Raw genomic sequence first — 57671 nt, 5'->3', positions numbered from 1 at the left:
ACCGTTTCGGTTTCCCCAGCCTGGAAGATTTGGCGGCCAAAACCGATGCAACCATTGAGAAAGCGCTGGGTTTGATCACAACCTATAGAGAAGTAGCCGAAGCTTGAGGTGTGCGATGAGCGACGAAGAACTGAAAGTATTGGAAAAAGACGTAAAAAAAGCCAAGCGTATTGCTAGTGAGGCTGCCTCGGTATTGCACGATTTGATCGAAGACAGATTGCCGGATGCCTATGGCGAACTGATGGGCATTGCGCAAGCCACTTACGACGCCTGCAAAGCCTGGGATGATGCCAACAAGAAGTTCTTGGCTGCCAGCAAAGAAACGGCTTAGGAGACGATCATGAGCGAATTTGTAACCGGCGTGACCTTTGGCGGCACCGTTTGGACACCGTCTTACGTTACCGACATTAATCAGCGTACTTGTATCGGTTGCGGCCGTTGTTTCAAGGTTTGTCCGCGCGACGTATTTGATTTGGTCGAAAAAGACGAAGCCTTATCAGCCGAAGATTTTGGCGACGATTACGGCGACTTTGAGGACGATGACGATAACAGCATGGTGATGAGCTTGAAAAATGCTGCTGACTGTATTGGTTGCGAGGCATGTTCCAAGGTGTGTCCTAAGGATTGTTTTACGCATGAGCATAAGGCGGCGGCTTGATTTTTTAGCTTTTAAGTTTCGGCTTATCGTAGGGTGGGCACGGTTTTTGTGCCCACGCGGATTTTAAGCAATGTGTCGCTGGCGCGACGGCTGGTTTTGAAGTCGGGTCTCGGCCCGACAGCCGAGATACTTTCTTTTGCATGGCCAAAAGAAAGTATCCAAAGAAAAGGCCACCCCGATGCCGCTTTAATCCTGCGCGCCGCAGCGTTTATCGAGGGTCGGCAGAAGGGGCATCCCAGCCCCTCCGCCGACGCACCGCATCCCTGCGGTGCCCCTTCGGGCAATTCTCGATAAACGCTGCGGTGCTCGGCGCGGCATAGGGGATCTGGCTTGTCCCGGAATTGCTAAGTTATTGGAGTTAATTCGGGGGTGAGCTGTCGCCAGCTGTTTTAGGTTCACAATGCTTTGTAAAAGCCCTTTTTAGTTTTCTGGTGCTGGATGTAAATCTAGGAGCATCGAGAGTAGAACGGTCGTCTCCCGTATGCCGCGCCGAGCACCGGAGCTTTTGAACGGACAAATCGGCAGGATAGCCGATTTGCATGCGCAGCACCCGAAGGGCGAGGCACATGGATGTGCCGAGTGAGCAGCCCGCAGGGGCGCCGCAGGGATGCGGCGCGTTGCCGAAGGGGCAGGGAGCCCCTTTCGGCAACCCCGTTCAAAAGCGAGGAGCGCAGGGAACAAGCGGCATTCGGGCCGCCTTTTCTTTGGATACTTTCTTTTGGCGGAGCAAAAGAAAGTGTCTCGGTTGTCGGTCCGAGAACCGACATCAATGAATTCGTCGCGATAGCGACACCTTATTTTTAGTTAAACCATAAGGAATCCCACTATGCCTCGTCCCGATAAACACGTATTCGTCTGCACTCAAGCCCGTCCGCAAGGCCATCCGCGCGGCTCCTGTACCGCCAGTGGTTGTGCCGAGGTGATGAACGAGTTCATGAATCAAATTCAGGCCCGCAACCTGTTCGAGAAAATCGGCCTGACCAACACCGGTTGCATGGGCCCGTGCATGCTGGGGCCCAGCGTATTGGTCTATCCGGAAGGGGTGATGTACGGCAAAGTCACCAAGGATGATGTCAAAACCATCATCGATCAGCATTTGTTGGGTGGCGAGCCGGTCGCCGCGTTGGTTGCGCCCGCCGAGGTTTGGTAATCCATGAGTCAGCTCGGCTTTTTTGAAGAACGGGTGTTATTCAGTCCGGATGTGCCGGAAGAGGTGAATAAACTGTTGCAGATGGCGGTAGCGGCCAGTCATGCGGACAAGCCCTTGGCGGAAAAATATTTCAGACAGGCGCAGGCCTTGGATAGTGCTTGTCTGCAAACCTATTTTGCCTTGTATAAATTCTATTTTTACCAAGGCCGTTTGCTGGAAGCCGAGCTGGAAGTGATGGCGGCGCTAAACGAAGCGGCCCGGCAGGGCGGCTTTCCAGCCGACTATCGGCAATTGGGCCGGGAATTGGCGCAGTGGGATATGTACGCCAGCGAAGTCGCGCTGTTTTATCTCTACAGTTTAAAAGCGCTAGCCTTTATCAAACTGCGGCGGCAATTGGATGCGGAAGCCCAGTCCATTCTGGTATTGATGCGCGCGCTCGATCCGGAAGACCGTTCCGGCGCTTCGGTGATTATGGATTTGGCCGACGCCGTGCTGGAGGATGCCGCATGACTAGCGAACGGGTTGCCGAGCAGGTGGCGGCACGGCGGGCTTTCGGCGAGACGGTTTGCCAACGCATTATAGAAAATATCGTCAAGCTGGGCTTTCCGCTGCAAACCGAACTCAGTTTGCCGAAATTCGATAGCGCCGAATTTAGTCTGGTGACCGACCCGTTTACTCAAACCCAGGATCTGGTGGGTTACTGGTACAGTGCCGGTAAGCAGCGCATCGGTCAGATTAAATTTCATGGCGACGGCAGTTTTTATGCCGAATACGATGTTGTGCAGCCGCACCCGACCAAAAAACAATGGTTCGTCGAGGCCATTAATGCCTGGGGCCAGCAAGACAACATCAAAACCGAAGCAAAATTGCTAGACATCCCGCAATAAGGGGGGGCAATGGCTAACCCAAAACGCTTGTACGAACTGCTGCTGGACTATTGCAGCAGCGATGCCGTGGTGGACAACCTGATGATCGGTTTGGTCTGGACCGTGTGCCAAAGTCAGGGCCGGGCGACCGCCGGCTTAGCGATGAGTCCGGGGCATAACACGCGCACCTTGCCATGGTCCGGCACCTTGGTGGGCAAACCGGTGACGGATTTAGCCGCCTGGATTACCGAATGGGAACCGTATAAAGCCACGGTTGCCATGGCAGCCATCAACAGTTGCATCAACGCTCGGCCTTTACCGGATTCGCTGGTGTTGGACAGTCACGACGAACACGCCAATCTGGCGGTGTTCGAGCATTTTTTGCCGCAGCTGAATGGCAAAAACGTGGTGGTGATCGGCCGTTATCCGGGCATCGAACGCTATCAAGACAAAATGCATTTAACCATTTTGGAGCGACAACCGTCCGCCGCCGATCTGCCGGATTCCGCGTGCGAGTTTTTATTGCCGCAAGCCGACTGGGTGTTTTTGACCGCCAGCAGTATTCCGAATAAAACCTTTCCGCGCTTGGTGGAGCTATCCAGTCACGCCAAAACCGTGTTGATGGGGCCCACCGTGCCATGGCTGCCGCAGTTGCACGAATTTGGCATCGATTATCTGGCCGGGGTGGAAATCGTTGATCAGGACGCTTTGTATCACACTGCAGCCCAAGGCGGCGGCGTGCGGATCTTTAATAACGGCTTACGCTACCGCGTGGCGGAACTGGCCCCGCAAAGCAGTATTAGCTGGTTGAAGCAGCAAATCGCCGATTGTTTTAACGAAAGAACCCAGCTTACCGAAGCGATGGAGCAATGGTATCGCGACGGCAATAAGGCGCGCTTCCCGCAGTACTCGTTGTTGGACCAAATCAACAGCCGGCTGTCGCGCTTGGATAGCAGCTTTAAATCGCTGTGGGACAATTGTGCGCCTGGCTAAGCAATGAACAACGCAGTACCGGAGGCATTTAATAGCCACCGATTATTATTGATGTACAAAGGCGATATCAGCGCTTTGACCTTGTTTGCCCAGCAGGCCGGCGGCAGCGTGTGCTTTCCGCAGTCCTTGCCGCCGCTGTCGGTTGCCTTCGATGAAGATGCGACGGTAAACGACGGAAAAATCACCGTGCATCCGGCAACGCTGGTTAACGCCATCAATCGTCTGCTGGGGTTTGATAACGACTTACTCTATGCCGAAGCCGGTTTTAAGGAATATGTCGATACCCCAAAAGGCACCGTCACGGTGTATATGGCGCGTTTCAAGCTGCTGGATCCGCCGCACCGCTTGATGCAGGCCTTGGGTTGCCAGATGCGCACTTTGCCGGAGTTACGCGGTCGGCCGCCAGCCGAAATGGAGTTGTTGCGCCGGGCTTACACCAAAATGATGGAGGGCTAACATGTTCGATATGATGGATTTTGGCATGGGCGAATTTACGGGCGATAACGGCTCACAGTCACCTGCGCCCAACGGTCCGTATATCCCGGAAGCCAGCGAATGCATGCGCTGCGGCATGTGTGTCAGCAGCTGCCCGACTTTTCGTTTGTTCGAAATCGACGCCGAAACGCCCCGGCAACGCATCCGCACCATCAGCAAAATCTTGGTGGATGAGGCGCCGATTAGCGCCGAAGAGCGCGCCCATTTGGATAATTGCCTGCAATGCCGCGCTTGCGAAACAGCCTGTCCCAGCCGGATGCGTTACGGCGCGCTGTTCGATCAGGCCCGAGCGAAATTGCAGGAGGCGGCGGCCCACCCTTGGTTAGCCAAGTTGGCGATGTACTTTATCGAACACAAACGCCGGCGGCGGATGTTATTACCCTTGCTGTCTTTGTATTTACGTTCCGGCCTGCGAAAACCCCTTAGAGCCAGCGGCTTGTTGCGTAAATTAAAGTTGGCTACCGCCGAAAGTTTGCTGAACGAGCCGGCCCTAGGCAGTTTGGCCGGGATTTATCCGGTCGGCAGGCGGCAGCGGCAGCGCGGACGAGTAGCCTTATTTACCGGTTGCCTGGCCGAACATTTTGACCGCGCCACGCAACGGGCTGCAATCAAGCTACTCAATACCATAGGCTATGAAGTGGTGGTGCCGGAAGGCCAAGGCTGCTGCGGCGCCATTCATCAGCACAACGGCTGTTCCGCGCAAGCCTTGAAAGAGAAAAATATCGAAGCGTTTTACCAATTGGAAGTGGACGCGGTGATCTACGTGGCCAGTGGCTGCGGCGCGATGTTGAGCGAGTACGAAGGCGATAATAGCGAAACCGCCGGTTGGTTTGCCAAGCGCCTGCAGGACATCAACGAATTTTTATTGGAACATTGGCCGAAGAACTTGGAGCCTGCTGCGTCCAATATGAATGTGGCGGTGCACGAGCCGTGCAGCCAGCGCAATGTGTTGAAAAACGGCCGTGCCGTGCATGAGCTGCTGCGGAAAATCCCCGGTTTAAATATCGAAGCCCTGCCGGATAATCAACTCTGCTGCGGCGCCGGCGGCAGCTATATGCTCAGCCACCCGGACAACGCCCAGCAACTGCGTAACGCCAAGCGCCAGGCCATCGAAGGCTCCGGTGCGGATGTGGTGGTTAGCAGTAATTTCAGCTGTGCGTTTTACCTGAACGCCGAACGCGCCGAGACCGCGCGCAAGCTAGTGCACCCTATCCGCTTGTTGGCGGATAGGGTATAGGTTTACCACTTCATACTTTGGCTTCATAGCCAATCTTGGCACTGTAGAGTAGCCAACCGCCTAGTCGATACTGCTCAGGTTGCAGTTTGCTAGGCGGGCTGGATCACTGGTAAAGTGGCTGCGCAACCTCTTCAGCGCTCCCTATGACCTGTTTCGATGACCCAAGATGACCGGTAACTATCGATTCCACTTGTACGCGGTGGTTTTGGTCGGCCTCTTTGAGACGTTAGAGGCTTCCGCCGATGTCCTGATTCAGGGCATAGACGGTGAGTTATTAAGGAATGTTGAAATCAGCTTGTCTTTGCGTGAACAGGACTGCAAGGCGCCTGATTGGAAAATCAATAGTCTGTTCCTCAAGGCCGATCAGGAGATCGACGATGCGTTACGCGCGTTAGGTCACTACCACGTCAGCCTAGAAAAAAATCTGGATATTAAGCCCGATTGCTGGCAGGCGCGCTTTGTTATTACGCCCGGCGAGCCGATGCGCGTGACCGCGATTGACCTGCAATTTCTCGGTGAAGCGGTTGACGATCCGGCATTCGCGAGCTTACGGGAAAAGTTATCCGCCAAAGTAGGCAGCCCGCTGCATCACGGGCATTATGAAGCCTTAAAAAAACAAATCGAGGCATTGGCCTTAGAGCGTGGTTACTTGCAAGGCCGCTTTGCCACGAGTCAATTGCGCGTCGATCCTTCTCAAGATCGGGCCGATATTGTGCTGCATTACGATGCGGGGCCGCGTCTTTATTTTGGCGAAGTCAAGATTGACCAGGCTGTTCTTGATCCCGCGTTTGTTGCCAAGTTGGTCAAGGTCAAAACCGGCGAGTATTACGATAGTCATAAGCTAGCCGATACGCACAATGCGCTGTCCAACAGCGGCTATTTCAAATCGGTGGATATTCATCCGGATTTAGCCGGCATAGCCGATAGGCAGGTGCCCGTCATGCTGAGTCTGTATCCGAACAAGCGCCATCATTACGGGATGGGTTTTGGATACGACACCGATAAGGGGCCTTTGGTCAGTGGAACTTATCTCAATCGTTTGATCAATCCGCAGGGCCATTATTTCAACGCCGAACTGGATCTATCGCCGGTCTTGGCTACAGCCGGCGCTGAATACACCGTACCGCTGGATGATCCGCTCAACGACTCCTTGAGCTTTGGTGCGGGTGTGAAACGCGAAGACACGACCAGTTATACCTCGTGGGCAGGGAAATTATCGGCGCGCTTGAAGCACGCATTCACCAGTGGCTGGAAGCAGACATTGTTCATCGACTACAGTTACGAGAAGTATACGGCGGCGAATACGACCGACACGACGCTATTGCTGTTACCCGGCGGCAGTTGGTTGCGTTCGGTATCGGACAATCCGCTTCGACCGACACGTGGCTATCGGTTGGAGTTCTCAGTGGATGGCAGCTACAAAAGCCCGCTGTCCCATATCAGTATGCTGCAAGGGTCTGTGGCGGGCGTGTGGATGCACCCCGTTGGCGACGTGGGACGCATTGTGCTGCGTGGCGAGCAAGGCGCCACGCTGGTGGATAATTTCGACAAGCTACCCACTACTTATCGTTATTTTGCCGGCGGTATGAACAGCATACGTGGTTACAGTTACAAAGAACTGGGACCTAAGGACGCTACGGGCGCGGTAGTGGGCGGGCGTTTTTTGAGTGTGGTCAGCGTTGAATATGAACACTCGGTACTCGACAATTGGGGGGCGGCCGCCTTTATCGATGCCGGCAATGCCTATAATTTGGACGGCATTCAAGTGAAGACCGGTGTGGGTTTGGGGGTGCGTTGGTACTCGCCGATTGGTTTGGTACGCCTGGATTTTGCCGTGCCCCTGCAACCCGCCGACTCCTCGTTTCAAGTCCATTTTGCCGCAGGGACACGTTTATGAGCCTATGGCGCTGGCCTGGGAGGTATCTGCGGAGGCTACTACTGGTACTGCCTTTGCTGTTGCTGCTGTTGGCGGTCGTGCTGGCTATGGCCAACAGCCAGTCGGGAAGTCGCTGGCTGATTCAGCAAGTATTGCCGACCGAGACCAGCATTAACAACATCGACGGCACCCTGTTGCATCGTTTGCAGTTGGCAGGGGTGCAGTACCATGCCGATGGCACTCAACTCAAACTCCGCTACCTCTCGCTGGCTTGGTCTCCGCTTGCTTTGTTGAAAGGCGCATTGCAGATCGACGAGATCGCCACCGAGGGCCTGGAATTGACCCTGGAGCCGGGCACTCAGCAGGCGGATAGCAGCAGTCATTTTGACCCGGAAGCCTCGTTACCCGTGCCGCTGGCGCTGCGCTTGGATCGTTTGACGGTTAACGATGCTACATTCATCCAGTCCGGGCAACGTCACGATCTCCCAAATCTCACTTTGTCTGCCAACACCGAAGGCGGCCGCTTGCATTTAACCCATATGGTCGCTGAGGCTGCGGACTATCAGCTTGATCTAAATGGATGGTTGGGCTTAGGTGGCGGCTATCCACTGGCGCTGAACGCGAAGTGTCAGTTGCGTTCGGCCGAATATGGCAACTGGCAGGCAGCGAGCAAATTCAGCGGCGATCTGAAGCGCTTGGTACTGGACATCAACGCTTCAGGACCATTCGCTGCGACCTTGCACGGTCAGATTGATGAGCTGTTACAAGCCCCCGGCTTTACATTGCAAGGCGATTGGGTCGATGCGCGCTGGCCCTTGGTCGGCGATCTTCCGCATTTGACAAGTCCGCAGGGTTCGCTGGCGTTGCAGGGTAATTTCTCAGCCTATCAGGCCAAGCTGACCGCCGATGTGCGGCGAGCCGAGTTACCGGATGCACACGTGGAGCTGGCGATGGACGGTACGCCGACGTCTGCCAAACTCCAACGATTCCTGGTGGCGTCCAAGGCAGGCAGCTTGGCTGTCGACGGCGCGATTGCCTGGCAGGACGCCGTCGAATTTGCTTTGCACGCGCACGCCAGAGATTTTAACCCGGCGGTATTGGTGCCGGATTTGCCGGGGCGCTTATCGCTTGATGGGGATGTCGAGGGAAATTTGAACACGGGCGCGCCGCAGTTTAAGGCGCAACTGCATAGGCTGGATGGTCAATTGCTCGGCAAGCCGTTGAGCGGTGGGGGAAAATTTGCGCTGGACGGGCAGGTTGTGGCGGTCGATCAGTTACAACTGTCGTCAGGTGCCAATCGGTTACACGCTGATGGCCGTTTGGGTCCGGCTGAATCCGCGCTTCGCTTTGATTTGCATACGCCGGCTTTAGCCGGTTTGTGGCCCGGTCTGCGCGGCAAAGCGCATGTTAACGGTCTTCTGCGCGGCGATTGGCATTTGCCGGATATTGAGTTGACGGCGCAGGCTGCGGGGCTTGGCTATGCGCAACAGCAAGTCGGCGCATTTGATCTGACCTTGGATTTTCAGCCAAACGCCCATAGCCGGCTACAAATGCATGCCCAACATGTGCTTAGCGGTCACGACAAGATCGATAGCGTGGCGATAGCTGCCAGCGGCAGTTCAGCAAAACACAGCGTTAGCCTGGATGTCCGTGCGCCGCAGGGGCAATTGGCGCTAGCGCTGGCCGGCCGCTGGCAAGCACCGCGCTGGCAAGGGGCGTTGCAGGCTTTATCCTTGCAAGTCCCTCGACTCGGTGCCTGGGAATTGCGACAAGCGGCCGCCTTGACGATAGACCAGCGGCCTGCCGGTGCCGATGTGCGCTTGGCTGATACCTGTCTGACGCAGGCACGCGCCTTAATCTGTTTGCAGGGCGACTACCTGGCAAATGGCGATCTGAGCGGTCAGGGGCAGGTCAGCGACTATCCGTTGGATTTGCTAAGCGCTTATCTGCCGGCGCATTGGCAACTTTTCGGCAGCTTAGCCGCGACTGCCGAGGTTCGCAAACGCGGGAGCGGTTTGCAGGGCGACTATCGACTGGCGCTGGCAGAAGCCGGTGTGTCGCTGCCGGTCGGGCAGAACGGGTTGGTAGTGCCGTTTCGCAAGGCCGTTCTGTTCGGCAATCTCGCCGGCGAGCGCTTGACTGCCGATCTTGATTTGGCGACTGATGGTAGCGACTTTATCCGCGCTCAGTTGCAACTGGATCAAGGTGCCGGACAGGGCTTGACCGGAAACTTCGCCGCAAAAATCAACGATCTTGGTTTGTTTCAAGGTCTGGTGCCTAATATGTCCGGGCTTAAGGGGCGATTCGGCGCCGATCTAAAATTGGGGGGCTCGCTGCCTCAGCCAGTTGCACAGGGGCGTCTGAGTTTGGAGGATGGCCGCTTACAAATTGATGAACTGGGTATTGTTTTGTCCGATATTCAGCTGCATGCCGATGCCGTGAATGATGATCAGCAACTTCAAGTACACGGCAGTCTTCGTTCCGGCAGCGGTCGGCTCGCCATCGATGGTTTGTTGGGCCTGGATGGCACTGCCGATCTTGATGTGCTGGGTAATGACTTTGAGGTAGCTAAGTTGCCTGAAGCCGAAGTGACCATCGCGCCGCATCTTAAGCTGGGCCGCTCGGCGCGTGGTGATGCCAAAGTGACCGGGGCGTTGGGAATTGACAAAGCCATGGTTAAAATCAAAGAGCTGCCGGCCAGTGCGGTGGCGGTCAGTCGCGATGAGGTGATCGTCGGCAAAACGGACCCGGATCAGGCTATCGAAGCGCCACCGGGTATCGACGCTGACGTGGAGATTCAATTGGGGCAGCAAGCCAGTTTTTCCGGGCTTGGCTTGGATACAAAACTGACCGGGCAACTGCAATTTCTGAAAGTTGATAGACGTCTTGCCTTGCATGGCGCCATCGATATGGCTGACGGCCGTTACCGAAGTTATGGACAAGACCTGAAGTTGCGTAAGGGCTGGTTTTTATTCAACGGCCCGATTGATCGCCCGTGGCTGGACGTCGAAGCCTATCGGGTTTCCAAGGATCAGAAGGTGACGGCCGTGTTGCAGGTCAGCGGATCGGCCACTGCGCCGCAGACCAAAATTTATACCGAGCCCAGCCTGCCGGAGTCCGATGCGCTGGCGTATTTGATAACCGGGGCTTCGCTGAACCAAGCCGGTAAGGATGAAGGCAATATGATCGCGAGCGCCGCTCTATCCTATGGCGCGGGGCGGTTGTCGTGGCTGACCGATAAACTGGGTATAGAGGAGTTTGAAGTGCAGCAAGGCAAGTCGTTTGCCGATACGCTGGTCACTGCAGGGCAGTATCTGACGGCTAATACCTATGTGGGTACTAAACTGGGATTATTTAGTAAGCAGGCGCTGCTGGTCCTGAAATACAAACTCACCGACAGCATCAATCTGGAAACCCAAACCGGCACATCGCAGCGGGTCAAAGTCAATTATGAGTTTGACACTGACTAAAGCTCGCTGCCTCAATGGGCATAATTCATTCGCTTAAAATCCCTTTCATCCAAAGTTAAGCCTTTCCTAATACATTCTTAATTAAACCCTCAGGCTTTCTCTCATCTTGTCTCGGTAATCTACTACCCAAGCGAATAGGGATTAACAACCCGTTCGCATCAGGTTGGGTTTCCAGGGACGGTGACCCTTAGTCATTGGATCAAGACGATATAGGGGTTAAGCCATCATGCCACTCGGTTTGGGAAATATTTTCAACGGGCTTTTTAAACAGTACGGTCACACGGTCATTCTGTTGCTGCGCGTCATCGACGTCGCCATGTTGTTTGCTGCCGCTTGGGTGACACACTATTTCTGGTTACGCGAGTACGTTGTCGATCAGGATTATCGAATCGTCATTGCGCTGGGCATACTTGGTGCCATCATCTTCTTCGAAATTGGTCAGGTCTATCGGCCTTGGCGTAACGATGCGATGCGCGGCGAAATTGCCCGTATCGTCAGAGCCTGGATCTCGGCGTTAGTGGCGGTGGTGTCCATCGTCGCCTTAATCAGATTACATTTTTGGTTCGGTTCCAGTTATCGCTGGATCGCCTCTTGGGGTGTGCTGGGTTTGGCTTTTGTATTGGTGGCGCGCGGGGGTTTGTCGCAAGTGCTGCGTTTCTTAAGGGCTCGTGGTTGGTCGCAGGGTCGTATCGTCATGGTCGGTTTGAATCAAATGGCGGTGGCGGTGGCGCGGCAGTTGAATCATTCGTCCTGGGCTGGCCTGCAAGTGGTCGGTTATGTTGACGACAGGGGCGATGACAGAACTTCAATTAATGATTTCGCACTGCCGCGTCTCGGTAAACTGGAAGACCTGCCTGGCATCATCTCGGCTCAATCTATCGACGAAGTATGGGTGGCTTATCAGGGCGAATCGTTGACCGAACGTGCCCAATACCAACTCCGCCATCTGCCGGTCAGCATCCGCTTGGTGATCGACTGTTTTGCCTTCAAACAAAGCAAATTTCTGAGCTTGAACACTGTGGCTGGTATTCCGACCCTGGATTTCTCAGTATCGCCGTTGCATGGCATCAATCGTTATATCAAAGAAATCGAAGATCGACTTTTGGCTTTGATTTTGTTGCTGCTGATTAGCCCGCTGATGTTGGTTTTAGCGGTGGGTGTGAAGCTGAGTTCGCGTGGCCCGGTGTTTTATCGTCAGGAGCGCGTGGGTTGGAATAATCGTTCGTTCACGATGTTGAAGTTCCGCTCGATGCCGGTCGATGCCGAAGCCAAAACCGGCGCGGTGTGGGCCAAGCCCGGCGAAAATCGCGCCACCCCGTTCGGTGCTTTCCTGCGCAAAACCAGCCTGGACGAACTGCCGCAATTGATCAATGTGTTACGCGGCGATATGTCGCTGGTCGGTCCACGCCCCGAGCGTCCGGATTTCGTCGAAGTGTTCAAGGACCAAGTTCCCAACTACATGAAAAAACACATGGTCAAAGCCGGCATCACCGGTTGGGCGCAAGTCAACGGCTGGCGCGGCGACACCGACCTCAACCGTCGCATCGAACACGATTTGTATTACATCCAGCATTGGTCGCTGTGGTTTGATTTGGAGATCGCCTTCCGCACCGTGCTGACCGGTTTTATCAATAAAAACGCCTACTAAGGACACGCTTACATGTTTAGATTGATTCCCATCATGCTGATCTTAACCTTGCCCGGTTGTTTCCTGGCGCCAGGCATGGATATGAATACCGATAATGGTTTGACCGAAATCGAGATGCCGATGAAAAAAGACGGGCAATTGGTCAAGGAGAAAGTCCGCATTGTGCCGATTACCGCCGATTTGATTATCGAACGGGAGGCGAACCGTCGCCAGGCCATTAACAATTTGCCGCCGGTGGACCCCAACAAAACCAGCTACCGCATTGGCCCGCAGGATAGATTACAAATCACCGTTTGGGAGCATCCGGAACTGAACGATCCCGGCGGCGAGAAAATCATGCCGGAGCTAGCCGGTAAAGTGGTGGATGAGAATGGCGACTTGTATTACCCCTACGTCGGCAGTATCCACGTGGCCGGTAAAACCGTCAGCGAAGCCCGCGCGGATTTGACGCGCGAGCTGTCCAAATATTTCAAAAAGGTCAAACTCGACATTCGCGTGCTGTCCTTCCAGGCGCACCGCGTAGCGGTGGTCGGTGAAGTCGTGCGTCCCGGCGTGCAAACCATGAACGAAACGCCATTGACGGTCGCTGAAGCCATCACCCGCGCCGGCGGCTCGACCAAGGACTCCGATTTTGCCAACGTAGCGCTGGCCCGCGACGGCAAACTCTACAAGCTGGATGTGCAATCGATGTACGAAAAAGGTTTGACCACTCAAAACTTGCTATTGAAGGATGGCGACGTGCTGAATGTCGGCGATCAAAAAGACAGCAAAGTGTTCGTGATGGGCGAGGCCAACCGCCAGCAAGCCATCCAGATCAACAAAGGCCGGATGAGTTTGTCGCAAGCCTTGGCCGAAGCGTCCGGGGTTGATTTCAATACCTCGCGGCCCGGCGACATCTACGTGATCCGCGCCGGCGACATGCAGCCGGAAATTTTCCAACTGGATGCAGAATCGCCCGATGCGATGATTCTGGCCGACCAGTTTCCGCTGCAAGCCCACGACACGTTGTTCATCGGTACCGCCGGTGTCACGCAATGGTCTAGGGTCCTGAACCAAATTTTACCCGGCTCGTTTACCGCAATCATGTCGCAAGCCGCGATGATGGGGATGTAACAAATGATTTACTCACAAAACGAAGCTACCCCGGTTTTGCAACCGCTGAATCAGGCGAGAATGCCAGAGCCTAGCGTCAGTATTCGCGACTACGTCGATTTGCTGATCGAAGGCCGCAAAACCATTTTTATCGCGCTGTGCTCGGTGTTGCTAGTCACCACCGTGTATCTGGTGTTGGCGCCACGCACCTACAAGGCCGATGCCTTGCTGCGGATCGATAAAAACAAGGCATTGCTCTCCGCGACGCTGCGTAGCGAAAACAACCAAGCGCCGGCGGAAGCGGAAAGCCCGCGCGCGCAGCGTGAAGTGGAGATTTTGCGTTCGCGTTCGGTGTTGGGTAAAGTCGTGGATAACCTGAATTTGACCATCGAAACCGAGCCCTACTTTTTTCCGTTGATTGGCGAAACCCTGGCTCGCCGGCACGATGCGCATGACGGCATAGCTGATGCCTGGTGGGGATTCAGCCGCTGGGCTTGGGGTGGCGAGAAGCTGAAAATCGCCGCGTTCAGCGTGCCAGACCGTTATCTGGAAAAAGAGTTTACCTTGATCGCGTTGGAAGCCGGGCGTTTTCAACTGCTCGACCCGCGCGGCGACGAATTGCTGGCTGGTCAGGTCGGTGAAGTGTTGAGCGCCGAGATCGGCGAGAAAATCCCGGTGACGATTAAAGTCGAAACCCTGGAAGCGCATCCGGGTACGCATTTTGAATTAACCCGCCGTACCGCGCTGTCGGCTATCGAAACGCTGCAAAAAGCTTTTGCGGTCAAGGAAGTATCGAAAGACACCGACATTCTGAGCGTGGAATTGAAAGGCCGCGACCCGGAGCAACTGGCTAAGTCGGTGAACGATATTGCGGCGATTTACGTGAACGCCACGGTGAATTGGGAATCGGCGGAAGCCTCGCAAAAACTGGGTTTTCTGGAAAGCCAGTTGCCCATCGTCAAGGAGCGTCTGGAAAAAGCCGAGCAGGGTTTGAGCGCTTATCGTCAGCAACACGGCGCGGTGGATATTTCCGCCGAAGCCGAGATTCTGTTGAAACAGGCGTCCGATATGGAAACCCTGGGCATTCAACTCAAACAAAAATACGACGAACAAAGCCAGCGTTTGGAAGCCGAGCATCCGGACATGATCTCCACCAATGCCCAGATTAAGCGCGTGAATAACAAACTGGCGGCTTTGGAAAAACGCATCAAGGATTTACCGAAAACCCAGCAAAACATGGTGAGTTTGTCGCGCGACGTGCAGGTCAACACCGAGTTGTACACCTCGCTGCTGAACAGTGCTCAGGAACAACGCATCGCAGCCGCCGGCTCCTTGGGCAATTCGCGCATCGTCGATTTCGCGGTCACCCCGGAAAAGCCTTATTGGCCCAAACCCAGCTTGTTGTTGGCGATTGCCGGTTTGCTGGGTTTGAGCTTGGGCTCGGCCTTGATTTTCCTCAGACATTCCCTGCAACGCCACGACAACTATCCGGCCTTGCTGGAATATCAAGTGGGATTGCCCTTGTTTGCGGCAATTCCGCATAGCAAAAAGCAGCATAAATTGGGACGCTTGCTGGGTAAGGATAAAGACAACGGTATTCTGGTCTCTCAGGATCCATTGGATATTTCCGTCGAGTCGCTGCGCGGTCTGCGCACCACCCTGGAAGCCACGTTGGCGCAGCATGAAAGCAAGGTGATCATGGTCAGCAGCCCGGCGCCAGGCATGGGCAAGTCCTTTGTTAGCTCTAACTTGGCGGCCTTGTTGGCTAGCATCAAGAAACGGGTGCTGGTGATCGACGCCGACATGCGCAACGGCCGTTTACACGATACCTTTTCGATAGGCAAGCAACCGGGTTTGTCGGATTTGTTGTCAGGCCGGGCTACGCTGGGCGAAGTGATCGTCAGCTTGCCGGATGTAGGTATCGATTTGATCCCGCGCGGTAATATGGTGCTGAATCCCGCGGAATTGCTGGTGCTGGGCGAGCTGTCGGAAACCCTTGAGCAGTTGAAAAGCTTTTACAACCACATCGTCATTGACTCGCCACCGATTCTGGGCGCCACCGACGCGGCGATTCTGGGCAAGCATGCCGACGCCACCTTCCTGGTGGTGAAAGAAGGTCGCTATACCGCGCAAGAACTGGAAGTCAGCGCCCGCCGTTTCCAACAAGTGGGCATCAAACCTAACGGTTTCATCATTAACGATATGAAAGAAGGCTCGTCTTACTATCCGTATTACGGTTACGCCTACCAACGCGCGGATCAGGAACCGAAGGACGAATCCAGCTGGAGCGATAAATATCAAGCGGTGGGCGATTGGCTGGGTAAGCAGTTGGACAGGGAACTGTTGCCGGTTCCCGCCGAAAGCGACGAGCGGGTTTAAACAATAACGATGAGAATCCGCCTGGAAAAAGATCTGCCGGTGTTGTTGATTGCGCTGGTTGGTGCGTCGACGGTGGCCTCGTTGCCGCAGGTTGAGTCGGCTTGGGCCGGTATCAAGGAAGTCTACGGCGAGCAGGAAATGGGTTTGCGGATTCTGCGCGAGGCTTTATTGGGCGTGCTGATCGTTTATGCCTGGCTGGAGCCGCGTTTGCGTAACGGAATTTTTACCAGTTCGGTGTTGGCGTTTCTGGGCGTGATTTGCAGCTATGTGTTGTTTGAAGTGGGCTACGCCTTGTATCTGGATTTGCCGCTAGTCGTGCCGCTGACCGGCTTGCGGGTGTTCGAATATCTGCCGGTAGCCTTGATCGGTTTCGTTACCAGTCGTTTGGGTGCCGGCGATTACGTGTTGTACAAGTTCGCCAGCTACCTGCGCTATTACCTGGTGTTGCAAACTGGTTTGGCCCTAGCCCAAGCTCTGTGGGCGCCACCGCTGTTCGGCGTATCGATGTTGGGCGGCGGTCGGCCTTTCGGCACCTTCGTCAGTCCTAATTTGTTCGGGGCGACGATGGCGACTTGCGCGTTGGTGTTTGCCTTGGTGCCGGGCATGCGCCGCTGGTTAGCGCTGAGCGTATTTTTAGCGTTGTTGAGCGGCTCCCGTACCGCGTTTATCAGTTCCTTGCTGGTGGTGTTTTTTCAAGTGTATACCGCACTACGGCCCCGCGATCGCTGGGCTTTAGTGATGCCGGCGCCGATTTTGGCGGTGGGCGCGTTGATTTTGGCCTCCAGTCCCCTATTGAGCGGCCGCGACGATGCCGATCCCACCCAGGACGGCCGAATCGACTTGTGGCAACGGGTGTTTGCCAATCATGTGCACGATCCTATGGATGTGTTGTTCGGCTGGGGCTTGGGTTTGAGCTCCAACACCGTCAATCTGTTGTTCGGTGCCGAGTATTTTCCCGGCCAGTTCGATTCCGACAGCCTGTATTTATTCTTGTTGAACGGCTACGGCGTGATCGGCTTGTTGGCTTATCTGACGTTTTTATGGATCACGACACGGATGTCTGTCCACCCCAACAAAGGTTTGGTGACGATGTTCATCTTCGCGGCCGGTCTGACTTTCAATATGTGGGAGTATTTTCCGCAGAACGCCTTGTTAATGATGCTGTGGGGCATGGTTCTGGGCTGCACGGCTAAAGCCGGGGCAATGGTTCAGCCCATGCCGCCCAGAACCGATTACTCCGCGCGTTTACCTTAGGAAATCTGCGATGTTCGGTGTATTAAAACAGAGCAAATTATTTGGCGATGCGTTCTGGGCCTTGTTCGGCCAGGCGGCCTCGGCCTTAGCCTTATTGCTGGGTACGCGCTTATTGACCGAACTGATCAGCCCGGCGGTTTACGGCCAAGTGGCCTTGTTGAACGGCTTTGTCGCGTTGGGCGTGGCGGTGTTTTCTTACCCGTTTATCTGCGCCGGCATGCGGATGGTCACGGAATGCGAAACCGCCGGCCAGCGCAGCGGCTTGCATGCCGACGTCGCCGGTTTGACACTGCAAGCCACAATGTTGGCCATTGGCTTACTGGTGCTGGGCGGTTTTGCCTACGGTTATTTTGCCGAGGTCAGCAGCGTGTTGTTTTTGCTGGCCGGCGTGTTGTTGGCGATGACGGTACAGCGGGAACTGGGCATACAGTTGGCGATAGGCGAGCGTAAACAGCGCCTGGCTAGTCTTTGGCAAACTACTGACAGCGTGTTGAGGCCCGCTTTGGCGATAGCGCTGGTCTGGTGGTGGGGCGGCAATCCGGAATGGGTGTTGCTGGGTTACATCCTGGCCAGCTTGCTATCCAATCTGGTTTGGATCGTGGTGAAGCGTCGCAACACGGTGCGGACGCCAGCGACCGCTAGCCGGTCGTTCCGCCGTGAAGTATGGGTCTATGCCTTGCCTTTGATTCCGATGGAATTGATTTTCTGGATCAACGGTTTGGGCGATCGTTATGTGATCGGTTATTTGCTGACTGCTGCCGACGTCGGTTTGTATGCCGCGACTTACATGATTGTCAACGAGGCCTTTAACCGCAGCGCGATGGTGCTGCTGCGCACCTTTCAGCCCGCCTATTTTCAGGCCTTCTCCGCACAGCAATTGCAAAAGGCCTTTTCGATTTTATGGGTCTGGATAACCAGTGTCGCGGCCCTGGGTGCGTTCGGTTTGTTGCTGTTACTGCTGACTAAGGATTGGGTGGCTTCATTGGTCTTGGCAAAATCCTATCACGCCGCCGTGGATTTAATGCCGGCGATGGCGCTGGGCTGTGCTTTGCATGCCTTGGGTACGGCGCTGGCGCAACCTCTGCTGGCGCATAAGCGTACCAAAACTTTGTTGAAAGGCCGCTTGTGCGGCGCGGTAGCGGCGGCGGTGACGATTCCCGTGCTGGTCAGCCAATACGGTTTGCCCGGCGCGGCCTGGGCCAATCCGGTTTATTTCGGCATCGAAGCCGTGGTATTGGCAATCTTGGCAAAACCTTGGCAAGCCGACCGCCGCGCCAAGTCTGGAACGATTCAAACATTGAGACAACAACCGCTCGCGGCGGATGCTTAAAAGTGATAACGGTGAACACGATGACATACGCAACAATGACAACAGAAATCTATGGCGAAGTGCTGCGCGCCTGCGTAGCTTGCGGCGCGGAAAAAATCGGTTTTTGGCGGCAAAAAGACTATCTGTATACCGATAGCGCCAGCAGAAAAGCCTTCCGGATTTACCGCTGCGCCTGCTGTGGCACCGGATTTTTGAATCAACCGCCGCATCGGCAATGGTTGCAAGCCATCTATCAATATTCCGGGCAGGCGTTGACGCAAGCGATCACGCTGGACGAAGTGATGGGCCGCGAGGCGGCGTTTCCTAACTGCATCGTGGATGCCAAGCGCATGGCGCTGCAAGCCGATCAGTTGAACAAATCCGGCAACCACCGGGCTTTGGACATTGGTTCCGGGTTTGGCTTTTATACCCGCGCCTTGCGCTTGCTGGGTTATCGCACCGTCAGCATCAATCCCGGCCAGTATGAAAATCGGGTGTTCCAGGATTTAAACGGCGACGAGCCCTTGCCGATCATGTTCGAGCAGTATCAGCCCGAACAGGCATTTGGCGTGGTAGTGATGTCGCAAGTGTTGGAGCACATACTCGAACCGGACCGCACTATTGCCAAAGTGGCCGATCTGCTGGAGAGCGGCGGCGTGCTGGCCTGTGCGGTGCCCAACTATGCGTCGTTTTTGGTCAAACTGCTGGGTACCAAAGAGAACGCCTGCCTGTGGGTGCCGGAACACGTCAATTACTTTACCGAAAAAGGTCTGAAAAGTTTGTTGGAGCGTCACGGCTTGCGCGTGGTTAAAACCGAGCAAGTCACCCGGATTCAGTACAACGCGCTATCCAGGCGTTTGGGTCTAACCGGCAGCTTGGCCAAGCTGGCCGACACCTTGGTTAAGTATGCGCAGATACCGTTTGCGGCGTTAATGGATACCTTGGGTTTGGGCATTTACCTGAACGTGTACGCGGTGAAGCAATAAGCCATGTTGACCGTCGTTATTCTGACCCAAAACGAGGAAGCCAATCTGCCGAGCTGTTTGGCCGGTATCCCCGAACGCTACCCCATCGCGATTGTCGACTCCGGCAGTACCGATAACACGCTGACCATTGCCCAAGAGCGGGGCTGCGCGATTCATCGTAACCCCTGGCCGGGTTTTGCAGAGCAACGCAATTTCGCGATTCGTCAATGCGGCATAGACACGCCGTGGATTTTGTTCGTCGATGCCGACGAAATTTATCCGCAGGCCTTTTACGACTGGTTTGAAGCCAAATTATCCGAAACTCACAGTATCGACGTGTTGATGGTGCCTTCGGTGTTGTATCTGCGTGGCAAACGCTTGAACCATGCGCCCGGTTATCCCATTTATCACCCCCGACTGGTGCGCCGCGAGACTACCCGGTTTGTACGCAACCACACCGGGCATGGCGAAGCGGTGTTGGATAGCTGCCGCATCGGCTATTCCGATATTCCTTACGAGCATTATTTTTACCACGGCGAAATTATCGAGTGGATGCACAAGCACGTCGGTAAGGCTGCGCAGGAAGTGCAATTGCAACCCACCGCCGGGGCGGTGATGACCACGCGCGGCCGCTTAAGCGTATTACTGGGACGTTCCTGGCTGCGAATACTGGCGAGGTTCTGTTATCACTATTTGTTACGTGGCGGCTTTTTGGACGGTGCGGCCGGGTTGGAGTTTGCGCTGATGTTCACCTGGTATGAAGCCTCGATTTATTTGCAAGCAAAAGCCGGTAACTGGGCAAGGAGTGCGGTATGAAAATTTCGTTGGTGTTGGCAACCTTGGGCAGGGACGCGGAAGTCTTGGATTTTTTGAAATCCCTGCTGTTTCAGACCTATAAAAACTTCGAGCTGATTGTTATCGATCAAAATCGTGACGGCAAGATCGACGCTATTTTGGACTCTTATCGAGCGTTGATGGACATCAAGCACGTCAAGGTGGATTTCACCGGCAACGCCCGGGCCAGGGATTACGGCATCGGTTTGGCGCAAGGCCGCATCGTCGCTTTTCCCGACGACGATTGTGCCTATGACCAGGATGTGTTGGAAAAAGTGGTCGCGGAATTTAAGCGGCGCGCAGATATGGCCATTCTGGTGGCCGGTTCCTACGACTTTTCCGCCACCCGGTTCAGCATCGGCGTGAATAGCCACAAAGCCGGCTATTTCAACCGCTTCCGGATGATGGGCGTGGAGTTTACCCAGTTTTTTGATCTGCAACGGGTCGACAGGCAGCAGTTTCATTTGGATCACGATTTTGGCATCGGTTCAAAATATTCGGGGGCGGAAGGTTTTGAGCTGCTGTACCGCTTGCTGCGCGCCGGCGGCAATGCGTTTTACACGCCCGAGATCAAGATTTTTCACGCTAACAAGGATCATTACAAACTCGGCACGGCCAGGATGTTGATGTATTCCACCGGCATCGGCGCTTATATTCGCAAGTTTACCAATCAGCATGATGTGTTTATTTGGTATTACATCGTCCGCAAGATGATGGTCGCGCCACTGTTAAAAATGGCCTTGGCGCTGGTCACCTTCAATCCGCAAAAACTGGCGTATTCGTTTTACAACTTGGTCGGGATCTGGCGCGGGTTTTTGACCTACGGCAAATTGGAAAAATGTATTTAAAGACTGTTTCAGGAGAAATGAAATGGATGTAGGTATTGTCACGACGCATGTGCCGCCGGCCAAAGGCTATGGCGGCGTATCGGTGACCTGCGGCGTATTGACCAAAGCCTGGTCGGAACGCGGCCACGGCATGGCGCTGGTCGCTGCTGATGAGTCGATAGACGGTCGCTTGCGCGCCGAGGATGTAAAGCTGGGCAAGCAAGTCGATGTCAGACTTTACCGCTGTTACGGGTTTCGGCGCTGGGGCTTTGGATTGGGCGCCATTCCAAAGATTTTCAAGCTCTGTTGGCAGGCACCCCGGATCTATATCCACGGCATTGCTACTTGGCCTTCCACGCTGGCGGCACTGTTTTGCGTATTGCTGCGCCGGCCATTCATGGTGGCTGTGCACGGTGGCTTGATGCCGGAACATGTGGCGCTGATTCGGCGGCAGAAGCCGCATAAATGGTTGTTTTACAAGTGGTTGACTTTTCCGACCTTGCGCCGGGCCATTGCGGTGCATTGCACCAGCGATACCGAAGCGGCGGGCGTCACCGACGTGTTGGGGCCGGACGCCAAGGTTTTATTGGTGCCGAACGGCATCGACAGTCGCGAGTTTCAAGTCGCCGGCTATCCGCAAGGCGAGGGCACTCAATTGTGTTTTCTGGGGCACGTGCAGCAAGAAAAAGGCATCAATGCGTTTATCCGGGCCTGGTTAAAAACGCGCCGGCCAAATGACCGTTTGGTGGTCGCCGGCCGCAGTGTCGATGGCGCTTATTTTGAAGAATTTCAGGCTTTGCTTGCGCGGGCTGGCGGTGCTATCAGTTATAAAGGCTATTTGCCGGTTGCCGAAGTGAAGCAGTTGTTGGCCGACAGTCATTTCCTGATGTTGCCGTCCGGCCTGGAGGAAACCGGCGGCATGCGCGAAAATTTTGGCAATGTGGTTGCGGAGGCCATGGCAGCCGGCCGGCCGGTGCTGGTCGCGAAAGGTTTGGCTTGGGATCACTTGGCAATGTATGGCGCCGGTTTGGTGTTCGAGCGCAATGAGGCTTCGGTTTGTGCGGTGCTACGGCAAACGCAAGTGGTGACTCAAGCGACTTGGCAAGACATGGCGCTGCGTAGCCGTGAATATGTCGAACAGCAGCTGGACCCGGTTAAATTAGGCGATAAAGTCTGGAAAGTGATGACAAAAGCCGATCACGTTAAATTGCCGCAGTCCTTAATAGAAGGTTCGTCTTATGAATAAAAAAGTGGGTCTGATCGTGCCGACTCTGAATGCCGGCGAGCTTTGGGAATCGTGGTTACAAGCCTTTGCCGCACAAACCGTGAAGCCTGATTATTGGCTGCTGATAGATTCCTCATCCGCCGACCACACAGTGGCTTTGGCTCGCGACGCGGGTTTTGACGTGGAGGTGATAGCCAAGTCCGAGTTTAATCATGGCGGCACCCGGCAATTTGGCGTGAACCGGCTGGCGGATGCCGATATTCTGGTGTTTTTGACTCAGGATGCCTTGCTGGCGGCCCCCGATGCCATCGAAAAATTACTGGCAGCGTTTACAGACGACAGCGTCGGCGCTGCTTACGGCCGGCAATTGCCCCATCGCAACGCCGGGCCGATCGGCGCGCATGCCCGTTTATTCAATTATCCGCCGCAAAGTCAGGTGCGCAGTTTGCAAGATAAGGTGCAATTCGGCATCAAGACGGCGTTTATTTCCAATTCGTTTGCCGCGTACCGGCGCAGTGCGTTGATGGGCGTTGGCGGGTTTCCTGTCAATACCATCATGAACGAAGATACTTTTGTGGTCGGCAAGATGTTGCTAAACGGCTGGAAAGTGGCTTATTGCGGCGATGCCTCTGTGTTTCATTCGCACGATTACGGATTTGTCGACGAATTTAAGCGCTATTTCGATATTGGCGTTTTTCACGCCCATACGCCTTGGTTGCAGCAGACCTTTGGCGGTGCTTCGGGCGAAGGCCGGCGTTTTGTCGTGTCGGAGTTGAAGTATCTATTGAAAAATGCGCCCTGGCTGCTGCCTTCGGCCTGTTTGCGCACCGGTCTGAAATGGCTGGGCTATAAAATGGGCGGGAGGATGCACGCTAGAATGCCGCAGAGCTTGAACAGACGCTTTAGTTTGCATAAAGCTTATTGGGCGGGCGCTATTTCTGAAAATAGCCTTAACGGCAGATCGTAAATCGATGATTTCCTTATGACGACTAAGCCAGTATTTCCGCGGAATAACGGCAAAACTGGTTCTAAAATTAATCCAATCTTCATCTTATCCTAATCTAAATTACAGTTTTTCTTCATCTTGACTCTGTAGATTCCTAGCCAACATTGTGTTTTTCCGGTCAGAACCGGTTTTTTTTGTTCATTGTACGTAGGCGTCGCGCCGGTATGGTTCAGCAAAAATTCGGAAAAAATACAAGGTTGGATGTGCAAAAGGCCGACAGGGTCTTTCACCGATAGAGCGGGGATAACAGCAACATTTGTTATCAATTCTTTGAGTTTGAAGAGTAGTGCCCGGATGTTTAGGGAATTTGATTAATTACGTTATGGAGTTTCATCTTGATTTCTGAAAAGCATTCATTTGATAGTTGTTTTGAGGTTTTTTTAGCTGACACGCCTGAAAGCAAACGCATTCATTACAACCTCAGATACCAAGTTTATTGCGACGAAATGGGGTATGAGGACAAAGAAAATTTTCCGGAACAAATGGAGTTCGACGAATGGGACCGCCATTCCGTGCATTTCATGGTTCGGCACCGATACACCGGGCAATGGTTGGGCGCGTTACGCTTGGTTTATCAGAATCAAGCGGTTTTCCCTTTCGAAGCCAAGTGCGTTCCCGACCAGCCTATAACCCCTCAGCAATACCAACAATCAATAGAAATATCCCGTCTCTGCGTATTGAGAGAAGCCAGACGCTTTGCCCCGAGGGCTTTCCCGCAACAGGAGCAAGACGCTGAACAAGTTGCCAAGGACAGCGGTAACATTCGTTATCTGCATACCATTAAAAATCAGACTCGCAGCATAATGTGGGGTTTGTATCGGGCGGCGGTTGTCTACTCGGCGCGGAACGATATTAAACAGTGGTACATATTGGTAACGCCGTCTTTGGCTTACGCGGTTAAGAAAGAGGGGTTTGAAATGCAACAGGTAGGCGGCGCCTGCGACCATCGCGGTCAGCGTATTCCTTATGCATTGGATGTTGAGCATATTCTTGCCAATCCTTTGTGGCAAAAAGACTATCAGTTGGATTATCGCAAATATTCAGAACTGCTAGAGCAATCGGTGGCTAAGCGGCAAAGAGCTTAAAGTATCGGCGCGCGATCATGCCCAGTTTTAGATACTAAGCGGTTTGCAGGGCATTTATCGCATCAAAAAAAAGCCCGGTTTGCGCTGGCGATCTATTAAATCTGGGCGGTGCGGCTGCCGGATTGGAGTAAGCCGCTAGTGTCGTTACCGATGCCAGACCATAGCGTGAAAGCAGCCCTAAGTCATGCGGCAGACGCCGCGCGGGCGTGTCGGCGTTGTTTAAATCCCCGCGCAGCTTATTCCCGGAAACTTCCGTCTTCTGAAAGCCATTATGTCGCGGCTCGTCGTTAAGCCTTTACGCTCTCAGTTCCTCTAAAGTCAGGCCGAGCAGGCTTGAGCTGTTTAATTAGCGCCAGCCCAAAAGAACCACGCGCCTCAAACCGAAAACTTGATGCCTCAGGTCCAGCCGTACCGGGAATCTACATAAGATAGAGCCCGGACATAAACAATCCATTTTGAATTTGCCAAGGCTGCCGGCCACCGTTGCAGACACTGTGCAGCCGTTTTTTGGGTGGGCGTTTTTCTGTCTTATTCCAGCAGCTTACGGTAAAGTTGCAGAGTCAAACTGATATACTGGCTTTCGTCTGTCTCAGCTTAGCTATCTGCTGTTTCGGGTCGGAAGCCTACGTCATTATTATAAAAACTATATTAGCCAGGATTATTTATGGAAGCTTATTTGCCCATGATTCAAAGCATACTGTCGGATTGGTATCGATTTACGCTGGAAAACCAGGAATATGCCGGCGCTTTAGCGCTTGCCGTGTGGTTGCTGACGGCAATGTTTTACAGTATCAGGATTTATTTTTTAAAAAAAACCAATGCCATCAATTTAAAAGCGCGTCTTGCTTTACAAGCTGATTTGGAGGCGGCGCAACAGCAACAGCAAGCCTTGCAAGAACAATTGACTGCCAATACCGAGCAGATGGAAGCTGCCAAAGCCTTGGCTGATAACGAAACGCAACGGGCAGCCGGTCTGGAAGAAAAGCTGGTACTGGCAAATCGGCAGGTGATCGACAGTATCAAAACCTTGGCCACCAGTTTCGAATTGACCGAGCCCGCCTTACCGGCCGCCAACGATCTGCAATCGACTGATCTGTGGCCACGATATTTCGCGCTTACCGCGCAAATTACCGAACGCTTTAAAGCTGAGCAGCAGGGCAAAACCGAGTTGCAACTGGCTCTGTGGGCGGAAACCTCCAAAGTCGCTGAAAAAGATGCGCTATTGGGGCCGTTGCAGTTGCGTTTGGAATCGCAAACCGAACAGTTGAATAAACTGGAATTGGCGGTGGAAGAGCAAAAAATTCTGCGCGAGCGCGAACAAGCCAGCGCGGAAAAACTACTGGCGGAGGCCCAAGCCAAACATCAAGCCGAACTGGCGCGTTACGCCGACTCGGCCAAACATTCGGCGACACCAGCCCCTGCTTACTCGCAGCCGGTATCTCAACCGGAGCCAAAAGTTGTTATCAACGAAGCGCCCGCAGTTATCCAGCCTGCCCCGGCTGTTGTTGCTGAACCTGTCGTGGTTCAGGCACCTGTCGAGCCGCCAAAGCCGGTCGAGCGCGAAGTTGCGCCGGTTGTGGATAAGCCCAAACCAGTGGTTGCCGAGCCGGCACCGGCAAAACAGTCATCCGTCGATAAATTGGCCGAGAAAAGTGGCAGTTTCGGCAAGTTCAAGCAAATGTTGAACAACACGATGCAGCAAATGGCTAAGTTGGATCAGAAACTGGGTACACAAACAGAAGTCGCGGCCGAGGCCATCCAGGAAGAGTTGGAAGAAGTCGCCACACCTGTCGTGGAGGCGGCCGCTGAACTTAAGGAAAATGTGGTGGAAATCGCGGAAAATGCCGCAGAAGCGATCAAAGAACCGGCTGCCGGCGTTGGCGGAAAGCTGAAAGGTTTGTTCGGTAAAAAAGCGGCAGAGCCCGCCGTTGAGCCTGAACCGGTAGCGGAGCCCGAGCCGATTGCCGAAACAGTTGCCGCCGCAGTCGAACCCGCCAAACCTGCCGGGCTAAAAGGGCTGCTTAAAAAGTGGAAATGATAGTTTCCGCTGTTTAAACATCAGCCGGGCGGGCGTTGTTTGTCCGGCTGTTTAATCTGTCTGTGTATTCCAATTAAATCTGCCACCAATTCCTGTTTCTAAACAGCAGGTACTCCAATCGAAACCCACTGTGGGCGGCAACCGGCTAAAAGCAGGCGTAGGGTGTGGTTAGCTGTAGTTTTTAATGGCTTTGTTTTTGAACAGGGTATCTACGTCCATTCGCAAACTACCGAAAATCGGGATGGTTTCCCCCGTATGCCGCGCCGAGCACCGGAGCTTTTGAACGGATCAGCCCGTAGGGGCGATGCATGAATGCATCGCGTTGCCGAAGGGGCAGGAAGCCCCTTTCGGCAACCCCGTTCAAAAGCGAGGAGCGCAGGGAATAAGCGGCATTCGGGTGGCTTTTCTTTTGGTGACTTTTCTTTGGCCAAACAAAGAAAAGTTACTCGGCTGTCGGGCCGAGACCCGACATTGAAATCAGTTGTCGCGTTAGCGACACAAACACAAAAGTCCTTTAACCGCGTGGGCACAAAAACCGTGTCCACCCTACCGGGCTAGGCCTTATTCCACTCTAACAGAAAGTTAGCTTGACCAAATCAAACGATAAAAGAAGCATTGGATCGAGCACAGACGTGCTGTGCCCCTCCAGCGCCAACGAAAACCGATAGTACAAAAGCCCAACTTGCTACAAACTTAAATCTGGCTTTCTTCATAGTTACCTCCTTGGTTTGAAGTGCTATGGGTACATTGTGGTGTTCATTGTTAGTGGGAATTCCACCCAGCATTCGGACGGTCTTTTCAGTCATGTGAATACGTTGATATTCAAGGCTGATCGAACTCTCGGTCTTCTCGCTCCAATGCTTCCTTGGAAAGTTTCACGTTCAAAGTCTACTCTTTCATCCAGGCCATGTAAATTTTGGCATAGGTCCACATTCCTACCGCCAAGCTACCTGTTAAGTTGGAATTAAATGGCCGCTTTCTCCATATTTTCAGCCGTTTGGCAATGATGATTTAATGACGTCTTAGGGTCGATCAGAGACAATTCGCCTCTTTCCAAAGACCTTGTAGTGTTCAGCCGCCGCCCTATCGAATTGGGGCCCCGATACGCCATCGGAACAGATGGCGGTTTTCAATCGGGATAAGCAATCCGCCTAAACTTCCGGCACAAAAAAGAACGGGCTGCCTTCGTGGCCGGCGTGCTGCAAGGGGGCGTATTGCGGCATTTGTTCGAAACCGCCGCGCGCTGCCGACGCACGTACTTGATTGGCCACATCCCGGAAGATGTCGTAGTCTTCGATGATGCGTTTGTTGCCGCGCAGGACTTTCAAAAATGCATTGGCAAACACGGAGTGATCGCCGCCGCCCTGGTCCATAACGGGCTTAACGCCGCCGGATGTCAATACGGTGCGGGCTTTGCGGCTGTTCATGGCTTTTAACCAGCGTTCGCGCTTGGCGTCGTCCATGCCTTCCGGCAGTTTGGCTACTGCCGAGCCGGTCAATGCGCCGGAATAGCAGGAATCGGCTACCACCATAATGTGCTTGGCCGGCATGATGCTCAAAAATTCCGTGATGCTTTGGCTGGAAATCCAGTTGGCGCTATTGCCGGTTTCCGAATCGACCGGGAGCCAATAGGCGGTCTGACTTTTCTTGTCGATCTCGCCGTGGCCGGCGTAATAAACCAGCAAATTATCCTGTTCGGTGAGTTTTTGATTCAGTTCGTTAAACGCCGACATGATCGTGTGGCGATTGGCATTGATCAGCAATTTGGTTTTAAACCCGTAGCGCTCACGTAACAACAGTTCCAGGCTTTTCGCGTCGGCGATGGGTGTTTTTAGTGACGGATAAGCGCCGTACTCGTTATTGCCGATGATGATGGCGTAGAATTTGCCGAATTGAATATCGCCGGAGCGTTTCAATTCGCTGCCGTTGCTGCTCGGAAACACTGCCTCTGCCGCATTGCCGGAAGCCAGCAAGCGCAGGCTTAAATCGCTGCTTTGATTGCGTTTGTCGGTAGCGACGATGCGCACCAAGGTTTCGTCGCCTTTCAAACTCACGTCGGTTTCAAAACGGCCGTTGGCATCGACTTTTATCGCTTTGTCGTTCAACAGCAAGCGGCTCAGGCCGGTCGCCGCGTCGATTTTGCCGACGATGCGTTTGCTGCTCTCGCCCAAGCCAAATTGAATGCTGGGAATACCCCTGGTCACGGTGACGGCGGGTTCCAGTAATTCGATATTCGGACCGTTGCCCGAAGCCACCACGTTGGATGCTTGTTGTTGCAGTTTTTCTTTCAGTGCGGCAATTTCTTTGGCTTGCTGTTGCAAGGCTTGTTTGCGCAAATCTATTTGATTTCTGTCCAGTTTGTCCTGTGAGGTCAGCCAGCCGGTCAGTTCCGCCGATTGTTTTTGATAGGTTTCGATTTTTTCGTTGAGCTTGTTTTCGATGTCGTTGGTTTTGCTTTCAACGGCTTTCGCGCTGGGGCTTTGCTGGCGCGCCGCTTCCAGTTCGCGTTTCATGCGTTGCCTTTCCTGGCTGAGAGATTGTGTCAAACTACCCAATTTGGCTTGTTGGTCTTTTAATTGGCTTTCCTTTTCGCGCAACTGTTTTTCCAGCGATTCGATGTCGCTGGAGCCGCCGGGCGTGGTGGATTTTTGTTGTTGCAGTTTGTTACGCAAGGCTTCCAACTCGTCTTGAGCCTTACGCAAACTCTCTTGCTGATCCAGGGTTTGCTGGCGGGTGCTTTGCAGTTGCTCGCGAAGTTGCTCCGCTTCCCGGCGGGACTCGGCTACTTCGCTGCGCAAGGTGGCCAATTCTTCGCTATTGGCGATGGCTTGGGCATTGACGGCGGGCGCGAACTGGATGCCGGCGTCTTCCAGGCCGGCCGATTTGCGATACCAACGCAGCGCGGTTTCCTTGTCTTCGGTAACGCCCAGACCTTTTTCGTAAAGATGGCCCAAGTTCAATTGTGCTTGCGAGTTACCTTGATTGGCGGCTTTTTCGTACCACTGCGCGGCGGCTTTGTAGTCGGCTGGCGTACCCAGGCCTTTTTCGAAAATCTCGCCGACATACAGTTGGGCGGCGGCATCGCCTTCCTGGGCTTTGGGTAGCCAGATATTTAAGGCGCTGGCGTAGTTGGCGCGGTCGTAAGCGACATATTCGCCGCCGCGGACTTCACAATCGGCGGCGGTGGTGCGGATGGGGCGGCGGGCGCTGAGATAAGTCATCTGCGAGCCTAGCTTGCGTACCTGTCCGGGCAGTAGGCAATCGACGACAAACAGTTTGCTGGTGTCGGCCACGATATAGCCTTCGGTGGCTTTAGCCATTTCTTCCTGGCTGACATCGCGGGCGCAGGCGGACATTAAAATGCCGCCAATTGCCAATGCCAGCGTACGGTTCAATACTCTTTGTGTCGCCATGGTGTGCCGCCTCGAATGATTGATTTTATCCGGCAACCATAGCAGAAATCCGCTACCCCGCAAATGGCTAGGGCGGGTGGTCCAGACGTTTTAGCATCTGCGGCCAAATGGCTTGCCAGCCATGGCCGTGATCGGCATCGACGATTTGTACGTGGCTGTTTGGGCGTTGCTGCAGGGTTTGTTGGAATAATGCCGGGGGAATGTTGTTATCGCGCTGGCCCAGCAGATGCCATTCCGCGATGCCGGGTTTGCCGACGCGCTTAGCGGGGTTTAGAGAGTCATGCAAATGCTGGTAGCGGTGATGATCGGCCCAAATATCGATGTCGTAATTCCCCGCCAGCGTCACCACGGCGACTGCTTGCGGCAAACGCTCGGCTATCAGTAGTGCCAACGTGCCGCCGCCGCTGTGGCCGATCAACATCACTTCGCTGTAACCGTTTAGCGTGCAGAATTCTGTTAGTGCTTGGGTCATAGCCGCTACCACGCGCTCGCTATAGCGGGCGCCGGTCCACAAGCTTTGCGAGCAGCCGGGGTCGCTGGCGTGGCCGTTGTAGCATGGCCGTCCCAGGTATAAAGCCGGCTTCGGGTCGGAAGCCATTAATGACAGAACGGTAGCTGTGCGGGTAGTGGGGTCAGAGGCTGGAAACAGTCCACGTTCCCAAGGGCGGCCGTCACCTTCGAGATAAACATGCAGGCGTTTACCGGCTGATGGCGGCAAATGGGTAAAGGATGTTAGTTTGAATCCTGCGGCTTCCGACTCCAAGGCCTGAAAGCCGAATGCCGTGGCTTGCTCATGTAGGCGCATGGCCGGGGTACTGCAAGCTGCCAGGAAAAGCAGCAGACTCAGTTTAATCAGCAAATGTAGCCGCTTGACAGGCATCAGTTACAGGCGATTTAGAATAGGCCACGCTGCATGCGGGGCATGCAGCGTGGTCAGGAGGCTTGGTCGTCCGGCAATCGACCGTTTGCCAGGTTGTTTAAAACGACAGCCGCAAGCCGCTGGAAAAGGCGTGGTTTGACACGTTTGCCCGGTCGATGATGGTATTGTAGGCTACGAAAGCGGATATGCCGTCGGCAAATTGGCCGGCCACGTTAAATCCCAGTTGCATGAAATCGCGGTCCGGATTGTCGGAGCGGATGTTAAAGCCGGCATTGTTTTGCACGAAGCGCACGACGCTGACTTGGGCGTTATAGCTGGATTCATGTACCCATTCAGCATTGACTTGCGGCACGATCACGCCCCAAGGCAGGCTCCACGCATACGAAGCCCTGGCGCCGGCTTTGGTCAGCATGGATTCTATGTTTTGTTTGCCGTAGCTGGTGCCGAAGCTGGAGCCACCTGTTTCGCGGTAGCCGTCCACTTCCGTTTTGGCGTAGTCGAAACCGATATAAGGTCCGACCACTACCTTGTCGATGTGGTAGTTATAACCCGCGCCCAAGCTGGAGGCATACTGCATGCCCGAGGTGCTGCCTTTTGCCGAGGTGTTGAAAAAGCTCATTGCCCGCTCGGATTCGTAATCGATGCCGCCGACACTGGCCAGCGCGTCGATATAGAAATCCTGAATATTCAAAGTGCTGTATAGCGAGCCGGTATAGGCTGCGGTATAAAGCTGGCCGGCGCGATTGCTGAAATCGGCTTTGTTGTGAGCGTTATTAAAGGCCACCCCCACAAAAAAATTATCGGTGAACGCATAATCCGCACCGACTGTGACACCTTGATTGTCGAAGCTGTAACCCTGTTCGTTGGCAGTGCGGTTCCGGCTACCAAAACTGCCGTCGATATTGCCGTATAGGCCCAGGCGTTGAAATATTTCCGGTAGTTCATCGCCGCTGCCGCCGCCGATTTTGGTACCGCCCAGGTTGATGCCGCCCGCATTGCCGGCGCGCAAGGTGGCGATGCGGTCCATCACGCTGCTGAAATTCGCTCGCGAAGTGGCAACCGTGGTGGCTGCAATCGTATTGATCTCTTCAGGGGTGATTTGATCGATAACATCGGCTTTGGCAGCCGCGCCCAGGCCGGCGATTCTGGCGCAGTCGCTGATAACAGCACTGCTGGTGGGCGATGCGCACAAGCTATTAATTGCCAGAGAGGTCGCGCTGGCGTTGGAGGTTGATTCGATAATTTGCGATTGGGAAATGACCGCGCCGCCGCTGCCGGCATAGCTAATCAATCTCGCACTGCCCGAGCCGGTGCCGGTGCCGGGAATGATCAGTCCCGAGTCGCCGACTATCAGTAACACATTGCCCGTGTCGCTGTTTATATTGGAACCCGCGATAGCGTCGGTTGATGCAAACGGGTAGTTTGCCAACGCGACAGTATAGCTGCCGGGGCTCAAGGGGTAGTCGTTAATCAGCGAGTTAAAATTCGGAGAAACGCCCGCCGCGCCGCAGTCTATCTGGTTGCAACCGTCGTCGTTCTGAGTGAGTACGGAGAGGCTGGTAAAATTGCCGGTGCCGCTCAGCAGGAAAATATAGGGGTCCGTTGTGGGGCCGCTGGTGGCAATATCGACCAGTGTGGTTTGTGATAGCGAGAAGGGCAGGTAGCCCACCGATCCGGCCCCGGAGCCGGTTAGATTGAATGTGCCGCTCGCGAATTCCACGCCTGCCGCGAGTGGCGACGCCAGCAGCAACGTCACTAACGAGCCTGCGGTTAGGATTGCCGTTTGCTTAATCGCGCAACAGCGGTTTTAGAGCAGAATAGTTCAAAAAAAAACAGTGATTTCATGAGCATTTATTCCAAATAATTTTTGCAACTTATTATAGATGCATGTTGATGTTTTCAATAGTAATTAAATTTTTCTGGAGATTGGGTGCCGGCCACTCGCGCTTTTTCTTATTGAATCGTGGTCAGTAAATTTCTGATGACCGTCGGGCTTGGGAGAGCTCAAATGCAGCGGTGGCGAGAATTTGCCGGACCTGGACGGGATTTATCCCGGTCGATTTTGGGGCTTGGCGGTTTTTAGACCATCAAGGGCAATTGCAGCGACACGAACAAGCTCTTCGGCTAAAATCCTTACACTTTCCCTGACTGTCGTTTGCCATGTCCAGATTTGAGCTCGCATTGAAAGCCTTTCAGCAGGCTCAACTAGCCTATGAAGATTTATTGGCCGTAGCGGCCGCGTTAAGCGCGGAACCCGAACCGGTTTTAGATGCGGCTCGGCAATTTTTGGAAAACGAATATCGGAGCGGAAACATTGGCGCGGATGTTTATCGCGGTTTGCAATCGGTCATGCAAGACGAAACCCGGTTTGTCGACGACCAAACCCAAATGGCGCCTTCACGGGTCTCCGCTCCAGACGATGCAACCAGCATAGTTTCGGCGCCGACTACGGCGACGACGATACTGCCGGTTTCACCCGCTACGCAAACACCTACCCTGACCACCGAATCCTTGCTGCAAGGCTTGGATCCCTCGCAGCCGCGCGCCGAGCTGACAGTCGGTAGTACCTTGAAAGGTCGTTTTGTGCTCGAAGAGTTGCTCGGGGTGGGCGGCATGGGTATGGTGTTTAAAGCCACCGACTTGCGCAAAGTAGAAGCCTCGGATAAAGAGCCTTTTGTCGCTTTAAAGGTGTTAAATCAGGATTTTCAATTCAATCCGATGGCGCTGGTGGCTTTGCAGCGGGAGACCAAACGTGCGCAAACCCTGTCTCACCCCAATATTATTAAAGTCTACGATTTTGATCGGGACGGCACGCACGTGTTTATGTCGATGGAATACCTGCAGGGTAGGCCGCTCAGTCATCTGATCCGTGAGCATGTCGACAGCGGATTACCCTTCAAAAAAGCCTGGCCTATCATCAGTGCGATGGCTGAAGCCTTGGCGCATGCGCATAAGAAAAATATCGTGCATTCCGACTTTAAACCGGGGAATGTGTTTGTCGGCGACGACGGCGAAATCAGAGTGCTGGATTTCGGGATTGCTTGCGCCATTGGCCGCAGCGAAACAGACGGCCACGACGCGACGATTTTTAATGCGCGGTCGCTGGGCGCTATGACTCCGGCCTATGCCAGTTTGGAGCAACTGCAAAATAGCGATCCCGATCCGCGCGACGATATTTATGCCTTGGCTTGCATCACTTACGAACTGTTGAGCGGCAAGCATCCGTTTGGCCGGTTATCGGCGGAAAAGGCCACGGAAGTCAATCTACAGCCCAAACCCATTGCCCAGCTTAAACGCCGGCAATGGAAAGGATTGCAAAAGGCCCTGGCTTTTAGACAGGAGGATCGCTGTGCCACTATCGACGAATTTTTAGCGGCTATCGGACCGCATACGTCTGTCTATTACGGACTGTGGTCAACGGGTGTGTTGCTGGCTTGTTTGATCGGGTTGAACGTCTATTGGACTCTCAATGAAAAGCAAACCGCTACCGAAGTGGTAAAGGTCGCCGTTGAGCTCAATCCCGAGCAAAACCAAAAAATTAAGGATTTGCTGGAATTGGCGGATATTCATTTTGATGTCGGTTACCTAACCGCGCCGACCGGCAGCAATGCGTTCTGGGCTTATCAGGAAGTTTTGAAAATTGATCCATACAACAAAGCAGCAATAGACGGTATCAATAAAATTGCCGATACGCTGGAACAGCAGGCGTGGGAGTTTTACGAAAAGAACGACCGCTCGGAGGCTTTGAAAAAAGTACAGGAAGGTTTGGAAGTCAACCCTGTGCACAAGGGCTTACAGAGTTTGCGAGATAAGCTCAGGTTTAATTGATTTAGTTTTCCGATCTTTGCGGAGGGATTTTCAAAGAGCGGTGAATCTGGGGGAAGAGGTGTGTTTACGCAGATTATCAGCAGAAGTAATTCTGATTGGGCTATTTGTCGCGGCTAAGCCTGCTAAAGCCGGTCTGTGACCGAGTTTAGCAGGATGAAAGCCCAGCTTAGTGTTGATTATGCAGCTTTACGGCGGCGAGACATGGCGATGCCAAACAAGCCCAGCCCGGTCAAGGCCAAGCTTGCTGGTTCGGGTACAGTATTATTTGGTTGGGTCACAACGCGAATTTTGTTTTCAATCGCGGCTGCGTAAGCAGTCGCGTTAGCAACGCCAATGTAAAAGCCTTGAGTTGGGAAATTGTAAGGTGAGGTTGTGTCGCAAGGACCCGGGTAGCAAATGCTGTTTTGCAGATAGGCAGTATCCACCCCGCTACCAATGCCTTCGATACTGATGTTATCCACGCCGGCAGCAATCAAATTATTGCGCGCGGTAATTGCGGTTGCTTCGTTGCTTGTGACTCCGTCTGTTGCAAAATTTACGTAAGAAAAATCGATATTCAAAGTAGACGCCGCCAGAGTGGTTCGCATGGTGTCGAATGCCGCTGTAAAGTTTGTGCCGCCACCACTATAACCTAGGTTGGCGATACTCGTGGCCAGTGATGTGCGGCTGGCCGCGTCTGTGACGAGGAAGTTTTGAATGTCCGCGGTCGCAGAGCTGCTAAATGTCACGACAGAGATTTCATAGTTGCTGTTCAGCGGAATCAAATTATTAACAGCGTTGGATAATCCATTTTTGATGATATTCCAGTTAGATGAGCCAATGCTGCCTGATTCGTCGAGAATAAAGCCAAGTTGGATGGTGCCGGCATTGGCTGAGCTGGACGCAAATGCGCTTAGTGCGAAGGTGGCCGCCATTGACGCAGCCAAAGTGAGTTTGCGGATTTTTCTCATGTGATCTCCAAAAAGTGTTCCATTCAAGTTAACTCCCCAGCAGTTCGGAGCGTTTTTACCTGGCAAAGCGTTTTCGTTGGACGAGTCCCGATTGCTAGGTAGTGTCTCTTAGTTGGGGAAAGCAATTCATAAAAAGCAAGTATTGGGCCACCTTATTATTTTCAATAATTTGCACTTGAACGGATTGTTCGACGTATTTTTTTTGTAAAAAAAATCGACACTATTTTAGGCGGCGGACTATCGATTGGTTTTAGATTTCAAGACCGGAAGTTCGATGGTTTTCAATTTGTTGTTTTGAAATAAACAAAAGACTCGCCGTGCCGGTTACAAGGCAAATTGGTAAATTGGCAAACAGGTGGTTTTTTTGATGATCGGTGGCCTCCTGGTGCAGGTGGATATTTAAGGGGTTGGCGCGGATGACATGCTAAAATTCGGCGCATTATGACTTCCTATGCGCCGATTGCCAGTGGCTTCTCAATTATTCCCAGTATCCGATGATGCAACGCCCGCGCGACTGCGGGAAATTCCTTATAACTACACCTCGTTTTCTGATCGTGAAATCGTCATCCGTCTGCTCGGCGAAGACATGTGGTGGGTGCTTGAGTCGTTACGCGGTGAGAGAATTACCGGGCGCTCCGCGCGGATGTTGTATGAAGTATTGGGCGACATTTGGGCGGTACAGCGTAACCCTTATCTCGAAGACGATTTGCTCGATAATGCCAAGCGGCGGCGCGCCTTGCTGCAAGCCTTGCGGCATCGTTTGGGGCAGATGGAGGGTCGGCAAGCCGAACTGGAGAATCAGCATACCGGGCGGGCCGAGCGAGTGGGGCAATTGATTGCTGCTGCCCATCAGGCTGTAAATGAATTCGAAGCCCATTTCGAACGTACCGCGCAATTGCGACGTAGCGTGCTATCCCTGCTGTCGCAATTCACCCGCAAGGACAACATCAGCTTCGACGGTTTCGCCCGCGTCAGCCATGTCACCGATGCCACCGACTGGCGGGTGGAGTATCCGTTTGTGGTGCTGTACCCAACCGCGGAAGATGAAGTCGGGCATTTGGTGCGCGGCTGTATCGAGCTGGGCTTGACTATCATCCCTCGCGGCGGTGGCACGGGTTACACCGGTGGTGCGGTGCCGCTCAATGCTTATTCGGCGGTGATCAATACCGAAAAGCTGTTGGTGATGGGGGCGGTAGAGCGGCATACGCTATTACCGGGCGTGGAGTGTTCGTATGCGACGATTTACACCGGCGCCGGCGTAGTGACTCGACGGGTGATGGAAACCGCCGAACAGGCCGGTTTGGTGTTTGCCTGCGACCCGACTTCTGCGGACGCATCCTGCATCGGCGGCAATATTGCGATGAACGCCGGCGGCAAAAAGGCCGTGCTGTGGGGAACGGCGCTGGACAACTTGGCTTCCTGGCGGATGGTGACGCCCGATGGAAATTGGCTGGAAGTCGAGCGGCTGAATCACAATTTGGGCAAGATCCATGAGCAAGACAAAGCCGCATTTTTGCTGAAACGCTTCGATGCCGGCGGCAAGCAATTGCTGGGTGAAGAAACGCTGGAGATCTCCGGCAGTTTTTTCCGCAAGACCGGGCTGGGTAAGGACGTGACCGACAAGTTTCTCGGGGGGTTGCCCGGTATTCAAAAAGAGGGTTGTGACGGCATTATCACCTCCGCACGCTGGATTCTGCACGAAATGCCGCCGGTTAGCCGCACGTTTTGTCTGGAATTCTTCGGGCAGGTGCGCGAGGCGGTGCCTTCTATCGTCGAAATTCGCGATTACCTGGCGGATTTGCCGAAAGAGGGCGCTAGCCGCGTGATGCTGGCTGGTTTGGAGCATCTGGACGAACGCTACGTCAAAGCAGTCGGCTATGCCACCAAAGCCAAACGCCACGGCCGGCCGAAAATGGTGCTGATCGGCGACATTGTCGGTGACGATGAAAACCAAGTCGCGATGGCGGCGTCCGAAGTTGTGCGCATATGTAATGCGCGCGGCGCCGAGGGCTTTATCGCCGTGAACCCGGAAACCCGCAAGAAATTCTGGCTGGATCGCGGCCGCACCGCGGCGATTGCCCGGCATACCAATGCCTTCAAAATCAACGAAGACGTGGTGATTCCGCTGCCGAGGATGGGCGATTATTGCGACGGCATCGAGCGCATCAACATCGAATTGTCACTGAATAATAAATTGCGCTTATGCAGTGCCTTAATTGAGCTGCTGGGCGGCGACTTGCCGCTTAGAGCCTACGAAGAAGGCGTGAATAAAGCCGAATTGTTGGACGAGCGTCGGGCCTTGGCGTTGGATGCGGTAGACACGGTAAAGCAGCGCTGGCAATGGATTTACGATAATTTGGATTTGCCGTTGGCCGAAGCCGAAAAAGCCTTCGCGTCACAAGGTATCCAGGCCGGCGAACTGAGCAATCGTGCCGTCGAGCCGATTTTGTTTCATCGCTTGCAGGATTATTCGTTACGGGTGTCGTGGAAGCTGGAATTGCTGCCACGCTTGCGGGAAATTTTCGAAGGCGATAACTTCCGGCCCATCGTCGAGCGCATCGAGGCTTTGCATAAAGAGGTGCTGCGCGGTCGCGTATTCGTGGCTCTGCACATGCACGCCGGTGACGGCAACGTGCATACCAATCTGCCGGTCAACTCCGATCATTACGAAATGCTGCAAGAAGCCAATGCTGCCGTGGCGCGGATCATGGCCCTGGCGCGTTCATTGGGCGGGGCGATTTCCGGCGAACATGGTATCGGCATCACCAAATACGAATTCTTGACCGAGGACGAGTTGGCGGATTTTCATGCCTATAAAAACCGCATCGATCCGGAAGGGCGTTTTAACCGCGGCAAGTTGATGCCGGGTGCCGATTTGCGTTCGGCTTATACCACGTCGTTTAGTTTGATGGGTTTTGAGTCCTTGATCATGCAGCAAAGCGATATTGGCGCGATTTCCGATTCGGTGAAAGACTGTCTGCGTTGCGGCAAGTGTAAACCGGTCTGCGCCACGCATGTGCCGCCGGCCAATTTGTTGTATTCGCCGCGCAATAAGATTTTGGCGACTTCATTATTGATCGAAGCGTTTTTGTACGAAGAACAAACCCGGCGCGGGATTTCGATTACCCATTGGAAGGAGTTCGAAGACGTCGCCGACCATTGCACGGTCTGCCACAAATGCTTCAATCCATGTCCGGTGGACATCGATTTCGGCGATGTGTCGATGAATATGCGCAATCTGCTGCGCAAGATGGGCAAGCAAAGTTTCAACCCGGCCAAAACCATGGCCATCGCATTTTTGACGGCGTCCAACCCAAACACTGTCAAAGCGATGCGCACGGCGATGATTGATTGGACCTACAAGGCGCAACGCATCGGCAATACGCTGTTAAAACCGTGGAGCAAAGCGCAGATCGCGCAGCCGCCTGCCACGGTCGGCAAGCCGCCAGTGCGCGAGCAGGTGATTCATTTCATGAATCGGAAAATGCCTGGCGATTTACCGACCAAAACCGCGCGGGCGCTACTGGACATCGAAGACGGGCAGATTGTGCCCATCATTCGCGATCACGCTAAAACCCGCACCGATTCAGAGGCGGTGTTTTATTTCCCCGGTTGCGGTTCGGAGCGTTTGTTCTCGCAGGTCGGATTGGCGACGCAGGCGATGTTGTACGAGATTGGTGTGCAAACTGTGCTGCCCCCTGGCTATTTGTGCTGCGGCTATCCGCAACGCGCCGGCGGGCAGTTTGATAAGGCGCAGAAAATTACCACTGACAACCGGGTGTTGTTCCACCGGGTAGCCAATACTTTGAATTATCTGGATATTAAGACCGTGGTGGTCAGCTGCGGTACTTGCCAGGACCAGTTGCAGGATTATGAATTCGAGAAAATATTTCCCGGTTGCCGCCTGATCGATATTCACGAATATCTGCTGGAAAAAGGCGTGCGCTTGGAAGGCGTGAATGGCGCGCGTTATCTATATCATGACCCGTGTCATAGTCCGTTCAAGCAGCAAGACCCGATCAAAGTGGTCAATCAGTTGATTGGTGCGCCGGTTGTTAAATCTGAGCGTTGTTGCGGCGAGTCGGGTACTTTGGCTGTGGCGCGGCCGGATATTTCCACGCAGATTCGTTTTCGTAAGGCGGAAGAATTGCAGAAAGACACGGCTAAATTACGGTTAGACGGCTACGACGGCGCGGTGAAGATGTTGACCTCCTGTCCCTCGTGCATGCAAGGCTTACAGCGGTTCGAAGACGAAGTCGAGCAAATGGAAGTCGATTACATCGTCGTGGAAATCGCCAAGCATGTGTTGGGTGATAACTGGATGACCGGGTATTTGGATCGGGTGAGCAACGGCGGTGTTGAGCGGGTTTTAGTGTAGGGGAATATTGTTGAGGGCGGCCGACTGATATTTCAGTCGGCTTTGCTATAAAGACGAAAGCCCTCTTTGCCGCAAAGGCTGTGCTTGTCCAATCTTTGATGATGAGGGATGTACTTATCTTCGGACAACAAAAAGCCGCGATAAATCGCGGCTTTTTAAATTTGGAGCGGGAAACGAGACTCGAACTCGCGACCCCGACCTTGGCAAGGTCGTGCTCTACCAACTGAGCTATTCCCGCAAAATATAGTAATGGAGGCTGCGACCGGAATCGAACCGGTATATACGGCTTTGCAGGCCGCTGCATAACCATTTTGCTACGCAGCCTTTATAAGGACAATAAAAAAGCCGCGATTTGCCGCGGCTTTTCAAATTTGGAGCGGGAAACGAGACTCGAACTCGCGACCCCGACCTTGGCAAGGTCGTGCTCTACCAACTGAGCTATTCCCGCTTGGCTTACTATCCTGCGTATTATAAAAAGATATTTTTTTGTGTCAACAGTTATTGCAGGTTTATTGCCGAAGTCCAGGCTTTTCGGCCTTGGCATTCGCCGGATTCAGTGATCTCAACTTCCGCCCACAGAACATTTTTGTCGGTGGTGTCAGCTTGAGATTGAATCAGTTTTACAGGAGTGTTAAGCGGCATGTGTTTGCAAGCGCCGTCGCGGTCATTTTCTTCGGTATCATCGTAAGCGGCCATGGAGCCGGGAACGGAGACCAATCTTACAGTTGCATTTGGGTCATAAGTGTTGGGGCTTTTCAACACGTAGTTCTGACCGGGAACCATGGCTTTGGCTTGGTGAACAGGCAATTTGGCATCGGAGCCACCACCAAAAATCAAGGCGACCAAGACCAGCGCCGCAGCGCCCACGCCGCCAAAAAATACTTTAGGATTGGATTCTTTTAGTGCCAACAGGTTAGCGACAATATTTCCGGCCGCATCTTTTGCCGCTACGGCGGAATCAGCGGCTGAACTTGTTTCCGGTTGCTTAGGCTCTTCAGCTTGATTTTGGGCTTCAGTCTCGTTGTTGTTTTCGTCAAGGCTCATGCGATGTTTCCTCTTAAGCTAGTTATTATTATGCTTAAGTGGTTAAAGTTACCACGCCGTTCGAACATTTCAAGCATTCATTTTTTTAGTCATTGGGTCGTATCTTAAGGGGAACTGTAGCAAAAATGAACAGGCTGGGATAAAAAAGCTAATTGGATCGCTGGTTTGCTGTCTTTGCATGGGGGTGGTCGATGTGATTGTCCTGTTCGGAGTTGCCGGTTTATATCTGGATTCTTTGACAGTGCTTGTTGTGGTACTCGGGGCTGTGATGATAGGAGTGAGATCTTTTTGGTCTGATCATGAATGCGATTTTTGCTTTGACTTGTTCTTTTTGGAGGCTATCTCGAGGGTGTGTTTTTCGACTAATCGGGAGTTGGCTAAGGTTGTGGAGGCGGAAGAGTACGCTGGACTGGTTAATCCATCAATCTTGGAGGAAAACTGGTTTTCCTCCAAACCAATCTGCGGTCCTATTTCGATACCCAAGTTTCACCTTTTGCTTCTTCAATGCTTTTTCTAAAAAGGTTCAAACTATATTGTTTGTAAGTGTCATTTTTCCAATCCACATCCATCGTTGATACCGCGCTTATCCATGCATCCTTATTTGGCCTGTTGTAAAACCAATGGAATTCATTATCAAAGATCATGTTTTTAATCTTCTTTGGATAGATTTTAATTCGCTGAAGAATTTTGGCATCCTGTTCCGGAGAGTTATAAAAATACAAGGATATAATGCCGCCATAGCAAGTAAAATTTGCCAGGTTTTCATCTTTGGAAAGACAGGATTTTTCAATAATATTTAGTGTTGTTTCTAAGGCATGAGAGGAAGAAATGGATTGGAGTGTTTTTTTTCCTTCCGTAACCTCGTTATAAGCTTTCAAACATTGCTTGTCATTATATTGAATGCATCTATTTAAAATGTCTAAAGTTTTAGGAAAGTCCAGGCCAAATTTGGCGAGATATATTTGCTCAAAGGATTTTGGTAAAAGAAGTTCAAGATTTTTTTGTTCGGTATTTACAGCATCGCAGCTGAAGCTAAGTATTAAAAGCAACGCGAAAATGATGGTTTTCACAAGGACTGTTATATACATTATTTGTATTCCGTCCAGTTTGGGTTACCGAGTGAAGTGGGTGTTTTTTCAATCCGTTCCATTATATTTGTTATGTTAGATGGAGTATCGACAACGCCAAAATCGATTTTATTTTTTGCCCCCGCGCTAGCTACGCCGAAAACTCCATTCCAGGTTTTTGCGAAGCCTTCGGTATAGCATCCATAAAATTTTGAAACCTGCTTGGGTTTTTTGATGAATTTCTTAACTAGAGCGCTATTTTTTAAAATATCTGCTTTATATATCATATCAGTAGCAAAGGCAGCCGCTTGACATGCCGAATTATGAGTAAGAGCTAGCATTAATCCATCCCCGCTAGCATGTCCGCTATACCAAACCCGGCTAATAGAGTTATCGCTCAGTGATAGCAGATAGCTCCAAAAGTCTTCTGGTTGATTAATTCCTTTGTATTGAATGCTGTAGGTTTTAGCAATGGTTTGAATTTTATTTATATAGCTGGTGCCGCCCGCTGCTATTAATTTATCTGTTGCCATTTTTCGGATACTGTGTAGGTTATATCCGTCATCTTCCTTTTCTTCGGCTTTGGTGATAACTGAGTCAGCATCCCATCTTTTTTTATAAGGCGGCTCGTATAATACCCAATGAATTAACTCCTTGGGTTGTTTATTGTACAAGTTTTTCATCGCAGCCAATTGCAATGGCACAATATAATTTGACCAACGCTGGTCATGAGCTTTATCACAACCCATAAATAAACCTGGGCCGCCAATCAATATAACAAAGTTTTCCATTTTACTTTTCCAATATTATTTGAGTGTTATTTTGTGCAGTGTATGTAGCAAGTAATGATGTGGTGTCTGTGCATCGCCCTAACCAGGGTGATATACAAGGCAGGTTCGAGTCGCCTGCTCAAATACGCTTTGTTATTGAAGCTCTTCCGGGTGAAAGTAGAAATATTCAAAGCGGGGCGTTTTTTACCTTATTTAATTCGAATCTAAAAACCGGGTATTTCCCTGTTAAAGCGCCACAGAAACGCATTGAAAGCTTTTCTTGTCCTCGCTCTCGTCGCTTAGCAGTACGATCTGGTTTTCATTATTCGGAAAAAAGAACGCGGCTTGGATATTCAGCTCTTCGAGATCGGCGGGATTTCGCGTCAGATGGTCGAACACGCTTAGTTCGTTGTCTTCGTCGTCCGCAGTGATGAAGTAGCCGTCATTTAGCGCAATTGCGCCGGATACATTTGATCGGCCTTTGTAGATTTTTGTATCCATATCAGAATCGCTGGCGAAATGTTGATTTCAAGATAGCTGGCCGGCTGGCGATGCCTGATTAATCCGGCCCTAATATTGTCACTGACGCGCAGCAGGTAGCCCTGTTGCCAAAATGGATTCCCGCTTTCGCGGGAATGACGAAGGCTTACTGAACCGCGCTGAAGTAAGCTCGGGGGTTACTCGTCCGGGCTGCCGATAAAGCGATAAATCAATGCGCCCAAAACCGCGCCAATAATCGGCGCCAGCCAGAATAGCCAGAGTTGCGCCAAGGCCCAGTCGCCGACGTAAACCGCCACACCCAGGCTGCGCGCTGGATTGACTGAAGTGTTGGTGACCGGAATGCTGATCAGGTGAATCAATGTCAGGCCCAAGCCAATCGCGATAGGCGCCAGTCCGGCAGGGGCGCGGGCGTCGGTGGCGCCGAGGATGATCAGTAAAAACATCATGGTCATCACCACTTCGGTAATTAATGCGGACAATAGGGAGTAGCCGCCCGGCGAATGTTCGCCGTAACCGTTGGAGGCAAAGCCGGCGGCTACGTCGAATCCGGCTTTGCCGCTGGCGATTAAATACAACACGCCGCCGGCCGCAATCGCGCCGAGCACTTGCGAAACGATGTAAGGCAACAATTGATTGGCCGGAAAGCGGCCGCCCATCCACAAGCCAACCGATACCGCCGGATTGAGGTGGCAGCCGGAAATATGGCCGATGGCATAGGCCATGGTCAGTACTGTCAAACCGAACGCCAGCGAAACGCCGAGCAAGCCGATGCCCACATTCGGAAATGCAGCGGCTAACACCGCGCTACCGCAGCCACCAAGAACCAACCAAAATGTCCCGAAGGACTCGGCTACATACTTTTTCATATGACTCTCCTGTGTGTTGTTATTGTTTTGCCTGTTATTGATCGCTTGTTTTTTGTTTAATAATCAATTGGCTAGCGCACTGTATTCTCTGTCTTTGTGTGATGTCAATCACAATAAACGGCTAGGTTCTTGCTTGGTGCTTGCTATTTCCAGCTAGCTAGCCGGTTGCGCGGAATCGAGAGCGTTTTGTGGTACCGGGAATTCCGGAAGAATAGTTCGGGAAAGTTTATTTCGTATGGCTAATTTCCCTATTCGATGTGAGAATTAGGGCTTATCAGTGTCCGACATTCTTCTCAGTTAGCCCCCATGCCCGATATTTCCCTGCACGGCCACAGTACCAATTTGATCGGCATGGCGACGGCGTGTTTGGCCAGTCACCTATTTAACGAATACCCCAAGCCCTTGCATATCGCCGGAACCCGAGAATCCGCGCCCGGACTGTTTGAGCAGTTGGCCGGACAAGCCTCGTTGGCGGATTGCGGGCGGATATTTCAAGACTACATGTGCGTGGTATTCGGCTTCGAAACCGAGCAGCGTTTACGCGACGATGCCGACGGCCGGCGGCGTTACCGCAACAGCTATCTGCGCCTGATTCAAGATTGGGGTCTGGATTCCAATAACGCTCAAGGTGCGGTACTGAAGGGTTGGGTGGAAAGCCGCTTTGGCCTGTTCCCCAATTACCATAAACAACAAATCAGCAGTTTCATGAGTAAGGACTGGGTAACTTACATCGAAGAAAAGATGAACAGCCGCTACCACAATAATTGCATCTACATGCAGTTGGATTTGTTATATGAGTTTTGCCAGTGGGTGATCGAGCGCTTTCAGGTGCCGGCTGCAACCCACAAAACCCTTTATCGAGGGGTCAATGCCTTGGGCGATTGGAGCCGCGAGCACAAGATTGTGCATTTCAACAGCATTGTGTCGTTTACCGACCGCTACAGCATCGCCAGCGAATTTGGCGGCTATGTTTTGGAGGTTGAGGTGCCGATGGTGAAGCTGGTGTTTTTTAACGATTTGTTGCCGCACCACGCCTTGCGCGGCGAGGCCGAATATTTGGTGATTGGCGGTGATTATCGAGTGAAGGTGTTGCGATGAATGAGCAATTAATGGATCGGGCCCTGGGTGCTTACCTGGGTTTTGCTTGTGGTGACGCGCTGGGTGCGACGGTGGAATTCATGTCGCCGAAGCAAATTCAGAGTCGTTACGGCGTGCATACCGAAATGATAGGCGGCGGCTGGCTGGGTTTGGAGCCGGGGCAGGTGACAGACGATACGCAAATGTCGCTGGCCTTGGGGCGGGCTATCATTGAGCATCAAGGTTGGAATTTGAAGTCTGTGGCCGACAATTTTCTCGCCTGGTTGGAAAGCGATCCGCCGGATGTGGGCAATACTTGCCGACGCGGCCTCGTGCGGTATCGTGATGAAGGTGTATTGATGGGGTTGCCGCGTGAAGATGACGCCGGTAACGGCGCCTGTATGCGTAATTTGCCGGTGGTGTTGGCGACGCTAAATCGGCCGGATGATTTCGAATTATGGAGTCTGGAGCAGAGCCACATCACCCACCATAATCCATTGTCCGACGCTGCTACGCTGGCATTGGGTCGAATGACTAACCAGTTGATTCATGGACAACCTGTTGAAGCCTGTTTACTGGAGGCCAAACGCTTGATCAACCAATACAGCGAATTTGCCTACCACCCTTATCCGAGTAAAGCCTCGGCCTACATCGTCGATACCACACAGACGGTGCTGCATTATTTCTTCAATACCGATAATTTCGAATCTTGCCTGATTGCTACCGTGAATCAGGGCGGCGATGCCGATACGACGGGTGCCTTGGCCGGGATGTTGGCAGGGGCCAAGTATGGATTGGCGCAGATTCCGGAGCGGTGGCTGGCTCAACTGGATAGTCGGGTCGGTGCAGAAATACGCGGGCAGGTAGCGGCACTTATCAAGATGAATAACTGATAAGCACACCGGCGGTTTTTGTGTCATTAGATATGCAGATGGCTTGTCGTTAACCAAGTTAGTAAGGATATGTCGATAGTAAGCTGATTTCCGGTCCAGGCCGAGGATTGTTGTCGGCTCAGAACAAGCTGGTTTGGTGCGTTATTTCCTGATTTACCGCAATCAGCCTAGAATAGCCGGCTCATATCTACTGTCATTGGTCATCGATGAAAGATAAATCGTTTACTTTCGAACAAATTCATATCGAAGTCGCCCGCAACGCATCTGACGATTTCAACTTGTTTCACGACAAGCATAAATGGCTGCAGGTCACGCACAATCCGTTTAAAGGCCCGATCGTGCTGGGCTTTCAGTTAAATACTTTGATCGAATATCAGATGCGCTTATACCGGGAGGCGCATCACGAAGACCAGATTATCGCCGACAATCAGCTGCGTTTTAGTAATTATCAGATCATCTTTGTTAATGCCTTGCGGCCGCGGCAAGAGATGACGCTGGATATTAAAAAGACCTTGATTGCGACAATACCCGAGCTGACTTTGACCAATCGCATCGCGATAAAGTCGCAAGGCAAAACCATTTTGCTGGGGTATAAAAAAGAAACCAAACAGCCTTTGTTTTTAGCGGATACTGATTTAAGCGGCCTGCCGGATTTGAATGCCCTATGCGATAAAACCGTGGTGCCCGGCACCGAGTTTTTTTTAAAGCGCAAGTGGATGAATAACGGCAACGTCAAGAACTTTTTGTCCGGATCGTTTGCGGAACAGTCGGATTATTTCGACGAGTTGTTGCAGGTGGCGCAGTATCCGGAAGTGTTTCCCTGCAGTTTGACGTCCGGCGCGTTGCTGGAGAAGGCGCAGTTGGAAAACCACGACTTCAAACGCAATCCGATGGTATACACCTCTCACGACATTTCAGTGGATCGCGTGCATCTGGCGACTTTGAAAAACAACGACAAGCTGCATATTCTGGTCAAGCAACTGCCGGAGTCCCCGGATAAAACCCTGAATCACACCAGTATCATGCTGCGTACCTACGAATGTTTTGGCGTGTTGGAGAACCAGGCAGTTTTGTTCCGGATCAAACTGAATTTGGTGCCTTTGGAAGAAATTATTAAAAATTTGAGCGGGAAAACATAGCCTCAGGCCGCGAATCGCCTAGTCGCGGGCGAATGTTGTGAATTTTTTGGAACATAAAGTATAATCCGCGCTGTCGTTAGGCAAGGCCAGTGACGAGATTGCAAATTCAATTAATACAACACTAAAGATAAGGTAAGTGCTCGCAGTCAGGCATTTGCATTGTTCGAGGAAAAAAATATGAGTAATATCGAAGAACGAGTAAAAAAGATTGTCGCAGAACAATTAGGCGTAAAAGAAGAAATCGCGAACGATGCGTCTTTTGTTGACGATCTTGGTGCTGATTCTTTAGACACAGTTGAACTCGTCATGGCTCTGGAAGAAGAATTCGAATGCGAAATTCCAGACGAAGAAGCTGAAAAAATCACCACAGTCCAATTGGCTATCGATTACATCAACGCCAATCTGCAGTAAGTTGTTTCCAAAAGTTAGTGGGTGCTTGCCATCCACTAGCCGGTTTATCTCCCTTCTCTGGTTGTCTTCTTTTTTTACCGGTAGTTTACTGTGAGCACACGTCGAGTTGTTATAACGGGCTTAGGCGCCATTACGCCGTTAGCCAATAATGTTGCCGATACCTGGGATGGCATTGTCAACGGGAAGAGCGGCATTAGTCCGATCGATTCATTTGACATATCCCCTTTTGCAACGACGTTCGGCGGTGTCATCAGAAATTTCAATATCGGCGACTATATTGCCGAGAAGGATGCCAAGCGCATGGACGGTTTCGTGCATTACGGCATTGCAGCGGGCTGCCAGGCGATTGAGGATTCCGGTTTTGAAGTCACCGAAGAAAATGCCGAGCGGATCGGTGTGGCTATCGGCGCCGGCATCGGCGGCATTACCGGTATTGAAGAATGCTATGCCACCTACGTGGCCGGCGGACCAAGACGGATTTCGCCTTTCTTTGTGCCGGGCAACATCATTAATATGATTTCCGGTAATCTGTCGATCAAATACGGTTTGAAAGGCCCCAACTTTGCCATCGTCACCGCCTGTTCAACCGGTACGCATAATATTGGCGACGCTGCGCGCCTGATCAAATACGGCGATGCCGATGTGATGGTGGCCGGTGGTGCAGAGCGCTGCACGACCTCGCCGACCGCGATGGGTGGATTCGCTTCGGCAAAAGCCTTGTCGCGCCGTAATGACAGCCCTACCACTGCTAGCCGACCCTGGGACCGCGACCGTGACGGTTTCGTCCTCAGCGACGGCGCCGGAGTAGTAGTCCTGGAAGAACTGGAGCATGCCAAGGCGCGCGGGGCGAAAATTTACGCGGAGCTGGTTGGCTACGGCATGAGTGGCGACGCATACCATATTACTTCGCCGTCTGAAGGTGGCGAAGGCGCGGCGCGTTGCATGCGCAATGCGATGCGTGACGCTAAAGTTAATCCTGAAGACGTGCACTACATTAATGCCCACGGCACCTCGACGCCGGCTGGAGATATTGGCGAAACGCATGCCATGAAGTTGGCGCTAGGCGATCACGCTTATAAATTGGCCGTCAGTTCCACCAAGTCTATGATCGGTCATTTGCTAGGCGCGGCGGGTGGCATCGAAGCGGTATTGACGGCATTGGCTATCCAGCACCAAATCGCACCACCCACCATCAATTTGGAAAATCCCGATCCTGAGTGCGATCTGGATTATGTCCCGAACATAGCCAGAAACATGAACATCGATGTTGCCATTTCCAACTCGTTTGGGTTTGGTGGCACCAACGGTTCTCTGGTTTTCAAACGTTACCAATAAGCGTTTCCGCTTCCGCAGTGTCGTCTGGCTATGTTTTTATTGAACGGCGAGCACAGACACTGTGTCGATGTTGCTGATCGAGGATTTCAATACGGCGACGGTCTATTCGAGACTGTCGAAGTATTGCAGGGCAAACCGCTGTTTTTTGATCGCCACCTAACACGCTTAGCAGAGGGTTGTCGCCGGCTGCGAATCCCGATGCCGGATACTGTCTTGCTCGACACGGAAGCCCGGAAATTGTGCGAATCCAGCGAGCGGGCCGTGTTGAAATTGATGGTCACGCGCGGCAGTGGTGGCCGCGGTTACCGGCAGCCAGAGCAAGTTATCCCTACCAGGCTGTTCAGCCTGCATCCTTACCCCGATTATCCCCTGCAATTTCAAACAGACGGCATCGCCGCGCGTTTTTGCGAACAGCGTTTGTCTTTGAATTCTAGCTTGGCCGGTATCAAACACATGAATCGACTCGAGCAGATTTTAGCCAGAGCGGAATGGCAAGATGATTCGATTCAAGAGGGTTTGATGTTGGATACTCAAGGCCAGGTCGTGGAAGGCACGATGAGTAATCTATTCATCGTCAAGTCAGGCAGTTTATACACGCCGCCGTTGGGACAATGCGGCGTCGCCGGTATTGTGCGAGAGTTGATTATGGCGTTCGCGCAGTGCAGCAAGCTACCGTTGTTTGAGCAAGCAATCGATCAAACTGCCGTTTTGCAGGCTGACGAGCTATTTGTCAGCAACTCGGTAATCGGTATCTGGCCGATTAAACGGCTGGAAGCGCAAGTTTTTAGTGTCGGCGCCATCACCCGGCGCTTGCAAGACTTGCTCAACGCAGCCCGCATGGCAGAGGTATAGCAGTGTTTAGAAGCATTATCGCATTTACATTATTGATGGTATTGGGTTTGGTGTCGATTTGGGCCGGCATGCACTATCAACTGATTCTAAAAAAGCCGGTCGTCATGACCGAAACCGTGATTGAAATTAAAAAAGGCGATACGCTGGAATCGGTGGTGAAAAATCTGCGTGCCCAGCAGGTGACGGTGAATCGCTTATGGTTTCGGTTGTTTGCCTATCGGAAAAATCTCGACCATTTGTTGAAGGTGGGTGAGTATGTGTTAGCGAAAGGTTCTACCGCCGCCGACATTCTGCAACAATTGACCGATGGTAAAACCCGCAAGTATTCGATTACGTTTCCGGAGGGTTGGTCCTTTAAGCAAATGTTCAATACCATCAAAAACAACCCCAACCTGCAACACACGCTGACCGATAACCAATTGGAAGACCTGATGGCGCAAATCGGTTCGGATAAGAATCATCCGGAGGGTTTGTTTTTTCCCGACACCTATTTCTTTGAAAAAAATACCTCCGATGTCGATTTGCTTAAGCGTGCGCATGATCGCATGCAAGCGGTGTTGAACGAAGAATGGCAAAAACGCGATGACGGCGTGCCCTTGGAAAACCCTTACGAGGCGTTGATTTTGGCGTCTATTGTCGAAAAAGAGACCGGCGCCGGCGAAGAGCGCAGAAAGATCGCCGGGGTATTTGCGCGGCGTTTAAAGAAAGGCATGTTGTTGCAAACCGATCCTACCGTCATTTATGGCATGGGCGACGATTACCATGGCGATATCCGGCATAAAGATTTGCGCGAACCCACACCCTACAACACCTATATCATCGAAGGCCTGCCGCCCACACCGATTGCAATGCCGGGCAAGCAGGCGATAGTAGCCGCCTTGCACCCGGATAATAGTGATGCTTTGTTTTTTGTCGCCCGCGGCAATGGCCGCCATGCGTTTTCTTCGACCTTGGCTGAACACGAAAAATACGTCGATCAATATCAACGATGACACACGGACGATTTATTACGCTGGAAGGTGGAGAAGGCGTTGGCAAGTCCACCAATCTGCAATTTATCAAACAGCTGCTGGAAGAACGAGGCATCCCGTTGGTACTGACCCGCGAGCCGGGTGGTACCGGCATTGCCGAAAAGATTCGCGGGATTTTGTTGGAACGGCAAGCGGAAAGTTTGACCGAGCAAGCCGAGTTGTTGTTGGTGTTCGCGGCTCGCGCTCAACATATTCAACAAGTGATCTTGCCGGCGTTGCAGCAAGGGCAGTGGGTGGTGTGCGACCGTTTCACTGACGCTACTTATGCGTACCAGGGCGGAGGCCGCCATATGGATCTACACACCATAGCCTGGCTGGAAAACACCGTGCAGGGCACGCTTCGGCCGGATTTGACCTTTGTCCTCGATGCGCCGATAGAAATCGGCATGCAGCGCGCCAAGCATCGGGGCGAACTGGACCGGTTTGAAACCGAACAGTTAGCGTTTTTCGACCGAGTCCGGCAAGCATATTTGCAACGTGCCGCGACGGATTTGCGTCGTTACAAAATTATCGATGCCAGTTTGCCGCTCAGCGAGGTGCAACAGCAGTTGCGCCTTGAGTTGGCAGGCTTGTGGGCCGATTGATGTCTACCCAAATGCAGGTTTACCCCTGGCAACAGGATAATTGGCGGCAGTTGCACGGTTATATCGAGCAACAACGCATCCCGCAAGCCTTGCTGTTTTCCGGCGCGGCAGGGCAAGGCAAACGGCATTTGGCCGGATATTACGCCCGAACCCTGTTGTGTCACGCGCCGCTGGCCGATGCGAGTGCCTGCGGTCATTGCATTGCTTGTAAATTGTTCGATGCGCAAACCCATCCCGATTTTCTGACGATAGAACCTGACGAACCGGGCAAGGCCATCGGTATCGACAAAATCAGGCAGTTAATCGTCAAGCTGGCGTTGAAGCCGCAATATGACCATGCCTACCGCGTGGTGATTATTCAGCCGGCCGATGCCTTGAATACGGCTTCGGCGAATGCGTTTTTGAAATGTCTGGAAGAGCCGACCGAACGCACGTGCTTATTGTTGATCAGCGAGCAACCGAGCCGTTTGCCAGCGACGATTCGCAGTCGTTGTCAGAAAATCGATTGCGTAACCCCCGCTCACGAACTGGCAATGACTTGGTTGCGGCAGCAGCGCAGTGTCGGAGAGCAGGCCGATCTGCTCTTAACTCTGGCCCAAGGCTCGCCGCTATTGGCTCAGCAATACGCCGAACTCAATATGATTCAGCTCCGGCAGCAGTATTTCGACGCCTGGTTGCAAGTGGCACAAGGCAAAGAGAATCTGTTAACCGTCGCCGAATTCTGGCAAAAGCAGGAAAAGATTGATTTGGCCGTGGTGTTACGCTGGATGGCAAGCTGGGTCGCTGATATTGTTAAATGCGCTTACCGGGCGGAATCGCTGGAACTTGCCAATCCGGATCTGAAAAATGCCTTGCAAGCCCTCGCCCAGCGGCTAGAATTGAAACGCCTCTATCGGTTTTACGATAATGTGCTTACCACCAAGTCGCAATTGAACACGCAACTTAATAAACAATTGATGGTCGAGCAGCTATTGATTAGCTGGTCGCAACTGAATAGACACTAAGCGTATGGCAGAATCAGCAGCACCCAGACAAGGTATCCTGTCCTTATCGATCAAGGATAAAAACGCGCTGTATGCGGCGTACATGCCCTTCGTGAAAAATGGCGGCTTGTTCATCCCGACCAAACGCGAATACGAGATGGGTGAGGAAGTGTTCATGTTGCTGAATTTAATGGACGAAACTGAACGCTTGCCGATTGCCGGTAAAATTATCTGGAAAACGCCGTCCGGCGCGGAAGGCTATCGCGCCGCCGGTATTGGCGTGCAATTCAGTGATCAGGATGGTGGTGCTGCGCGCAATAAAATCGAAACCTATCTGGCCGGTGCATTAGAATCTGATCGCTCCACGCACACCATGTAAACACTTTTGCGGGCGGACTTTGCCGCTTGTCTTTACTTTTCTAAACTCATGTTCATCGACTCCCACTGCCATCTTGATCGTATCGACTTGGCGCCCTACGCTAATGATTTCAATACCTTCATGCAAGCGGCACGCGCGGCCCAGATCAGCCATATGCTGTGTATTGCTATCGATATGGAAGCCTATCCGGCTATGCTGGAGCAAGTCATGCCGTATTCGGACATCTCCTTGTCGGTGGGCGTGCATCCAAATGTTCATGATGGGCGTGAGCCCACGCTGGATGACTTGCTGCAGTTGGCCGATAACGAAAAAGTGATCGCCATTGGTGAGACGGGGCTGGACTATTTTCGTAGCGAGGGCGATTTGGAATGGCAGTTTCAACGGTTTCGCACCCATATCGCCGCCGCCAAGACACTCAACAAGCCTTTAATTATCCATACTCGCGAAGCTGGGCAGGATTCCTTGGATGTGTTGCGGCAAGAAGGCGCGGACCAAGTGGGCGGGATTATCCACTGTTTTACCGAGGATTGGGCTTATGCGGAAAAAGCATTGGATTTGAATTTCTATATCTCTTTTTCGGGCATCGTGACCTTCAAGAACGCGGAAGCCATCAAAGATGTGGCGCGTAAAATACCAGCCGACCGTTTTCTGATTGAAACCGACTCACCGTATCTGGCGCCGGTGCCGTATCGCGGTAAACCGAATTATCCGACCTATGTGCGCTACGTGGCGGAACATATTGCGGATTTGCGCGGAACCTCTGTCGAAGCCATTGCCGAGCAATCGACCGAGAACTTTTATCGCCTGTTTGCCGGATCTTCGGCCGATAAGCTACGTCGGGCTAGCTAAAAAAAACGACCGGGTCCATGTTGCGATGGACCGGCCGTTCGGAGAGGTGGGGTATAACTCTCATTCCCCATAGGGGCGCATACAAGAGTTGCTTGCAGTTTACTGAAGCGACACTGTCCTGAAAATGTGGCATTTTGCCGCGTGGCAAATTGTCGCTGCCCTGGCGGTTAACCTAATTCCTTGAAGTGCCGTCATGACATCTATCTACCTTTTATGCCCTGGGGTATAGCAACTTTATTTTTCTCGGAATATGGATCTGGAATTAGCTAGTCCGCTAGGAGTTTTTCAACTCCAGCGCTTACCTTTTCGCAAAAATGAACTGCTGCGGGCTTGGGATGCTGCTGACGAATATCTGTTAAATCACCTGGCTGCCGCAGGCATTGCCGAGCATGGCAGTATCGTCATCCTCAATGACAGCTTCGGTGCGTTGGCAGTTTCGCTAAGCGCTTACCGGCCAACCGCTATGTCCGATTCCTGGCTTTCGCAGCAGGCGACACGTATTAATCTGGCATTGAATCGCATAGACCACGAGCGAGTGCGCTTGTTGGATAGCCTGTCGCTACCGGAAGCGGACATTGATTACCTACTGATTAAAATCCCCAAAACCATGGCTTTGCTGGAGTATCAATTGCATAGGCTTAAACCGTTGTTGAAGGCTGATTGTCGGGTAATCGCTGCCGGTATGGTAAAGACCTTACCGCCAAACACCTGGAAATTGCTGGAGCGCTTGGTCGGGCCCACGCAGCCCTCTTTGGCGGTGAAAAAAGCTAGACTGATTTTTGCCAGTGTGGATCAAAATCTGCAACTGCCGGAAAACCCTTATCCCACGCGCTATCAGTTGGAGAATAGCGATCTTTCGGTCTGCAATCACGCCAACGTATTTTCTCGCGATAGCCTGGATATAGGCACCCGTTTTTTATTGGAGCATCTGCCGCAAAACTCCGAGTACCGAGATTTTATCGATTTGGGTTGTGGTAACGGCATCGTCGGCGTGATGTTGGCAAAACAAAACCCAAATGCGCGAATAGGGTTTATCGACGAATCGTTTATGGCTATCGCCTCGGCCAAAGAAAATTTTGCGGCGGCTTTTGCCGATAGTCGGCAGGCCGATTTTTTAGTTGCCGACTGTTTGAGCGATTACCCGGAGAACAGTGCAGACTGCATAGTCTGTAACCCGCCGTTCCATCAACAGCACACCATAGGCGATCATATTGCCTGGCAGATGTTCCGGCAGGCACATAAGGTCTTGCGTAAGGGCGGTGAGTTACGGGTAATCGGTAATCGCCATTTGAACTATCATCTGGCGCTGAAGAAATTATTCGGCAATTGCCGGCAGCTGGCGGCAAATGCCAAGTTTGTGATTTTCAGCAGCGTGAAGGTTTGAGCTATTCGATATTTTTATAATGTAAGGATGAAATCTGTTCGGAAACGATGCCGATCAGAAAGATAAACAAGGACGACAAAAACAGTACTGCGCTCATATTGGTAAATCGGTTTTCCGTGAAGTAGGTGTAGCCGTAATAGCCGGCTCCCAAGCTAAATACTATGCTGCTGATGGGTAAAAATAGCCGCATGGGCGAGAACAGCACCCCAATCCGTAAGATAATAATAAAAAATCGAAAACCGTCATGCATCAGCCGGATATGGCTTTTGCCGCTGCGTTTGCCGGCGTGGATAGGAATGTAGGCTACCGGGAAGCCGGAGCGAAAAAACGCCATCGTACTGGTGGTCGGATAAGAAAAACCGTTGGGTAACAAGTAAAGAAATTTGCGGAATTTGTTGGCTCGGGCCGCACGAAATCCGGAGGTAAGATCTTCTATTTTGTGTCCGGTCATCATTGATGCCAGCTTATTGTAGAACTTATTCGCCAGACGTCGGAATAATGAGGCATGGCTACCGGCGTTTCGGGCACCGACCACCATATCGTAGCCGTCGTTCAGTTTGTTAAGCAACGCCGGAATGTCGCCGGGGTCGTGTTGTCCATCGGCATCCATAAACACCAAAATATCGTTTTTTGCATGTCTGGCTCCGGTTTTAATCGCCGCACCGTTGCCCATGCTGTAAGGGTGATCAATCACTGTGACACCGGCCGCGCGAGCGATGGCGGCAGTATCGTCCGTCGAGCCATCGTTTATCAGCAGAATTTCCGCATCCGGGTACAGCAGATGTAACAGCGGTAAAAAGGACGGCAGATTTTTAGATTCGTTTTTCGCGGGGATGACGATGCTGATCGACGGGATGTTATTCATGAAAATCCAAAGGTTGGCAAGGAAACATGCCGAAATGTGGACAACAGTCTAGCAGAATTAAAGGGTATCGACAGCTGGGGTCGATTTATCGAAACTGGTCTTTCAATAGGCGTAATTGCCTGAAAACCGCCAAGTCGGATTGGTCTGTCATGCCGATATTGCTGCGAATGCCGAGGTCGTGCGCCCTAAAAAAAGGGTTGGTCGCCAATTCCAGGCCGATAGTCGAGGGAAGGGTGGGGCGGTTTTGTTGGCGAAGTTCGGCGACTTGATCAATTCGCTGTCGCAATTGCGGATTGTCCGGATCAACCGACAACGCAAAAAGGCCATTTGCGGCGGTATATTCGTGGGCGCAGTAGATGCGGGTTTCGGCCGGCAAGGCTTTCAGTTTTTCCAACGAATGCCACATCTGTTCGGCGCTGCCTTCGAACAATCGGCCGCAACCCAGCGAAAACAAAGTGTCGCCGCAAAACAAAGCCTGGCTATCGGCGCTGTAATAAACGATATGCCCTACGGTATGGCCGGGTGTGTCGATGACCTGAAAGCACTGATTGCCGAGTTTAACTACATCCCCGTCGCCGAGCAGTATGTCAATGCCGGGGATACGCGCCTGGTCGGCTGCCGAGCCAACGATCTTGCAGCCGGTTTGCTGCTTGAGTTGTAAATTGGCGCCTATATGGTCGCTGTGATGATGGGTATTAAAAATGTAATCAAGTTGCCAGGATTTTTCGACTAAAACATCGATAACCGGATCGGCAACGGCGGGGTCAATCACGGCGGTCAATCCGGAATAAGTGTCTTGTAATAGATAAATGTAATTGTCTTGTAGAACCGGTATTTGCAGGATTTCTAACATTTATCTATGTGCAATAGTTAATCAATAATTATTTTCTGGCAATGAAGACCATTTGGTGACAATGGTAAGGATCGATTTTTTCAAAAACAGGCTGAATGAAGTTTGGCAGCGGATATAAGCCAAAGCCATACCCCGTGACTTGTGAGAAACCAATAGTGTTTAGATATTTTTTCAGCGTCAAGTAACTGAATACCACTAAATGGCGGTGAACAGGTGTATCGGACTCGGTATCCCAGTGAAGTTCATCTGCGCTGACCTTAAAAACTTCCTCCGATTTCAGCAAAATATCCGAGTCGGGGTGTGGGCCGCTAGAGGGCATTTTTCCGGCAAGAATCAGGGCGGCGGTGAAATAAGTGCTAATGTTTGGGGTTAAAAGCACCAGTTTGCCCCCTGGCTCTAATGTTCTATGCGTCTCTTTGAGAAAATGACAGCCATTTAGTAAATGTTCCAAAACAGAAAGCGCGAATACACAGCTGAATTTGTCGTTTTCGAAAGGCAGCTTTTTATTCAGATCGCCCTGCTGAACATTAAGCTGCTTTAACCGGGCCGCATTGACGCTGTCACTATCCCACTCGATGCCGTGATATTGAGCGTGGGTTAAACCTATTTCGGTAGCAAGGCGATCAAACCAATAGCCGCTGTTGGCACCACAGTCAAGACATGCTCCGCCATTCTCTTTTAGCGCCGATACTATTTCCCTGGCCGCCAACGCATACGCTTCCGACATCGTGCGTTGGTACAAGGACTTGAAATAGCTCTGTAACATCGGGCTGTTTACGCACAAACCGCCCGAATCTTAGCCAAGATACCCTTAGTATCCAGGCTGCATAATGCCAGCAATTCCTCGCGACTACCTTGCTCGACGAAGCGATCCGGCAGGCCGATGTTCAACACCGGCATCAGAATGTTCTGTGGCTGCAAGAACTCGTTCA

At 52.5% G+C, this 57671-nt stretch carries 49 protein-coding genes and 3 tRNA genes (1 of these 52 running past the window's edge); 37 read left to right on the top strand and 15 right to left on the bottom strand.

Annotated features, from left to right (window positions below; genetic code table 11):
• The 23 genes from CWO84_RS03180 to CWO84_RS03060 form a co-directional block, all read left to right on the top strand.
• Positions 1 to 107: the 3' portion of a NifX-associated nitrogen fixation protein gene (locus CWO84_RS03180; RefSeq protein WP_033157156.1), read on the top strand. 367 nt of this gene lie to the left of the window's left edge; the window shows 107 of its 474 coding nt (coding positions 368–474); the start codon falls outside the window, past its left edge; it ends in the stop codon at positions 105 to 107.
• An 8-nt stretch (positions 108 to 115) separates the two neighbouring features.
• Positions 116 to 331 (top strand): CCE_0567 family metalloprotein, encoded by a 216-nt coding sequence (locus CWO84_RS03175; RefSeq protein WP_020484884.1) that lies wholly within the window; start codon positions 116 to 118, stop codon positions 329 to 331.
• Between the two features lie 9 nt (positions 332 to 340).
• Positions 341 to 658, top strand: a complete 318-nt coding sequence (gene fdxB, locus CWO84_RS03170) for a ferredoxin III, nif-specific (RefSeq protein ID WP_033157155.1) — start codon at positions 341 to 343, stop codon at positions 656 to 658.
• Between the two features lie 826 nt (positions 659 to 1484).
• On the top strand, positions 1485 to 1808 hold the full coding sequence (locus CWO84_RS03155; RefSeq protein WP_020484886.1) for a (2Fe-2S) ferredoxin domain-containing protein: 324 nt from the start codon (positions 1485 to 1487) through the stop codon (positions 1806 to 1808).
• A gap of 3 nt (positions 1809 to 1811) precedes the next feature.
• Complete coding sequence (locus tag CWO84_RS03150; protein WP_101051780.1) at positions 1812 to 2318, top strand: hypothetical protein; 507 nt, start codon at positions 1812 to 1814, stop codon at positions 2316 to 2318.
• Positions 2315 to 2695 carry a hypothetical protein gene (locus tag CWO84_RS03145; protein WP_101051779.1) on the top strand — a complete coding sequence of 127 codons (381 nt, stop codon included), beginning with the start codon at positions 2315 to 2317 and terminating at the stop codon, positions 2693 to 2695. The genes CWO84_RS03150 and CWO84_RS03145 overlap by 4 nt, the downstream gene beginning before the upstream one ends.
• 9 nt (positions 2696 to 2704) lie before the next feature.
• Positions 2705 to 3667, top strand: a complete 963-nt coding sequence (locus CWO84_RS03140; protein ID WP_101051778.1) for a DUF364 domain-containing protein — start codon at positions 2705 to 2707, stop codon at positions 3665 to 3667.
• 3 nt (positions 3668 to 3670) lie between these two features.
• Positions 3671 to 4123, top strand: coding sequence for a hypothetical protein (locus CWO84_RS03135; protein WP_101051777.1), 453 nt, complete (start codon positions 3671 to 3673; stop codon positions 4121 to 4123).
• A gap of 1 nt (position 4124) precedes the next feature.
• Positions 4125 to 5399 (top strand): (Fe-S)-binding protein, encoded by a 1275-nt coding sequence (locus CWO84_RS03130; RefSeq protein ID WP_101051776.1) that lies wholly within the window; start codon positions 4125 to 4127, stop codon positions 5397 to 5399.
• Between the two features lie 166 nt (positions 5400 to 5565).
• Entirely contained in the window at positions 5566 to 7296 is a 1731-nt protein-coding gene (locus CWO84_RS03125) for an autotransporter assembly complex family protein (RefSeq protein WP_101051775.1), read from the top strand.
• Positions 7293 to 10745: a translocation/assembly module TamB domain-containing protein gene (locus CWO84_RS03120; RefSeq protein ID WP_101051774.1), complete on the top strand. Its 3453-nt coding sequence runs from the start codon at positions 7293 to 7295 to the stop codon at positions 10743 to 10745. Before CWO84_RS03125 ends, CWO84_RS03120 begins: the two co-directional genes overlap by 4 nt.
• Before the next feature lie 226 nt (positions 10746 to 10971).
• Positions 10972 to 12393, top strand: a complete 1422-nt coding sequence (locus tag CWO84_RS03115) for an undecaprenyl-phosphate glucose phosphotransferase (RefSeq protein ID WP_101051773.1) — start codon at positions 10972 to 10974, stop codon at positions 12391 to 12393.
• Positions 12394 to 12405: 12 nt separating this feature from the next.
• Entirely contained in the window at positions 12406 to 13506 is a 1101-nt protein-coding gene (locus CWO84_RS03110) for a polysaccharide biosynthesis/export family protein (RefSeq protein WP_101051772.1), read from the top strand.
• A 3-nt stretch (positions 13507 to 13509) separates the two neighbouring features.
• On the top strand, positions 13510 to 15864 hold the full coding sequence (locus CWO84_RS03105) for a polysaccharide biosynthesis tyrosine autokinase (protein WP_101051771.1): 2355 nt from the start codon (positions 13510 to 13512) through the stop codon (positions 15862 to 15864).
• A 9-nt stretch (positions 15865 to 15873) separates the two neighbouring features.
• Positions 15874 to 17118 carry an O-antigen ligase family protein gene (locus CWO84_RS03100; RefSeq protein ID WP_240617949.1) on the top strand — a complete coding sequence of 415 codons (1245 nt, stop codon included), beginning with the start codon at positions 15874 to 15876 and terminating at the stop codon, positions 17116 to 17118.
• 10 nt (positions 17119 to 17128) lie between these two features.
• Positions 17129 to 18448, top strand: coding sequence for a lipopolysaccharide biosynthesis protein (locus CWO84_RS03095; RefSeq protein ID WP_101051770.1), 1320 nt, complete (start codon positions 17129 to 17131; stop codon positions 18446 to 18448).
• Between the two features lie 20 nt (positions 18449 to 18468).
• Positions 18469 to 19413 carry a class I SAM-dependent methyltransferase gene (locus tag CWO84_RS03090; protein WP_033157143.1) on the top strand — a complete coding sequence of 315 codons (945 nt, stop codon included), beginning with the start codon at positions 18469 to 18471 and terminating at the stop codon, positions 19411 to 19413.
• A 3-nt stretch (positions 19414 to 19416) separates the two neighbouring features.
• Positions 19417 to 20208, top strand: coding sequence for a glycosyltransferase family 2 protein (locus CWO84_RS03085; RefSeq protein ID WP_101051769.1), 792 nt, complete (start codon positions 19417 to 19419; stop codon positions 20206 to 20208).
• A complete protein-coding gene (locus CWO84_RS03080) occupies positions 20205 to 21074 on the top strand; it encodes a glycosyltransferase family A protein (protein ID WP_101051768.1) in 870 nt (289 codons plus the stop codon). Before CWO84_RS03085 ends, CWO84_RS03080 begins: the two co-directional genes overlap by 4 nt.
• Before the next feature lie 22 nt (positions 21075 to 21096).
• Positions 21097 to 22299: a glycosyltransferase family 4 protein gene (locus CWO84_RS03075; RefSeq protein WP_101051767.1), complete on the top strand. Its 1203-nt coding sequence runs from the start codon at positions 21097 to 21099 to the stop codon at positions 22297 to 22299.
• On the top strand, positions 22292 to 23245 hold the full coding sequence (locus tag CWO84_RS03070; RefSeq protein WP_033157139.1) for a glycosyltransferase: 954 nt from the start codon (positions 22292 to 22294) through the stop codon (positions 23243 to 23245). Before CWO84_RS03075 ends, CWO84_RS03070 begins: the two co-directional genes overlap by 8 nt.
• Before the next feature lie 374 nt (positions 23246 to 23619).
• Complete coding sequence (locus CWO84_RS03065; RefSeq protein ID WP_033157138.1) at positions 23620 to 24369, top strand: PEP-CTERM/exosortase system-associated acyltransferase; 750 nt, start codon at positions 23620 to 23622, stop codon at positions 24367 to 24369.
• Between the two features lie 664 nt (positions 24370 to 25033).
• On the top strand, positions 25034 to 26407 hold the full coding sequence (locus CWO84_RS03060; RefSeq protein WP_101051766.1) for a hypothetical protein: 1374 nt from the start codon (positions 25034 to 25036) through the stop codon (positions 26405 to 26407).
• 1151 nt (positions 26408 to 27558) lie between these two features.
• Here the strand turns inward: CWO84_RS03060 and CWO84_RS03045 are convergent.
• The 3 genes from CWO84_RS03045 to CWO84_RS03035 form a co-directional block, all read right to left on the bottom strand.
• Complete coding sequence (locus CWO84_RS03045) at positions 27559 to 29820, bottom strand: caspase family protein (RefSeq protein ID WP_101051765.1); 2262 nt, start codon at positions 29818 to 29820, stop codon at positions 27559 to 27561.
• A gap of 67 nt (positions 29821 to 29887) precedes the next feature.
• On the bottom strand, positions 29888 to 30700 hold the full coding sequence (locus CWO84_RS03040) for an alpha/beta fold hydrolase (protein WP_101051764.1): 813 nt from the start codon (positions 30698 to 30700) through the stop codon (positions 29888 to 29890).
• A 97-nt stretch (positions 30701 to 30797) separates the two neighbouring features.
• Entirely contained in the window at positions 30798 to 32456 is a 1659-nt protein-coding gene (locus CWO84_RS03035) for a DVUA0089 family protein (RefSeq protein ID WP_240617948.1), read from the bottom strand.
• A gap of 404 nt (positions 32457 to 32860) precedes the next feature.
• On the opposite strand from CWO84_RS03035, the gene CWO84_RS03030 reads away from it, so the two are divergent.
• A complete protein-coding gene (locus CWO84_RS03030) occupies positions 32861 to 34528 on the top strand; it encodes a serine/threonine-protein kinase (protein ID WP_101051763.1) in 1668 nt (555 codons plus the stop codon).
• Positions 34529 to 34704: 176 nt separating this feature from the next.
• On the opposite strand, the gene CWO84_RS03025 is transcribed toward CWO84_RS03030, so the two are convergent.
• Positions 34705 to 35478, bottom strand: coding sequence for a VWA domain-containing protein (locus tag CWO84_RS03025; RefSeq protein WP_101051762.1), 774 nt, complete (start codon positions 35476 to 35478; stop codon positions 34705 to 34707).
• 451 nt (positions 35479 to 35929) lie between these two features.
• Between CWO84_RS03025 and CWO84_RS03020 the strand changes: the two genes are divergently transcribed.
• The gene (locus CWO84_RS03020; RefSeq protein WP_101051761.1) at positions 35930 to 39856 is read left to right on the top strand and encodes an FAD/FMN-binding oxidoreductase; all 3927 of its coding nucleotides are present in this window, start codon (positions 35930 to 35932) and stop codon (positions 39854 to 39856) included.
• Positions 39857 to 40018: 162 nt separating this feature from the next.
• Here the strand turns inward: CWO84_RS03020 and CWO84_RS03015 are convergent.
• The 8 genes from CWO84_RS03015 to aqpZ all read right to left on the bottom strand — a co-directional run bounded on the left by CWO84_RS03015 (position 40019) and on the right by aqpZ (position 44104).
• Positions 40019 to 40094: transfer RNA gene (locus CWO84_RS03015), tRNA-Gly, on the bottom strand.
• A gap of 12 nt (positions 40095 to 40106) precedes the next feature.
• Positions 40107 to 40180: transfer RNA gene (locus CWO84_RS03010), tRNA-Cys, on the bottom strand.
• A 48-nt stretch (positions 40181 to 40228) separates the two neighbouring features.
• Positions 40229 to 40304: transfer RNA gene (locus tag CWO84_RS03005), tRNA-Gly, on the bottom strand.
• Positions 40305 to 40354: 50 nt separating this feature from the next.
• Positions 40355 to 40900 (bottom strand): hypothetical protein, encoded by a 546-nt coding sequence (locus CWO84_RS03000; protein ID WP_033157127.1) that lies wholly within the window; start codon positions 40898 to 40900, stop codon positions 40355 to 40357.
• Between the two features lie 467 nt (positions 40901 to 41367).
• A complete protein-coding gene (locus CWO84_RS02995; protein ID WP_129871347.1) occupies positions 41368 to 41970 on the bottom strand; it encodes a hypothetical protein in 603 nt (200 codons plus the stop codon).
• A 17-nt stretch (positions 41971 to 41987) separates the two neighbouring features.
• The gene (locus tag CWO84_RS02990; protein ID WP_101051760.1) at positions 41988 to 42758 is read right to left on the bottom strand and encodes a hypothetical protein; all 771 of its coding nucleotides are present in this window, start codon (positions 42756 to 42758) and stop codon (positions 41988 to 41990) included.
• Between the two features lie 225 nt (positions 42759 to 42983).
• Entirely contained in the window at positions 42984 to 43238 is a 255-nt protein-coding gene (locus CWO84_RS02985) for a hypothetical protein (protein ID WP_033157124.1), read from the bottom strand.
• A gap of 176 nt (positions 43239 to 43414) precedes the next feature.
• Positions 43415 to 44104 (bottom strand): aquaporin Z, encoded by a 690-nt coding sequence (gene aqpZ / locus CWO84_RS02980; protein ID WP_033157123.1) that lies wholly within the window; start codon positions 44102 to 44104, stop codon positions 43415 to 43417.
• 306 nt (positions 44105 to 44410) lie between these two features.
• Here aqpZ and CWO84_RS02975 point away from each other — a divergent pair, with 306 nt between their 5' ends.
• The 12 genes from CWO84_RS02975 to CWO84_RS02920 all read left to right on the top strand — a co-directional run bounded on the left by CWO84_RS02975 (position 44411) and on the right by CWO84_RS02920 (position 55021).
• A complete protein-coding gene (locus CWO84_RS02975) occupies positions 44411 to 45202 on the top strand; it encodes an NAD(+)--dinitrogen-reductase ADP-D-ribosyltransferase (protein WP_033157122.1) in 792 nt (263 codons plus the stop codon).
• Positions 45199 to 46074, top strand: coding sequence for an ADP-ribosyl-[dinitrogen reductase] hydrolase (gene draG, locus CWO84_RS02970; protein ID WP_033157121.1), 876 nt, complete (start codon positions 45199 to 45201; stop codon positions 46072 to 46074). The genes CWO84_RS02975 and draG overlap by 4 nt, the downstream gene beginning before the upstream one ends.
• Positions 46075 to 46280: 206 nt before the next feature.
• Positions 46281 to 47213 carry a hypothetical protein gene (locus CWO84_RS02965; protein ID WP_033157120.1) on the top strand — a complete coding sequence of 311 codons (933 nt, stop codon included), beginning with the start codon at positions 46281 to 46283 and terminating at the stop codon, positions 47211 to 47213.
• Positions 47214 to 47390: 177 nt separating this feature from the next.
• Positions 47391 to 47624, top strand: coding sequence for an acyl carrier protein (gene acpP / locus CWO84_RS02960; protein ID WP_013820083.1), 234 nt, complete (start codon positions 47391 to 47393; stop codon positions 47622 to 47624).
• Between the two features lie 90 nt (positions 47625 to 47714).
• Positions 47715 to 48959, top strand: coding sequence for a beta-ketoacyl-ACP synthase II (gene fabF / locus CWO84_RS02955; RefSeq protein ID WP_033157119.1), 1245 nt, complete (start codon positions 47715 to 47717; stop codon positions 48957 to 48959).
• Positions 48960 to 48989: 30 nt separating this feature from the next.
• Entirely contained in the window at positions 48990 to 49811 is an 822-nt protein-coding gene (pabC, locus tag CWO84_RS02950) for an aminodeoxychorismate lyase (RefSeq protein WP_033157118.1), read from the top strand.
• A 2-nt stretch (positions 49812 to 49813) separates the two neighbouring features.
• Entirely contained in the window at positions 49814 to 50803 is a 990-nt protein-coding gene (gene mltG / locus CWO84_RS02945; RefSeq protein WP_308441626.1) for an endolytic transglycosylase MltG, read from the top strand.
• Positions 50800 to 51426: a dTMP kinase gene (tmk, locus tag CWO84_RS02940; RefSeq protein ID WP_033157116.1), complete on the top strand. Its 627-nt coding sequence runs from the start codon at positions 50800 to 50802 to the stop codon at positions 51424 to 51426. Before mltG ends, tmk begins: the two co-directional genes overlap by 4 nt.
• A complete protein-coding gene (locus tag CWO84_RS02935; RefSeq protein ID WP_033157115.1) occupies positions 51426 to 52430 on the top strand; it encodes a DNA polymerase III subunit delta' in 1005 nt (334 codons plus the stop codon). The genes tmk and CWO84_RS02935 overlap by 1 nt, the downstream gene beginning before the upstream one ends.
• A gap of 4 nt (positions 52431 to 52434) precedes the next feature.
• Complete coding sequence (locus CWO84_RS02930; protein ID WP_033157114.1) at positions 52435 to 52788, top strand: PilZ domain-containing protein; 354 nt, start codon at positions 52435 to 52437, stop codon at positions 52786 to 52788.
• 48 nt (positions 52789 to 52836) lie between these two features.
• Positions 52837 to 53637 (top strand): TatD family hydrolase, encoded by an 801-nt coding sequence (locus CWO84_RS02925; RefSeq protein ID WP_033157113.1) that lies wholly within the window; start codon positions 52837 to 52839, stop codon positions 53635 to 53637.
• A gap of 250 nt (positions 53638 to 53887) precedes the next feature.
• The gene (locus CWO84_RS02920; RefSeq protein ID WP_033157112.1) at positions 53888 to 55021 is read left to right on the top strand and encodes a methyltransferase; all 1134 of its coding nucleotides are present in this window, start codon (positions 53888 to 53890) and stop codon (positions 55019 to 55021) included.
• Position 55022: 1 nt separating this feature from the next.
• Here CWO84_RS02920 and CWO84_RS02915 read toward each other — a convergent pair whose 3' ends face one another.
• The 3 genes from CWO84_RS02915 to CWO84_RS02905 form a co-directional block, all read right to left on the bottom strand.
• Positions 55023 to 55886 (bottom strand): glycosyltransferase family 2 protein, encoded by an 864-nt coding sequence (locus tag CWO84_RS02915; protein WP_033157111.1) that lies wholly within the window; start codon positions 55884 to 55886, stop codon positions 55023 to 55025.
• An 85-nt stretch (positions 55887 to 55971) separates the two neighbouring features.
• Positions 55972 to 56739, bottom strand: coding sequence for a hydroxyacylglutathione hydrolase (gloB, locus tag CWO84_RS02910; protein ID WP_033157110.1), 768 nt, complete (start codon positions 56737 to 56739; stop codon positions 55972 to 55974).
• Positions 56740 to 56767: 28 nt separating this feature from the next.
• Positions 56768 to 57466 carry a class I SAM-dependent methyltransferase gene (locus CWO84_RS02905; protein ID WP_165385919.1) on the bottom strand — a complete coding sequence of 233 codons (699 nt, stop codon included), beginning with the start codon at positions 57464 to 57466 and terminating at the stop codon, positions 56768 to 56770.
• Positions 57467 to 57671 lie beyond the last annotated feature (205 nt).

This window comes from Methylomonas sp. Kb3 (assembly GCF_002834115.1).
Lineage (GTDB): Bacteria > Pseudomonadota > Gammaproteobacteria > Methylococcales > Methylomonadaceae > Methylomonas > Methylomonas defluvii.
This window is presented reverse-complemented; position numbering and strand designations above follow the sequence as displayed.

Bases quoted from the DNA above. Each gene is read 5' to 3' on its own strand.
- CWO84_RS03175 (WP_020484884.1), top strand. From the start codon at position 116: ATGAGCGACGAAGAACTGAAAGTATTGGAAAAAGACGTAAAAAAAGCC.
- fdxB (WP_033157155.1), top strand. From the start codon at position 341: ATGAGCGAATTTGTAACCGGCGTGACCTTTGGCGGCACCGTTTGGACA.
- CWO84_RS03155 (WP_020484886.1), top strand. From the start codon at position 1,485: ATGCCTCGTCCCGATAAACACGTATTCGTCTGCACTCAAGCCCGTCCG.
- CWO84_RS03150 (WP_101051780.1), top strand. From the start codon at position 1,812: ATGAGTCAGCTCGGCTTTTTTGAAGAACGGGTGTTATTCAGTCCGGAT.
- CWO84_RS03145 (WP_101051779.1), top strand. From the start codon at position 2,315: ATGACTAGCGAACGGGTTGCCGAGCAGGTGGCGGCACGGCGGGCTTTC.
- CWO84_RS03140 (WP_101051778.1), top strand. From the start codon at position 2,705: ATGGCTAACCCAAAACGCTTGTACGAACTGCTGCTGGACTATTGCAGC.
- CWO84_RS03135 (WP_101051777.1), top strand. From the start codon at position 3,671: ATGAACAACGCAGTACCGGAGGCATTTAATAGCCACCGATTATTATTG.
- CWO84_RS03130 (WP_101051776.1), top strand. From the start codon at position 4,125: ATGTTCGATATGATGGATTTTGGCATGGGCGAATTTACGGGCGATAAC.
- CWO84_RS03125 (WP_101051775.1), top strand. From the start codon at position 5,566: ATGACCGGTAACTATCGATTCCACTTGTACGCGGTGGTTTTGGTCGGC.
- CWO84_RS03120 (WP_101051774.1), top strand. From the start codon at position 7,293: ATGAGCCTATGGCGCTGGCCTGGGAGGTATCTGCGGAGGCTACTACTG.
- CWO84_RS03115 (WP_101051773.1), top strand. From the start codon at position 10,972: ATGCCACTCGGTTTGGGAAATATTTTCAACGGGCTTTTTAAACAGTAC.
- CWO84_RS03110 (WP_101051772.1), top strand. From the start codon at position 12,406: ATGTTTAGATTGATTCCCATCATGCTGATCTTAACCTTGCCCGGTTGT.
- CWO84_RS03105 (WP_101051771.1), top strand. From the start codon at position 13,510: ATGATTTACTCACAAAACGAAGCTACCCCGGTTTTGCAACCGCTGAAT.
- CWO84_RS03100 (WP_240617949.1), top strand. From the start codon at position 15,874: ATGAGAATCCGCCTGGAAAAAGATCTGCCGGTGTTGTTGATTGCGCTG.
- CWO84_RS03095 (WP_101051770.1), top strand. From the start codon at position 17,129: ATGTTCGGTGTATTAAAACAGAGCAAATTATTTGGCGATGCGTTCTGG.
- CWO84_RS03090 (WP_033157143.1), top strand. From the start codon at position 18,469: ATGACATACGCAACAATGACAACAGAAATCTATGGCGAAGTGCTGCGC.
- CWO84_RS03085 (WP_101051769.1), top strand. From the start codon at position 19,417: ATGTTGACCGTCGTTATTCTGACCCAAAACGAGGAAGCCAATCTGCCG.
- CWO84_RS03080 (WP_101051768.1), top strand. From the start codon at position 20,205: ATGAAAATTTCGTTGGTGTTGGCAACCTTGGGCAGGGACGCGGAAGTC.
- CWO84_RS03075 (WP_101051767.1), top strand. From the start codon at position 21,097: ATGGATGTAGGTATTGTCACGACGCATGTGCCGCCGGCCAAAGGCTAT.
- CWO84_RS03070 (WP_033157139.1), top strand. From the start codon at position 22,292: ATGAATAAAAAAGTGGGTCTGATCGTGCCGACTCTGAATGCCGGCGAG.
- CWO84_RS03060 (WP_101051766.1), top strand. From the start codon at position 25,034: ATGGAAGCTTATTTGCCCATGATTCAAAGCATACTGTCGGATTGGTAT.
- CWO84_RS03045 (WP_101051765.1), bottom strand. From the start codon at position 29,820: ATGGCGACACAAAGAGTATTGAACCGTACGCTGGCATTGGCAATTGGC.
- CWO84_RS03040 (WP_101051764.1), bottom strand. From the start codon at position 30,700: ATGCCTGTCAAGCGGCTACATTTGCTGATTAAACTGAGTCTGCTGCTT.
- CWO84_RS03030 (WP_101051763.1), top strand. From the start codon at position 32,861: ATGTCCAGATTTGAGCTCGCATTGAAAGCCTTTCAGCAGGCTCAACTA.
- CWO84_RS03025 (WP_101051762.1), bottom strand. From the start codon at position 35,478: ATGAGAAAAATCCGCAAACTCACTTTGGCTGCGTCAATGGCGGCCACC.
- CWO84_RS03020 (WP_101051761.1), top strand. From the start codon at position 35,930: ATGCGCCGATTGCCAGTGGCTTCTCAATTATTCCCAGTATCCGATGAT.
- CWO84_RS03000 (WP_033157127.1), bottom strand. From the start codon at position 40,900: ATGAGCCTTGACGAAAACAACAACGAGACTGAAGCCCAAAATCAAGCT.
- CWO84_RS02990 (WP_101051760.1), bottom strand. From the start codon at position 42,758: ATGGAAAACTTTGTTATATTGATTGGCGGCCCAGGTTTATTTATGGGT.
- CWO84_RS02985 (WP_033157124.1), bottom strand. From the start codon at position 43,238: ATGGATACAAAAATCTACAAAGGCCGATCAAATGTATCCGGCGCAATT.
- aqpZ (WP_033157123.1), bottom strand. From the start codon at position 44,104: ATGAAAAAGTATGTAGCCGAGTCCTTCGGGACATTTTGGTTGGTTCTT.
- CWO84_RS02975 (WP_033157122.1), top strand. From the start codon at position 44,411: ATGCCCGATATTTCCCTGCACGGCCACAGTACCAATTTGATCGGCATG.
- draG (WP_033157121.1), top strand. From the start codon at position 45,199: ATGAATGAGCAATTAATGGATCGGGCCCTGGGTGCTTACCTGGGTTTT.
- CWO84_RS02965 (WP_033157120.1), top strand. From the start codon at position 46,281: ATGAAAGATAAATCGTTTACTTTCGAACAAATTCATATCGAAGTCGCC.
- acpP (WP_013820083.1), top strand. From the start codon at position 47,391: ATGAGTAATATCGAAGAACGAGTAAAAAAGATTGTCGCAGAACAATTA.
- pabC (WP_033157118.1), top strand. From the start codon at position 48,990: ATGTTTTTATTGAACGGCGAGCACAGACACTGTGTCGATGTTGCTGAT.
- tmk (WP_033157116.1), top strand. From the start codon at position 50,800: ATGACACACGGACGATTTATTACGCTGGAAGGTGGAGAAGGCGTTGGC.
- CWO84_RS02935 (WP_033157115.1), top strand. From the start codon at position 51,426: ATGTCTACCCAAATGCAGGTTTACCCCTGGCAACAGGATAATTGGCGG.
- CWO84_RS02930 (WP_033157114.1), top strand. From the start codon at position 52,435: ATGGCAGAATCAGCAGCACCCAGACAAGGTATCCTGTCCTTATCGATC.
- CWO84_RS02925 (WP_033157113.1), top strand. From the start codon at position 52,837: ATGTTCATCGACTCCCACTGCCATCTTGATCGTATCGACTTGGCGCCC.
- CWO84_RS02920 (WP_033157112.1), top strand. From the start codon at position 53,888: ATGGATCTGGAATTAGCTAGTCCGCTAGGAGTTTTTCAACTCCAGCGC.
- CWO84_RS02915 (WP_033157111.1), bottom strand. From the start codon at position 55,886: ATGAATAACATCCCGTCGATCAGCATCGTCATCCCCGCGAAAAACGAA.
- gloB (WP_033157110.1), bottom strand. From the start codon at position 56,739: ATGTTAGAAATCCTGCAAATACCGGTTCTACAAGACAATTACATTTAT.
- CWO84_RS02905 (WP_165385919.1), bottom strand. From the start codon at position 57,466: ATGTCGGAAGCGTATGCGTTGGCGGCCAGGGAAATAGTATCGGCGCTA.